This window comes from Sphingomonas endophytica, assembly GCF_001476895.1.
GTDB lineage: Bacteria > Pseudomonadota > Alphaproteobacteria > Sphingomonadales > Sphingomonadaceae > Sphingomonas > Sphingomonas endophytica_A.
Window position 1 is genome coordinate 1 of record NZ_LDTB01000046.1, and the last position, 57,671, is coordinate 57,671.

Consider the following 57,671-nt stretch of genomic DNA (forward strand, 5'->3'; position numbering starts at 1 on the left):
CGCCAGGGTCGAGAAACTGCCCGCCCCCCGCCCCGCCTGGGAGGCGCGCGCCGTCACCGCCGACGCGCGGCTGGTCCGCGCGCAGGAGGTGGTGGTGAGGCCCGGCGACACGCTGACCGGTATCGCGGACCGCACCGGGGCCTCCCCCGACGCGATCGCCCGCCGCAACGCGCTCGCTCCGCCCTTCGCGCTGCGCGTCGGGCAGCGGCTGGAGATACCCGGCGGTCGCTACCACCGCGTCGACCCGGGCCAGACCGGCATCGGCATCGCGCGGGCTTACGGCGTGCCTTGGTCGCAGGTGATCGCGGCCAATGCGCTGACGGAGCCCTATATCCTCAAGACCGGGCAGCGCGTGCTGATCCCCGCCACCGCGCCGTCGGCCGCCGCGCGCGCCGCCGCCTTCTCGCTCGACATCGACACGATCCTGACCGGCGGGGAGCCGGCGGTCGCGGCCGGCAAGGCCCCTGCCCGCCCGACGCGCTCGGCCAAAGCGGTGCCCCCTTCCACCGTGCCGGTCGCCTCACCCGTTACCGCGCCCGGTCGTTTCGCATGGCCGGTCGATGGCCGCATCATCCGCCGTTTCGGCGCAGGGGCCAGCGGCGAGCGCTTCGACGGGGTCGAGATCGCGGTGCCGACAGACACGCCGGTCAGGGCCAGCGCCAACGGCACGGTGGTCTATGCCGGCGACGGCATCGCCGCGCTGGGCGGACTGGTGATCGTCAAGCACGGCGACACCTGGACCTCGATCTACGGCCATGCGCGCAAGCTGCTGGTCCGGCGCGGTCAGGCGGTGACGCGCGGACAGGTGATCGCGATAAGCGGGGCGACCGGCTTCGCCGATCGACCGCAGCTGCATTTTGAATTGCGGCGCGGTCGCACACCTGTCGATCCGGTCAGCCAATTGCCGCGCCGGTGACGCGCGTGTAACGAACGCGGCGTCATGACCAGCTACCAGTCCGATCTGCTCCGCACGCTGTCGTCGCGCGGCTATATCCACCAGATGACCGACGCCGCCGCGCTCGACTCGCTGGCCGCGAAACAGGTCGTGCCCGGCTATATCGGCTTCGACCCGACCGCGCCGTCACTGCACGTCGGCAGCCTGGTGCAGATCATGCTGCTGCGCCGTCTGCAACAGGCGGGGCACAAGCCCGTCGTGCTGATGGGCGGCGGTACCGGCAAGATCGGCGATCCCAGCTTCAAGGACGAGGCGCGCAAGCTCAACAGCGACGAGGTGATCGCGGCGAACATCGCCGGCATCCGGCGCATCTTCGCCCGCTTCCTGACCTTCGGCGACGGCCCCAGCGACGCGGTGATGCTCGACAATGCCGAATGGCTCGACAGGCTGGAATATATCCCGTTCCTGCGCGAGGTCGGACAGCATTTCAGCGTCAACCGGATGCTCAGCTTCGATTCGGTCAAGCTGCGGCTCGACCGCGAACAGTCGCTGTCGTTCCTCGAATTCAACTACATGATCCTGCAAGGCTACGACTTCCGCGAACTGGCGCGGCGCGAGGGCGTCCGGCTCCAGATGGGCGGGAGCGACCAATGGGGGAACATCGTCAACGGCGTCGAACTGGCGCGGCGGATGGACGGGACCGAGGTGTTCGGCGTCACCACCCCGCTGCTGACCACCGCGTCGGGCGAGAAGATGGGCAAGACCGTCGCCGGTGCGGTCTGGCTGCACGAGGACCAGTTGCCGCATTTCGATTACTGGCAATTCTGGCGCAACACCGACGACCGCGACGTGGGTCGTTTCCTGCGGCTGTTCACCGACCTGCCGCTGGACGAGATCGCGCGGCTGGAGGCGCTGGAAGGCGCCGAGATCAACGAGGCCAAGAAAGTGCTCGCCAATGAGGCGACCGCCATGTGCCGGGGGCGCGCCGCGGCCGAGGAAGCGGCAGAGACCGCCCGCCGCACCTTCGAGGAAGGCGCGAGCGGTGCTACACTGCCGTCGATCGTCGCGCCGGGCGTGACGCCGCTGGTCGACGTGCTGGTATCGCTGGGCTTCGCGACCTCGAAGGGAGAGGCGCGCCGCCTCATCAAGGGTGGCGGCGCGCGGGTCGACGGCGAGAAGGTCTCGGACGAAGCCGCGGTGGTCACGGTCGCCGGCGCACCCGTCCGCATCTCGGCGGGCAAGAAGCATCACGGCATCGTTAACCCCGCTTAACGAACTCGCTCACACCACGTTAACGCGACCGGGGCCATGGCTATGACCAGCCGAACAGGAGGTTGTCATGGTCGGACGTTCCGCGATGGTCGCGTACGAGGATCGCGTCGAACCACGCGACGAAACATTGCATCGTGCGCGACTGCTCGTCGCGGATGGAACGGCGCGAGTCGTGACGGTGGTCAACCTGTCGCCGAACGGCTTCATGGCCCGCTGCGACGCGCCGCTGGCCGTTGGGGAGACGGTGACGATCGCGTTGCCCATCGTCGGCGCGTTCGCGGCGGAGGTTCGCTGGGCGCTGGGCGGGCGGATCGGATGCAAGCTGGCGCTAGAGGTTCCGCCCGCGCTCTATCAATTCGTGCTCGCCGCGATGCGTGACGGTGCCGCTGGTTGATGGCGCGATCGGTCGACCGGCCCTTGATCCCGGTCATCCCCGCCGGAAGACGATGACCCCGATCAGTACCAGCGCGATGCCGGCCAGCTTGGTCAGCGTCACCGGCTGGTGCGGCAGTTGCAGCAGCCCGAAGTGGTCCAGCGTCAGCGCCGCCGCCAACTGGCTGGCGATCGCGATGCTCAATGCCGCCGCGATACCCAGGCGCGGGGCGGCGTAGGCGAGCGCGGCGACGAACGCCGCGCCATACAGTCCACCCAGCCACGCCCACCATGGCGCCCCCTTCAGCGCCGATAACGGCGTGCGGTCGATCGCCCAGACGATCAGCAACGTCGCGGTGCCGACGGTAAACGACACCAGCGCCGCCAGCCACACCGACCCGGCCGTCCGCGCCAGCGCGGCATTCGTCGGCGGCTGGACCGCGAGCCCCAGGCCCGCGAACACGACGATGATGATCGGCAACACGCCCGCCAAATTCTCTTCTCCCTCACCCCGATCGCAGCAACGCCACGCCCGCATCGCGCTCGAACAGATACAAGGCGATCCGCGCCGCCTGCCCTCGCGTTCCGCTCAGCCCGCCGTCGCGATCGATCAGCAACCGCGCATCATCGGTCGCGGCGGGCAGGAGTTCCGCCATCAGCTCCGGCGACGCGAGCCGGAACACCGCCTCGCCCGACTGCCGCTTGCCCAGCAACTCGCCCGCCCCCCGCAGCCGCAGGTCCTCCTCCGCGATCCGAAAACCGTCGTTCGTCTCACGCATCAGCGCCAGCCGCGCGCGTGCCGTCTCGCTGAGCGACCCGCCGCGCAGCAACAGGCACACCGAGCGTCCCCCGCCGCGCCCGACCCGTCCGCGCAACTGGTGCAACTGCGCCAGACCGAAGCGGTCGGCATGTTCGATCACGATCAGCGTGGCGTTCGGGACGTCGACCCCGACCTCGATCACCGTCGTGGCGACCAGCACGCCGATCTCGCCCGCCGAGAAGCGCGCCATCACCGCGTCCTTCTCCGGCCCCTTCATCCGCCCATGGACCAGCCCGATCCGGTCGCCGAAGCGGTTCGCCAGTGCCGCCGCGCGCGCTTCGGCGGCCTGCAGGTCGCTGGTCTCGCTTTCCTCGACCAACGGGCAGACCCAATAGGCCTGCTTGCCCTCCGACAGATGCCGCCCGAGCGCATTGACGACCTCGTCCACACGCTCCTCGCTCAGCACGCGCGTCTCGATCGGCTCGCGCCCCGGGGGCATTTCGTCGAGGCGGCTCTGGTCCATCTCGCCGTGCAGCGCGAGCGTCAGCGTGCGCGGGATCGGGGTTGCGGTCATTGCCAGCACATGCGGCGGGGTGCGGCCCTTGGCCTGCAACAGCAAGCGCTCGGCAACACCGAAGCGATGCTGTTCGTCGACCACCACCAGCCCGAGATCGCGATAGGTCACGGCCTCCTGGAAGATCGCGTGCGTGCCGACCAGGATGTGGATCGAGCCGTCCGCCAGCCCCATCAGCGTCGCCTCGCGCCCGCGCCCCTTGTCGCGGCCGGTCAACACCGCGATCTCGATCGGCAGGCCCGCCAGCGTGCGCCGCAGCGTCTCGTAATGCTGCCGCGCGAGGATCTCGGTCGGCGCGAGCATCGCACCCTGCGCGCCCGCCTCGACCGCGATCAGCAGCGCCATCGCCGCGACCAACGTCTTGCCCGAGCCGACATCGCCTTGCAGCAGGCGTAGCATGGGCGCGGCCTGGGCGAGGTCGCCCTCGATCTCGCGGACGCTGCGCGCCTGCGCACCGGTCATTTGATACGGCAGCCGCAGCAGGTCGCGCAGACGCCCGTCGCCCTGCAACGCGCGGCCACGCCGCTTGCGGGTGTCGGCGCGGACGATCGAGAGCGCGAGCTGGTTGGCGAACACCTCGTCATAGGCCAGCCGCGCCCGCGCCACGGCATCGGCGGGATCGGCGTGGAGGCGGGTCATCGCCTCGCGCCAGCCGGGCCAGTCGTGCCGCGCCTTCAGGCTGGGCTCGATCCATTCGGGCACATTGGGGGCGCGCGCCAGCGCCTGTTCGATCAGCGCGGCCAGCCGCCGCGAGGTCATTCCCTCGGTCAGCGGATAGATCGCCTCGCGCTCGCGGAAGTCGCCTTCCTCGCCCCCCACCTCCGGGTGGATGATCTGGAGGTCCTGCCCGTATTGGTCGAGCCGGCCGGACACGCGACGCGGCTCGCCGAGCGGCAGCAGCTTGCGGACACGCCCCGATCCGCCACTGAAAAACACGAGCGCCACCGTGTTGCCGTGCGCATCGGTGGCGAGGACGCGGGTCGGCGCGCGCGGGCTGCTGCTGGTGCGATAATCGGTCGGGGTCAGCGTGATCGCGATCGTCCGCCCGACGTCGCTCTGCATCAGTTCGTCGCGCGGCCAGCGATCGACCCACCCGGACGGGAGATGGAACAGCAGGTCAAGCACGCGCGCGATGCCCAGCCGCTCCAGCGGCCTGGCCAGCGCGGGGCCGACGCCCTTCAACGCCTCGACTTCGGCGAACAGTGGATTGAGGATATCGGGTCGCATGACTATCTGGTGCCGATACCCCGCCCCGACGGCCGCCGCCAGCGCCCGCCGGTCGTTTTGCATTGGACCTGTCATGGATCACGACATCCGCCTGAAACGCCTCCGCTTTCGCGCATGGCATCGCGGCACGCGCGAGGCCGATCTGATGATCGGCGGCTTCTTCGACACGCATGGCGCGACGTGGAACGCGGCACAGCTCGACTGGTTCGAGCGGCTGCTGGAGGAACAGGACGTGGATATCATGGGCTGGGCGATCGGCTCCATCCCGTGCCCGCCGGAATGGGAGGGGGAGATGATGGACACGATGCGCAAGGTCGACTTCGTGACGGTGCTGGGTGTGGGGATGTGACATCCCGCGCCGACCGTCATCCCCGCGCAGGCGGGGGGCCAGACGCGTAGGTCTGGCGATGGGGGCGCGGCGTTAGAGGTTCTGGATTCCCGCCCGCGCGGAAATGACGATCATGGGGCGTTCGGCTCCTTCCACAAGGTTTCTGATGCCCGACCTGTCCACGATCCTGAAGGCCACCGTACCGCTCACGCTGTCGGGCGTCCCCGGCGGCTTTCTCCCCGCGCTGCTCGCCGACCTGGCGCGCGCTGCGCCACGCCGCGCGGTGTTCGTCGCCGCCGACGAAGCGCAGATGCGCAGCATCGCCGCGACCGCGCCGTTCTTCGCGCCCGAGGTGGAGGTGGTGCAGCTTCCGGCGTGGGACTGCCTTCCCTACGACCGCGCGTCGCCGACCTTGCGGGTCATGGCGGAACGGATCGGCGCACTGCACCGATTGCAGCAGAAGCCGAAGGGCCCGCAACTGGTCCTGACGACCGCCAGCGCGCTGACGCAGCGGACGCTGACCCCGTTCCGCATCCGGCAACTGGTCGCGGAGCTGAAGCCCGGCGCGCGGATCGACCGCGACCGGCTGGGCGCGCTGTTGCAGGCGAACGGCTATGTCCGCACCGACACCGTTCACGATCAGGGCGAATATGCGGTGCGCGGCGGGATCGTCGACCTGTTCCCGAGCGGCGAGGAACAGGCGCTGCGGCTCGACTTCTTCGGCGACGAAATCGAGAGTGTAAGGACGTTCGATCCGGGTGATCAACGGACGACCGGGCGGCTCGATGGCTTCATCCTGTTGCCCGCGTCGGAGGCGTTGCTCGACGACGACAGCGTGAAGCGGTTCCGCACCCGCTATCGCGAGAAGTTCGGCGCCACCGCCACCGGCGACCCGCTGTATCAGGCGGTCAGCGACGGGCGGCGACTGGCGGGGATGGAGCATTGGCTGCCGCTGTTCGAGGACAAGCTCGCGACGCTCTGGGATCATCTGGGCGGCGATGCCGTGGTGGTGCGCGATGCGGGCACCCCGGCGGCGGTCGAGGCGCGGATGGATGCGATCGCCGATTATTACGAGAACCGGAAGCGTGCCGAGGCCGCCGAACCGGGCAGCTATCGCGCTCTGCCCGCCAAGACGCTGTACCTCGACGACGAGGAATGGCGTGCGGAGGTGGCCGGGATGCCGGCGCATCTGGTCACGCCCTTCCACGAACCCGAATCGTCGACGGTGCTCGACTTCCAGGTCGACGGCCCGCGCGATTTCGCGCCGGAGCGCGCCAATCAGGCGAATGTCTATGAGGCAGTGGTCGCGCATGTCGCGCGGCTGAAGAAGGACGGGCGCAAGCCGATCCTCGCCAGCTATTCGGTCGGCGCGCGAGATCGGCTGAAAAGCCTCCTTGACGATCACGGGCTGGTCGGCGCGCGGCTGGCGGATACGTGGCAGGACGCGCTGGGAGCGGCCGATCGCGGCGTCGCGCTGACCGTCGTCGGACTCGACCACGGCTTCGCCGCGCCCGACGTCGCGGTGCTCACCGAACAGGACATGCTGGGCGACCGGCTGATCCGGCGTGCGAAGCGGCGCAAGTCCGCCGACGCCTTCCTCGCGGAACTCGCGACGTTGTCGCCCGGCGATCTGGTCGTCCACACCGACCACGGCATCGGCCGTTATGTCGGATTGACGCAGGTGCCGGTCGCCAAGGCGCCGCATGATTGCGTCGCGCTGGAATATGCCGGGGGCGACAAGCTCTATATCCCCGTCGAGAACCTGGAAGTCCTTTCCCGCTACGGATCGTCGGAGGAAGGCGCGAGCCTCGACAAGCTGGGCGGCGAGGCGTGGCAGCGCCGCAAGGCGAAGATGAAGGAGCGGATTCGCGAGATCGCGGGCACGCTGATCGCGGTCGCCGCCGAACGCGCACTGCGCGCGGGCGAGGTCGCGGAGCCGGACGCCAGCGGCTACCCCGCCTTCGTCGATCGCTTCCCCTACGAGGAAACCGACGATCAGGATCGCGCGATCCGCGACGTGCTGGACGATCTGGCGGCGGGCAAGCCGATGGACCGGCTGATCGTCGGGGACGTCGGCTTCGGCAAGACCGAGGTTGCGCTACGCGCCGCCTTCGTCGCGGCCATGGCGGGGATGCAGGTGGCGGTCGTCTGCCCCACGACCTTGCTCGCGCGTCAGCACTACCAGAACTTCTGCGCCCGCTTCGAAGGCTTCCCGGTCGAGATCGGGCGGCTGTCGCGGCTGGTGACCGCCGGCGAGGCCAAGAAGGTCAAGGACGGGCTGGCGAACGGCACGGTCGACATCGTCATCGGCACCCACGCGCTGCTGGCGAAAAACATCGACTTCAAGCGGCTGGGCCTGGTGATCGTCGACGAGGAGCAGCGGTTCGGCGTGACCCACAAGGAGCGACTGAAGACGCTGCGCGCCGACGTGCATATGCTGACGCTGACCGCGACCCCGATCCCGCGCACGCTGCAGATGGCGATGGGGGGCCTGCGCGAACTGTCGGTGATCCAGACGCCGCCGGTCGATCGCCTCGCGGTCCGGACCTATGTCATGCCCTGGGATCCGGTCGTGCTGCGCGAGGCGTTGCTGCGCGAACATTATCGCGGCGGTCAGAGCTTCCTGGTCACGCCGCGCATCGCCGACTTGCCCGATATCGAGGAGTATCTGCGCCGCGAGGTGCCCGAGATCCGCTATGTCGTCGCGCACGGCCAGATGTCGCCGACCGAGGTCGAGGAGCGGATGTCGGCCTTCTACGACAAGAAGTTCGAGGTGCTGGTATCGACCACGATCATCGAGAGCGGGATCGACATCCCCTCCGCGAACACCATGATCGTCAACCGCGCCGATCGCTTCGGCCTCGCGCAACTCTATCAGCTGCGCGGGCGCGTCGGCCGGTCGAAGACGCGCGCCTACGCCTATATGGTCGCGCCGCCCGAGCGGCAGATGACCGAGGCGGCGGAGAAGCGGCTGAAGGTGCTGAGCGATCTCGACACGCTGGGCGCCGGGTTCCAGCTGGCCAGCCACGACCTCGACATTCGCGGCGCGGGCAATCTGCTCGGCGACGAACAATCCGGCCATATCAAGGAAGTCGGCTACGAACTTTACCAGTCGATGCTGGAAGAGGCGATCCTTGAGGCCAAGGCCGGCGGCCTGCGCGAGCGCCAGCGCGACTTCAGCCCGCAGATCAGCGTCGATGCACCGATCCTGATACCGGAGGATTACGTCCCCGATCTCGACCTGCGCATGGGTCTCTACCGCCGCCTCAACGAGGTCGACGAGGTGCAGGGTCTCGACGCCTTCGCCGCCGAGATGATCGACCGTTTCGGCCCATTGCCCGAGGCGACCGACAATCTGGTCAAGATCATGGAGATCAAGCTGAACGCCAAGAAAGCCTGCGTCGCCAAGCTCGACGTCGGACCGAAGGGGGCGCTGGTCGCCTTCCACGACGACCGTCCACCCAATATCGCCGGGCTGCTCGCCTATGTCGACAAGCTGGGCGGGATCGCGAAGCTGCGTCCGGACAGCAAGCTGGCACTGACCCGCGTCTGGGCCGATCCGAAGGCGCGGCTCCACGGCGCACTGCAATTGTCGAAGGGGTTGGCGAAAGCGGCGGGGTGACGGCGCGCGGATCGTAACGGCGGCGCAATCGCCCGCCCGCGATCGTCACGCCGAACATGTTCTCGACCGGTGCACGCATCGACCGTCATGCCGGACCTGTTCCGGCATGACGGTTCGAGGTTCCAGACGGAAGGATCGACCTTAACTGCTGTGGTCGGAGATGATCTTCCAGCCATCCTTGCGCCGCTCGAACAGCAGCGAGGTCAGCCCGGTCTGCGGCTTGCCACCGGTCGGGGTCAGCGTCCAGCGGGCGACGTGCAGCACATGTACCGCGCTTAGCGGACGCCACGCCAGCGGCTGGAACGTCAGCCTGCCGCGTGTATTGCCACCATTCGCGAAACTCTTCGCATAACGCGCCGAGATTGCGTCCTTCCCTCGCGCAACCTCGTCGCCCGCCACATAGAGCGCATCGGGCGCGTAGATCGCGGTGAAGCGCTTGAGGTCGCCGGCGTTCCACCCCGCCGCGCTGTCCTGCATCGCGGCAGAGATCGCCACGTGCGGGCCGGGTGCCGCGGCGGCGACCGCAGCGGCCGACACCAGCAATGTCAACATCCGCATGTCCCCTTGTCGTCGCTGCACGTAACGAGCGCGATCAGCGCCGCATCGTCCAGCGGGCCGGCGCACAGGAACCCCTGATACAGGGTACAGCCGCGCGCCGCCAACATGATCCGCTGCGCCTCGGTTTCCACGCCCTCGGCGATCGTCTCCAGCCCCAGCCCCTCGGCGATCGACAGCACGCCCTGCACGACCGTCCGGTCGCGCGCGTCGCTGGTGATCGCCTGCGTCAGGCTGCGATCGATCTTCAGGTAATCGAGCGGCAGCCGCGCGAGATAGGCGAGACTGGAGTAACCCGTCCCGAAATCGTCGAGCGCCACCCGGCAGCCATGGTCGCGCAACGCGGTCAATGACGTGGCCGCACCGCCCAGATTGTCGATCAGCGCGCCTTCGGTCATCTCCGCGGTGACGCGCTCCGGCGCCAGCCCCGCCTCCCGCACGCGCGCCACGAACCGATCCACGAACGGTGTCCGCGACAGATCGGCGGCGGTGATGTTGACCGCGATCCGCAGGTGCGACAGCGCGGCCGGCCACTCGCTGGCCCGGCGCAGCGCCAGCGCCTGCACGTGGTCCGACAGTGCGACGCCCAGCCCGGCGCGCTCCGCCGCCGCCAGCAGCGTCTCCGCGCCCAGCACGCCCAGGCGCGGGTGCTGCCAGCGCGCCAGCGCCTCCACGCCGGTGATCCGCCGGTCGAGCAGATGGACCTGTGGCTGGAACCGCACGTCGATCTCGTGTCGCTCGATGGCACGATGCAGGTCGGCGGCCAGCGCCGCCAGCGGCACGCCGCCGCGTTCCGCCGCCACGCGCGTCGTCACACCGTCGCTGGCGCGGGCATGTGCCAGCGCCTCGGCGGCGCGGCGCAGCAGGTGGTCCAGCGGTTCGTCGCCATGCCGACGCGCCACCCCGATGCGGGCGCCGACATGGATGGTTTCAAGGCCGATGTGGAACGGCTTCTCCAGTGCCTGCTCGACGATATCGACGGCTTGGTCGCCGACCCGCGCATTCCCTGCGACGACGATCGTGAAGGTGGCCCCGCCCCGCACCGCCGCGCTGTCGAACGCGCTCAGCACGCGCGACAGTCGCTCGTCCATCGTATCGACCAGCAGGTCGCCCGTCGCGCGACCGTAAGCGGCATTGACGATCTCGAAACTGGTCGGCGCGACGACGATCGCGATCACGCCGTCAGCCGCCCCGGCGACCAGGCGCTCCTGTTCCTCGCTCGCGGAGCGCTCGCCGCGTCGGCGTCCGGCGGCGCGCTGCATGGTTCGGGACTGACGCTCCATGTCGACGTGGTAGGGCGGGTCGCGGCTCCCCGCAATCCGATCTTGCCCCATGATGAACGACTCAATAGCTTTCGGCGTTGTGACCGCGATGACCAACGACGACAGCACGGCCGCGCCGCTTATCGACGGCTTCGGCCGCACCATCCGCTACCTCCGCGTGTCGGTGACGGATCGCTGCGACCTGCGCTGTCGCTATTGCATGGCCGAACATATGACCTTCCTGCCGCGCGCCAAGATCGCGACGCTGGAGGAACTGGCGATCATCGCGGAGCGCTTCATCGCGCGCGGCGTCCGCAAGGTGCGGCTGTCGGGGGGCGAGCCGCTCGTCCGCCGCGACGTGCTGCAACTGGTCGAACGGCTCGGCCGGCATGTCGGCACCGCGCTCGACGAACTGACGATGACCACCAACGGCACGCGGCTGCGCGACCATGCGGTCGTGCTGCGCGATGCCGGCGTGCGCCGCCTGAACGTCAGCCTCGACAGTCGCGATCCGGCCCGGTTCCGGCACGTGACGCGTCACGGCGACGTCGCGCAGGTGCTGGACGGGATCGCCGCCGCGCGCGAGGCCGGGCTGGCGGTCAAGATCAACATGGTCGCGCTGAAGGGCGTCAACGAGGATGAGATCGCCGCGATGCTTCGCTGGTGCGTGGCCGAGGGGCATGACCTGACCCTGATCGAAACCATGCCGCTGGGGGCGGTGGACGAGGATCGGACCGACCGTTTCCTGCCGCTGACGGCGGTGAAGGAGCGGCTCGACCGGTCGTTCGCGCTGACCCGTGACGAGGGCGGCACCGGCGGTCCGGCGCGCTATTGGCGGGTCGACGGCGGCGCCACACGGCTCGGGCTCATCTCGCCGCTCACCAACAATTTCTGCGACGGCTGCAATCGGGTCCGCCTCACGACCGAGGGCCGCCTGTACACCTGCCTGGGCCACGACGATCATCGCGACCTGCGCGCGGCATTGCGCGACGGCGGGATCGCCGCACTGGACGCCGCGATCGCCGACGCGCTCATGACCAAGCCCGAGCGTCACGACTTCCGCATCGCCGCCGGCGCGGCGCCGGCGGTGTCGCGCCACATGAGCGTCACCGGCGGATGACCCAATATCCCCGGCGGGCGCTGGTCGCCTCGCCCACCGCCCCCGCGCAGGTCGCGCGCGCCGAACTCGCCGACGCCTGGGACTGGTGCCCGCTGGAGGAGGCCGATCTGGTCGTCGCGCTGGGTGGCGACGGCTTCATGCTCCAGACGCTGCATCTGCTGCTGGAGCGTCGGCGCGCCTTGGTGCCGGTGTTCGGCATGAACCTCGGCACGGTCGGCTTCCTGATGAACGAGTGGCGGCGACACGATCTGGACGGGCGGATCGAGCGCGCGCGCGCCTTCAAGGTCACGCCGCTCACCGCGACGGCCACCGGCAACGACGGGCGGGTGCATACCTTCCCGGCGATCAACGAGGTGTCGTTGCTGCGCGAGACGCGCCAGACCGCCAAGCTGGAGGTGCGGATCAACGATCGCATCGTGCTGGACGAACTGTCGTGCGACGGCATCCTCGTCGCCACCCCTGCCGGCTCCACCGCCTATAATCTCTCCGCGCACGGGCCGATCCTGCCGCTGGGGTCGCAGATGCTCGCGCTGACGCCGATCAGCGCGTTTCGCCCGCGGCGCTGGCGCGGGGCGATCCTGCCCGACCGGACGCGTGTGTCGCTGCGCGTGCTCGACGCCGCGAAGCGCCCCGTATCCGCCGTCGCCGACCAGCGCGAGATCCGCGACGTCGCGCAGGTCGATATCGCGCTCGACCGCGCGCGGGAGCTGACGTTGCTGTTCGATCCCGAGCATGCGCTCGACGATCGGATCACGATGGAGCAGTTCGTCGCCTGATGTAAGAAACGTGACAAAAGGGTCTTGCGCGCCAAAAATCCGCCTGTATAGACCCCCTCCACGACGCAACGACGTTCCCTGATAGCTCAGCGGTAGAGCTCTCGACTGTTAATCGAGCGGCCGTAGGTTCGAATCCTACTCAGGGAGCCACCTCTTCTCACATCGTTGAATGCCGCGCGGTCGCTCCCTTGGATCGCGGTTTGTCGTGTTTCCTCGCCCCTTCACGCAGCGGATAGAATCCGTTCATCGCGCGTTCCACTCCACTCGGCTATGACGCCGCGATCGCACCGATCTGGTGTGTTGGAGAGTACGCCATGATGAGAAAGTACGGCCGCAAAGCGATGGTTCTGGCGCTCGCGGCCAGCACGACGCTGGTTGCGGCGTGCGCCACCGAAACCGCTTATCGTCCCGCGACCGGATCGGGTTTCTACCGCACCGGATACAGCGACATCCGGATCGAGCCGAATCGCTATCGCGTCACCTTCGCGGGCAACACCGTCACGGATCGCGACGTGGTGGAGCGCTATCTGCTGTTCCGCGCGGCCGAACTGACGTTGCAGAACGGCTTTGACTATTTCGTCATGGCCGATCGCGATACCGATCGCCAGGCGCGCACCTATTCCACGCCCGGCTTCGGCGGTGGCTGGGGTCCGGGCTTCGGCGCCTGGGGTGGCGGCCTGTGGGGACCGCGCTGGGGCTTCTATGGCCGCGGCTTCGGCTATCGCGCCTGGGATCCGTTCTGGGGCGGCCCGTGGGGCGGCTGGGGCGGTGGACAGGACATCCGCACCGTCGACCGTTATGAAGCGTCGGCCGAGATCGTGATGTTCAAGGGAACGCCGGAGCGCGGCAACGTGCGCGCGTTCAACGCCCGCAACGTCGTCGACTCGATCGGCCCGACGATCCGCCTGCCCAAGGCGTCCTGAGCCCGCGAGGTTCGCCGGATGGCGAACGGGGCGTCGGTCGAACGACCGGCGCCCCTTTTCGTATCGATCAGTGCGGGACCGCGCCGAGTTCCACGCCGGTCCGGTCGTGGAGCGCGAAGCGATCGACCAGGTCGGCGCTCGCCTGATTGTAGCCGACGACCTCGACCGCCGCCCCCTCCCGTCGCAGCCGGGCGACGATCTTGTCGAGCGCGGCGACCCCCGAAATGTCCCAGAAATGGGCCGCGCTCACGTCGATCACCACCGCGTGCGCGCCCTCGTCGCGAAAGCCGCGCGTGAAGCGATCGACGGACGCGAAGAAGATGTTGCCGCGCACGATGTAGCGCACCGGATCGCCGTCCTCTCGGGTGACGGCGAACATGCGGCGCACCTTGCCGGTGAAGAAGATGCCCGACAGCAGCACGCCTGCCACCACGCCCTGCGCCAGGTCCCGGGTCGCCACCACCACCGCGACCGTCACCAGCATCACCACCGATGAGGTCGGCGGATGGCGGCGCAGGTTCGGGATCGAGTTCCAGCTGAAGGTGCCGATCGACACCATCACCATGACCGCGACCAGCGCCGGCATCGGCACGCGGCCGACGAGCGGCCCCAGCAGCGCCAGCAGGAACAGCAGGAACGCGCCCGCGACGAAGGTCGACAGCCGCTTGCGCCCGCCGGACGTGACGTTGATGACCGACTGGCCGATCATCGCGCATCCGCCCATCCCGCCGACCAGCGCGGCGGCGATGTTCGCGCCCCCCTGCCCCATGCACTCGCGGCGCTTGTCGCTGTCGGTATCGGTCATGTCGTCGACGATCTGCGCGGTCAGCATCGACTCGAGCAGCCCGACCGCCGCCATTGTCAGCGAATAGGGCAGGATGATCCGCAGCGTGTCCCACGTCAGCGGCACGTTCGGCAGCGTCAGCGACGGCAGCCCCTCGGGCAGCCGTCCCATGTCGCCGACCGTGCGCACCGGCAGCGCTAGCGCGATGCTCACGATCGTCAGCACGACGATCGCCACCAGCGGCGACGGCACCGCCTTCGTCGCGCGCGGCAGGAGATAGATGATCGCCAGCCCGACGACGACCATCGCATAGGTGTGCCAGCTGACGCCGGTCAGTTGTGGCACCTGCGCCATGAAGATCAGGATCGCCAGCGCATTGACGAAGCCGGTGACGACCGAGCGCGAGACGAATTGCATCAGCAGGTCGAGGCGCAGCAGCCCGGCGACGATCTGGATCAGCCCCATCAGGATCGTCGCGGCGAACAGGTAATCGACGCCGTGCTGGCGGACGAGCGGGGTGACGACGACCGCCACGGCGGCGGTCGCCGCGGAGATCATCGCGGATCGTCCGCCGAGCAACGACACGGTGATCGCGATCGCGATCGAGGCATAGAGGCCGACGCGGGGATCGACCCCGGCGATGATCGAAAAGCCGATCGCCTCGGGAATGAGCGCGAGCGCGACGACGATGCCGGCGAGAATCTCGCGGCGCGCCTGGCCCGCGTCGTCGAACCACGCGGTTCGGTAACGGGAAACGATATTGGTCATTAGGCCTTCGGAATGAACGCACCACATTGCCGGCCCCGATCGGGAACGACGACGGACGAACGACGATGTGGAGGTTGCCCGGCGGATCGGCGGCCGGGATAGCCACCCGGAATTGCACCGGGTCCATGCGGATGCGCGGCGTTTACGCGACCGGCGGGGTGGTTGGCAAGCGTTGGCACGTGCGGCGAGGCGGTATGGAAATACCGGAACCTGACGAAGGTCACGCCACGTCGAGGTCGGGGGAGCCCGCTTAGCTTGGGCGGTGCGGGGGGCGTCTGGAACGGTGATATCGGCGGGCGACCGGGTATCCGGCGGAAATAGCCGACGTTGGATCGTGTAGGACAGCGGGCGACGAGGCTCCCCCGAGAGACGACGCGCCGGGACATGGGGCGTCGTGGATCCCGGCCTGCACCGGGATGACGAGGTAGGGAGATCGGGGTTGGCTTAGCGCTTACGTCGTCATTGCGAGCGCAGCGAAGCAATCCAAGGCGTCCTGATCCGTCCCTGGATTGCTTCGCTGCGCTCGCAATGACAGGCTTCTTCGATGCGGACGGCGCGGCTCACCGGGGGGCCGCGCCGCTCACCCGATCACGCCGCGCCGTGGCAGTGCTTGTACTTGCGCCCCGAACCGCACGGACACGGCGCATTGCGGCTGACCACGCCGTCCCATGAGGCGGGATCCTCGCCCAGATCGGCGGCGGTGGGTTGCGGGATCTGCAACGGCGGGATGGTCGTCGTGACCAGCCCGCGCGTCCCCGCGTCGATATCGTTGGAATTGTCCTCGCCGGTGAACGGGTCGAAATGCGTCGTGATGAAATCGGGCAGTTCGGGCAGCGGCGGCGGCTCCTGCATCCGGAACTCGGCATGCGCGATCGTGCGCGTCACGTCCTCGCGGATCGCGTCGAGCATCCGCTGGAACAGGTTGAACGCCTCCTGCTTGTACTCGTTGATCGGCGTCTTCTGCGCATAGGCGCGCAGGTGGACCACCTGCCGCAGCGCGTCGAGCGTCGACAGATGTTCCTTCCAGTGATGGTCGAGGTTCTGGAGCAGGATCGACTTCTCGACCTGCGTCCAGGTCGCCGGGTCCAGCTCGGCGGCCTTGGCGGCGACCATCGCGTCGGCTTCGGCCTGCACGCGCTCGGTGACGATCTCCGGATCGACCGCATCCTCGGTCAGCCAGTCGTCGATCGCGGGCGTCAGGTTCAGGATCTCGGCCAGCCGCGTCTTCATCCCTTCCACGTCCCATTGCTCGGGATAGGAATTGGGCGGGCAGGCCTCGCCGACGATCGCATTGACCGTTTCGGCGCGCATGTCCTGCACGACCTCGCCGACCGTATCGGCATCCATGATGTCGGCGCGCTGTTCGTAGATGACCTTGCGCTGGTCGTTCATCACGTCGTCGTACTCGACGACCTGCTTGCGGATGTCGTAGTTGCGCGCCTCGACCTTCTTCTGCGCGGTCTCGATCGCCTTCGTCATCCACTTCGACGGCGGCATCGCCTCGCCGTCCTCGATCGACGAGCGCATCATCTTGGCGAACAGCGTGTCCGGGCCGAAGATGCGCAGCAGGTCGTCGTCCAGCGACAGATAGAAGCGGCTGAGCCCCGGATCGCCCTGGCGCCCCGAACGACCGCGCAGCTGGTTGTCGATGCGGCGGCTCTCATGCCGCTCGGTGCCGAGCACGAACAGCCCGCCCGCCTCCAGCACCTTCTGCTTCTCGGCCGCGATCTCCTGCCGGATCTGTTCGATCGCGGCGTCGCGCTCCGGCCCCTCGGGCATCCCCGCGAGTTCGTCCTCGACACGGAATTCCAGATTGCCGCCCAGCTGGATGTCGGTGCCGCGACCGGCCATGTTGGTGGCGATCGTCACCGCGCCCAGCCGCCCGGCCTGCGCCACGATATGCGCCTCGCGCTCGTGATAGCGCGCGTTGAGCACCGAATGGTCGACGCCTTCCTGCCGCAGGAACTCGCTGAGCAGCTCCGACTTCTCGATCGAGACGGTGCCGACCAGCACCGGCTGCCCGGTCTGCGCATGGTCGCGGATCGTGCGCGCGATGCCGCGGAACTTGTCCTCGGTCGACTTGTAGAAGGTGTCCTCCTCGTCGACGCGCTGCACGGCCTTGTTCGTCGGGATCGTGACGACGTTCATCTTGTAGATGTCGTAGAATTCCGCCGCCTCGGTCGATGCGGTGCCGGTCATCCCCGACAGCTTGGGATACATCCGGAAATAGTTCTGGAACGTGACCGAGGCCATGGTCTGGTTCTCGGGCTCGATCTGCACGCCTTCCTTGGCCTCGACCGCCTGATGCAGGCCATCCGACCAGCGGCGGCCGTCCATCATGCGGCCGGTGAACTCGTCGATGATGACGACCTTGTCGTCCTTCACGATATAATCGGTGTCGCGCTTGAACATGACGTTCGCGCGCAGCGCCTGGTTCAGGTGGTGGACGACCTGCGTGTTCTCGAAATCATACAGGTTCGCGCCCTGCAGCAGCCCGGCCGCCTCCAGCATCCGCTCGGCGCGCTCGGTGCCGTCCTCGGTCAGGACGATCGTCTTCTGCTTTTCGTCCTTGTCGTAATCCTCTTCGGACAGCTGCTTCACGATCGCATCGACGCTGATGTACAGCTCGGACTTGTCGTCGGTCGGGCCGGAGATGATCAGCGGCGTGCGCGCCTCGTCGATCAGCACCGAATCGACCTCGTCGACGATCGCCATCGCGAACGGGCGCTGCACCATCTGCGCGCGCTCATATTTCATGTTGTCGCGCAGGTAATCGAAGCCGAACTCGTTGTTCGTGCCATAGGTGATGTCGGCATTGTACGCGTCGCGGCGCTGCTCGTCGGTCAGGTTGGGGACGATCACCCCCGTCGTCAGCCCCAGGAAGCGATAGACGCGCCCCATCCAGTCGGCATCGCGGCTGGCGAGATAGTCGTTGACGGTGATGACATGGACGCCCTCGCCCGGCAGCGCGTTGAGATAGGTGGCGAGCGTCGCGACCAGCGTCTTGCCCTCGCCGGTGCGCATCTCGGCGATCTCGCCGCGGTGCAGGACGATCCCGCCGATCATCTGCACGTCATAGTGACGCTGCCCCAGCACGCGCTTCGCCGCCTCGCGCACGGTCGCGAACGCCTCCGGCAGCAGTTGGTCGAGCGTCTCGCCATTGGCCAGCCGTTCGCGGAACAGCACGGTCTGATGGGCAAGCGTGCTGTCGTCCATCGCCTGCAGCGACGGCTCGAACGAGGCGATCTTGGTAAGGATGGGGTTGAGCGACTTGACGTACCGGTCGTTGGACGAACCGAACAGGGATTTGGCAATACCGCCGAACATGGGCGCGATCCTGTATCTGGAAGCAGCGCGGCTCCGCTGCTTGAAGCGGCCGCGCGAAAGAGAGGTGGCGTGACGAAACGAGGCGGCGCTTATTCGCGCCGGCGGCTCGCAAAGATCGGTTCGGCCGCGACCGGCGCGACGACGCGCACGACCGGGGAGATGGCGCTGGCGGCCAGCGTCGCGACGGCCTGCACCGGGCGCGCCGCGATCCGCCGCGCGGCCGAGGCAATCGCGGCGGCCTTCACCTGCTGCGCCACCGCCTGCGCGACCTGCGGCTGACGCACGCTGCCGCCGACGCCGGTCAGCGCGGAAAGCAGCGCGGAAAGAAGCAGCAGCAGGTTCACGGCGCAGGACATAGGATGCGCGGGAGGGCACGTCCACCGCCCGAACGCGGGTAAACCATCTATTTGCCGCCGCGCGCCACCAGAACCGCCGCGCCGCCGTCACGACCGGCCCGTGGGTACGGCGCGCCACCAGCCCCCTTTGCCTGCCCCGCCGCGCACCGTAAGGAAGGCGCCATGTCGACGTCCATCTCTCCGCTCGCCACGCCCTTCCCCGATATCCCGCCGGTCGCGGGCGTCCGCCTGCGCGTCGCCCGCGCGCGGTACAAGGAATGGGACCGCACCGACCTGACCTTCGCGGAGTTCGCCCCCGGCACGACCGTGGCGGGCGTGCTGACGCAATCGAAATGCCCCTCGCCGGAGGTGGAATGGTGCCGCAAGGCGCTGGTGCTGGGCGACGCGCGCGCGCTGGTAGTCAACGCGGGCAATTCCAACGCCTTCACCGGCAATCGCGGGCGCGAGGCGGTCGAGGCGATCGCCGCGCAGACCGCGCAGGCGATCGGGTGCCGCCCGTCCGACGTGTTCGTGGCCTCGACGGGCGTGATCGGCGTCCCGCTGCCGATCGACAAGGCGCAGGCCGGGCTCGCCGCCGCCTTCGTCGCGCCCGAGGCCGACTGGCGGCAGGCGGCGGAGACGATCGGGACGACCGATACCTATCCGAAGGGCGTCAGCGCCACCGCCGTGGTGGACGGACGCACGATCACGATCGCGGCGATCATCAAGGGATCGGGGATGATCGCGCCGGACATGGCGACGATGCTGGGCTTCATCTTCACCGACGCGGTGGTCGAGGCGCCGTTCCTGCAATCCGCTTTGTCGGCGGCGAACACGCGCAGCTTCTCGTGCATCACCGTCGATGGCGACACCTCGACCAGCGACACGGTGCTGGCGTTCGCGACCGGCGCGGCGGGCAATGCGCCGCTCGCCGACGACGACAGCGACGGGGCGGATGCGTTCCGCGCCGCGCTGGCCGACGTCTGCCGCCGGCTTGCGCTGCTGGTGGTCCGCGATGGCGAGGGTGCGACGAAGTTGATCGAGGTAACGGTCGAGGGTGCGGAAAGCGACCGCTCGGCGCACCGTGTCGCGATGTCGATCGCCAACTCCCCGCTGGTGAAGACCGCCATCGCTGGTGAGGACGCCAATTGGGGGCGCGTCGTCATGGCGGTCGGCAAGGCGGGCGAGCCGGCCGAGCGCGACCGGCTGGCGATCCGCTTCGGCGCGACGCAGGTCGCCGAAGGCGGGCTGGCCGTGACGGGCTATGACGAGGCGCCGGTCACCGCGCACCTGAAGGGACAGGAGGTGGAGATCGGCGTCGACCTTGGTCTGGGCGAGGGCCGCGCCACGGTGTGGACCTGCGACCTGACGCACGGCTACATCTCGATCAACGCCGATTACCGGAGTTGAGCCGCCATGCTGACGATCTGGGGGCGGCGGAACTCGCACAACGTCAAGAAGGTCGTCTGGCTCGCCGAGGAACTGGGATTGCCGTATCGGCGCCATGACGTCGGCGGCGCGTTCGGGATGGACGCGGCGTATCGGGCGAAGAATCCCAATGCGCTGATCCCGACGATCGAGGACGGCGACGTCATCCTGTGGGAGTCGAACGCGATCCTACGCTATCTGGCGGCGCGGCATGGCGGCGAGGCGTGGTGGCCCGCCGATCCGGTCCGACGCGCGCTGGCGGATCGCTGGATGGACTGGCAGTTCGGCTATGCCGAGGCGCAGCGCCCGGCGTTCGTCGGCTTGGTGCGGCAGACGCCCGAGCAGCGTGATGCGACCGCGATCGATCAAGCGATCGCGGCGGCGGGGCGGATGATGGCCGTCCTGGACGGCGCGCTGGGGAAGACGCCGTGGCTCTCGGGGGCGGCATTTGGGCTGGGCGACCTCCCGATGGGGGTCTATGCCCATACCTTCTTCACGCTCGGCGGTGAGCGGGAGCCGTTGCCGCATGTGGCGGACTGGTATGCGCGGTTACAGGCGCGTCCGGGCTATGCGGCCAATGTGATGATCCCGCTGACGTAAGGACAACAGGTCATTGCGAGCGGAGCGAAGCGATCCGGTGACGGAACAGGACGCTCTGGATTGCTTCGTTCCGCTCGCGATGACGATGCGATCAGCCCAATTCGCCTTCGAGCCACGCCTTGATCCGGCCCTTCGGCTCCGCGCCGACCTTTGTCGCCGCCGGGGCGCCGCCCTTGAACAGGATCATCGTCGGGATGCCGCGCACACCGTAGCGGCCGGGGGCGTCGGGATTCTCGTCGATGTTCAGCTTGGCGATGGTCACCTGCTCGCCCAGTTCGTCGCTGATCTCTTCCAGCGACGGGCCGATCATCTTGCACGGGCCGCACCATTCCGCCCAGAAATCGACCAGAACCGGCTTGTCGGCGGACAGCACGTCGTTCTGGAAGCTGGCGTCGGTGATCGTCTTCGTGGCCATGTCATTCTCCTTGGATACCGATGAAACTAGGGTGCGGCGCCCGCGCGCTCAACCGTCGACGGGCAAGCTTTGCTCCGGGCCGGAGAAGCGGCGCTTGACCGGACCCAGCAGTTCGGCGGGCAGATCGATCAGGCGCGGCCCGGCGGTATAGAGCAACGCCACTTCGACGCGGGTGCCCGGGAAGATCACCTCCAGCGCGGCATGATAGGCCGCCATCTGGCGCAGGTGATAGTCGGGCAAGTCGGCGACACCGGCGGGGACGCTGCGCCCGGTCTTATAGTCGATCGCGCGGACCACGCCGTCGCCGACCAGCAGCCGGTCGATCGTGCCGGAAATGACGCGCCCGCTGGGCAGGGTCGCCGCGATCGGGGCTTCGGCGAGGGCGTCGGGGCCGAACAGCGCGGCATAGGCCGGATCGTTCAGCACCGTCATCACCGGCGCGATCACGTCCTGCGGATCGCCGACGCCGCGCGCGGTGAGCCAGCGAAGTGCCGCCGCCTCGCGGGTGGCGGGCGCGAGCGGTGGCAAACGCTCGAACAGCGCGTGCAGCAACGTGCCGCGTGCCGCCGCGTCGCGCGCGGCGGGTGCGGGCGGTGCGTCGCTGACCTCATCGTCGCCGACCGACGACGGGGTGAGTGGACGAGGCGGCTTGGCATCCTCGGGGGCAAGGCGGCGCGCCCAGTCAGGGAGCGCGATGGCGGTTTCGTCCGGGTCCCCTGCCCCGCCCTTCGGGGCAACCGGCTTGGCGGGGTGGCGGCCGGTGTAGATGCGTTCGTCCTCACCCCCGACGCCCAAGGCATCGAGCGTGCGCGCGGCGGCGGCGTACCAGCTCGCCTCGGGCGGGACGCCCTGCCATTTGGCGCTGAGCGACCCCGCGATGACCAGCCGTTCCTCCGCGCGCGTCGCCGCGACATAGAACAGCCGCCAATGTTCCTGCCGTTCGCGTTCCTCCACCTGTGCCAGCGCGATGTCGATCGCCCCGGCACGCTCGGCGCTGCGCGGGCGGAACACCGGGATCGGCTTCTCCATTCCCTCCGGCGTCCACATCAGGGTGGAGCGCGGCGAGGCGTCGGGATCGGCGGTGGCATCGGCGAGGATCACCAGCGGGGCCTGCAATCCCTTCGCCCCGTGCGCGGTCATCACCCGCACCGCGTCCAGCGGCGCGGCGGCGTCGCGGACGATCTCCACCTCGTCGCGCTCGAACCAGTCGAGGAAGCGTTGCAGCGACGGGGTCGAGCCGGTTTCGAAATCCAGCGCGGCGTTCAGCAGTTCCTCGATCGGGTCACGCGCTTCCTCGCCCAGCCGCGCCAGCAGCTTGCGCCGACCGTCGAGCGGGCCGGACAGCAGCATCTCCAGGAATCGGTACGGCGTGTCGAAATCCGCGCTGGCCAGCAGCCCGGTCAGCGCGGTGACATGCTCCGCATATTGGCGCGACAGGTGTCGCCATAGCGATCCCTGCCGCTCGACCGCGCGCTCCAGCAATTGCTCCTGCGTCCAGCCGATCAACGGAGAGACGAGCAGGCTGGCGAGGCTGAGATCGTCGTCGGGCTGCAGCACGAAGCGGACGGCGGCGAGCAGGTCCTGCACGGCCAGGGGCGCGGAGAGGCGGAGGCGATCGACGCCCGCGACCGGCACGCCCTCGGCATACAATCGCGCGACGAGCAGTTGCGCGAGTTCGCCGCGCCGCTTGACGAGGATCATGACGTCCTCGGGGCGGAGGCGGCGGCCCTTGCTGTCGAGCATCAGCCCGCCGTGTTCGACCGGGCCGAGCCAGCGCTTCACCGCCTGCGCGATGCGCGTTGCATTGGCGCGGACCGCATCGTCGATCCACCCTTCTTCGCCCCCGTCCTCGGCATCGGTCGCGCCGGCCGAGATCGGCGGCCACAGCACGACCGCGCCCGGCCCGGTCACACGGCTGGCATGTTCCGGAATGTCCTCCGCCGCGCCCAGCCCGGCCGCGCCGACCGTCGCGATCGCCTGATCCACGAACTCCAGCACCGGCGCGGTCGAGCGGAACGAGTCCGTCAGCGACAGGCGATCGAACGGCAGCCCGCGTTCGTCGTCGGGCATCATGTCGTCGCCCGCCACATCCTTCGCCCGTGCCGCAAAATAGCGTTCGGCCGCCAGGAAGTTGATCGGATCGGTGCCCTGGAACCCGAAGATCGCCTGCTTCAGGTCGCCCACCGTGAACAGCGTCCGCACCGACGGCGCATAGACGCCGCGCCCGACGAAATATTCGTCCACCAGCGCGCGGATGATCGTCCATTGCGCGACATTGGTGTCCTGCGCCTCGTCGACCAGCACATGTTCGGTGATCTGGTCCAGCTTGTAGCGGATCCACTCGCCGATCCCCTCCTGCCGCAGCAGCGCGACCGCCGCGTCGATCAGGTCGTTGAAATCGACCGCGCCGCTGCGCCGCTTCGCCGCCGCATAGCCGCGGGCATAGTCGCGCCCGACCTCCAGCGCCGCGCCCAGTTTGTCGGCATAGGCGGCCCGCGTCCGCAGCGACAGCAGCTCGCCGCACCAGCCATGCATCCGTAGCGCGTGCTCGGCGTAATCGGGATCGACCGGCGCGCGGCCCTTGCCGAACGACAGCGGATCGCCGTCCTTCTTCGCCCAGACCAGATGCAACCGGTCGAGCGTCGCTGCGCGCTCGTCGGTATCGGCGGACAGCCACGCGCCGATCGCCTCCGCCCGCTCGACGCCGCTCTTGGTCCCCCACGCGCGGTTGAGCGCAGCGATCGTGTCGAGCGTATCGCGGTCGAACGCGCCGTCCGCGCAGGCCGCGCGAATATGTTCGGCGACATCGCCGAGCGGCAGCCCGAGCTGGGTGCGGACGAATGCGATGACGCCCGCCGGTAAAGCCTCCAATCCGTCATGAGCACGCGCGCAATCGGCGAGGAATTGCTCTGCGCCCTGTTCGCCCAATCGGACGCTTAGCGCGCCGATCGTCTCCACCGGGCGCGTCCGTCCCTCGCGCTCCGCCTGTACCAGCAGGTCCGACAGCGCCTGCCGGCGCAGCAGCGCTTCCTCGCGCGGCTCGATCGGGCGAAAGCCGGGAACCAGGCCGGCCTCGATCGGAAAGGCAGCTAGAAGTCCCTGACAAAAACCGTGAATCGTCTGGATGCGCAAGCCGCCGCCCGGCGCGTCGAGGACGCGCGCGAACAGCGTCCGGGCGCGCGCGACCAGCGCCGGCGTCGGCCGCTCGCCCAGCGCGGCCAGATCGGCGCCCAGCGCGGTGTCGGCCATCCGCACCCACGCGGCAAGTTGGCGATTGACCCGCGCCGCCATCTCCGCCGCCCCCGCCTTGGTGAAGGTCAGGCACAGGATCGCGGACGGCTCAACATCCCGTAACAACAGGCGAAAAACCCGCGCCGCCAGTACCTGCGTCTTGCCCGTTCCCGCAGAGGCGGACAACCAGACATGCGCCTCCGGCCGGCTGGCCTGAAGCTGCGCATCCTTGAGTTGGGGGAGCGGGGTGACGGCGCGAGGAGTCATGTGCGGTTGCCCCCGCACGCCATCGTCATCCCCGCGAAGGCGGGGATCCAGAACCTCTGACCTCCGTGATGGAGGCGCGACGACAGCGCGTCTGGATTCCCGCCTGCGCGGGAATGACGATGAGGACGGCGGCTACGCATCGCGGCCATACCATTCGTCACGGCGCATCAACTGGTCATATTCCGCGAACGGCGCGAACTCCGGGTGCAGCTTCGCCGTAAATGGTTGATCTCCGGTCAGCCAGCGGGCCGCAGCCTCGGCAAAGCTGTCCCGTGCGGCGCGGACGAAATCGTCGGTCAGGATCCGTCCGCCCTTGCCGGCCGGGTCGGCGGGGCTCGACACCGAGCCGAACGTGTCGCCCTTTTTTGCGAGCGACCAATATTCGAACGCGGTCGCCTCCCCCGTCACACCGTCAAATCCGCCCGCCTCGGCGATCGCGCCGAGCAGTCCGAGTTGCAGGTTGAAGCCGCCGCGCACCGCCGCGACCGAGGGCGCCTTGCCCGTCTTGTAATCGACGATGCCCAGCCCGCCATCGGACATCCGGTCGATGCGGTCGAAGCGCCCGGTCAGTTCGATCCCCGACAACTCGGCCTTGCCGCGTCCCTCGACCGCCAGCACCGCGCGACCCGTGGCGCGATCGGCGAGCGTCCTGGCCGCGACCCACTCGAACGCGGCGATCAGCCGAGGTTGCCACAACGCGCGCAACAGCGGGTGGGTGGCGGGATCGGCGAGCAGCGTCCGCGCGCGCGGCAACAGTTTCTCGGCGTCGCAGCCGTCTTCGCGTGCCCACGCTTCCAGCACCGCATGGACCGCCGTACCGCGCCACGCCGCGCTGGGATCGGCATCCACTGCGTCGAGCGGCGACAGCTTCAGGATGCGACGCGCGTAGAAGGCGAACGGATCGGCCTTCAACCGATCGACCTCGGTCACCGAAATCTGCCTCGGGCGCAGGGACTTGCGCGGCAGGGGTTCCGGGCGATCGACCGGGGTCGGCACACGCGTGCCGTCGAGCGCGCGCGCCCACGCCGCCAGCGTGCCGTCGCGGGGAAAACGCTCGCCCGTCATCGCTTCCAGCCGCAGCCAGAAACGCGAGGCGAGCGCGGGCGAGCGCGCGTCGCGGCGCGCGCGCGTCAGGACGATCTGCCTCGCACCCAGCGCCTGACCGAAATCGTGCGCGGCGACGCCGATCCCCCGATCAAGCCCAGGCAATCCCAGTTCGGCGCGAACGCGCGGCGCGAGCCACGGGTCGGGCGCGGGCAGGCCTGGCCATGTCCCCTCGTTCAGCCCGGACAGGATCATCAGGTCGGCGCGTTGCAGCCGCGCCTCCATCAGCCCGTAGATGGCGAGGCGCGGATGGCGCTCGCGCGGCAACAGCCGGATCGCGATCTCCTCCATCAACAGCCGCAGCAGCGGGGCGAAGCCGGCGGGGGCGATGGCATGGGGCCCGAGCGGGGCGTGCGTCTCCATACCGGTCAGCAGATCGGCGGCCGCGCGCCCCGCGGGACCACGCCACGCTTCCTCTCCCGCGAGCAGATTCGCCGCCTCGCGCAAACACGCGACCAGCGACGGCAGCGTCACTGCCCCGCTCCCGCCGAACCCGCGCGCAACCGGTTCGAGCAGGGCGCGCGCCTCACGCCACCATTCGGCCGCGCGCGCGCGCTCGGGCGCGGCGGCGAGGTGGCGGTCGATCCCCTCCAGCCCGGGCGCGGGGCGCGGGCCGCGCAGCGCGCGGTCGAGGCGGCGGACGCCATCGAGCCAGGCGCCGCGCTGATCGCCCGCGCGCACCAAAGGATGCTTGAGCAAGGTCAGCAGCGCCATCGGCGCGAAATCCTGCGCCGCCGCCTCGACGATCGCGGTCAGCAGCGTGCCGGGCGGCAGGATCGCAAGCGCGCGGCCCGCGCTGTCATCGACCTCGATATTCCAGCGCCGGCAATGTGCCGCGACGCGTCGCGCGAGCATCCGGTCGGGGGTGACCAGCGCAGCGGTGAGCCCGGGCGTCTCGATCGCCTCGCGCAATTTCAGCGCGATCGCCTGCGCCTCCTCGGCAGGGGTCGCGAGTTCCACGGCGGTAACGCCACTCAGCCTTCGGTCGGCGGCGTCCAGCGCTGTCCATTTGGCGGTAAAGCGTGCCGGGGCAAGCGCATTGGCGATCGCCCGTCCGCGCGCGGCATCGGCGTCATGCTCGCTGGCGGCCATCCAGCGCGTCACCTCGCTTCGGTCGGCGCCGATACGTTCGAGCAGCAGCTTGAGATGAAACTGTGGATGGACCTCGATCGATCGCGCGCGCACGCCGGTCACGGCGTCGGGCTGATGCGGCCCGAGCGCATCCCATTCCGCTTGGGGCAGCGAGAGATCGAGATCGGCGAACACCACCATCCCGCGCGGCAGTGCGGCGACGGTGCGCAGCAACCGCGCGACGGCGGGCGCGGGATCGGTGATCCCGGCCGCGCAGACGAACCCGTCCGGCGGCGACGCACGCCAGCGCGCCGCCTGTCGATCGATCAACAGGATACGCCGCTCGGCGGCATCGATGGCCCCCAGCCGCTCGCGCTCGGCGGGCCAGCGGTCGAGCAGGATGCGGAACAGTCGGAGCGCCGTTTCCCAGTGATCCGACAGTCCCTCGCCCGGATCGATCGCGGCCAATCGCGCGGGCGGCACTTCCTCAACGATCAACTGGTCGAGCGTACCCGCCAGTTCGCCCGCCAGCCGTACGGCCTCCGCGGCGTCGACAGGGCGCCCCGCGGCGGCACGTTCTTCCTCGACCAGCCGCGCCAGGATCATCCGGCGTTGCAGCGGATCGACGGCGGGCGGCAACGGCGGCACCGCGTCGGCCGGGTCGAGCGCCGCACCGACCCCGGCATCCAGTTCCTCACCACCCAGCGCGACAATGCGCGGCAGCAACAGCGCCCCGCCGCTGGCGCGCACGAACGCCTCGCGCACCGCCAGGCCACCACGGTTGTTTGGAACCAGCACCAGCCCGCGCGCCAACGCCAGTCGGTCGCCGCCGAAGCGACGCAACAGCCCGGCGACCAGCGCATCCGCGAACGCGCGGTGCGCCGGGATGGTGTGGAGCCGCAAGCCACGTCCGCCCGCACTCGGCGGCGCGTCAGCCATCCGCGAGCAGCGCCTCGGTCCGCTTCACGGCACCCGGCACGTTGATTTCAGACCACAAACCCTGATGAACCAGGCCGTAGGCGCGTCCGCCCGCGATCGCCCGATCCCAGAAGACGTTGGTCGAGAACGGCCCCTCCGGCCAGTCGCGGATCAGGCGTGGCGACAGGATCTGCACCCCCGTAAAAACGAAGGGAGCGACGCGCCCCGGCTTGCGCCGCCCGCTGATCCGCCCGTCCGCGGCGAGATGGAAGTCGCCCTGTCCGCCATGGTTGTGCGCGCGCGCATAGGGAACCATCAACAGCAAGGCGTCCATCGCCGCATCGTCCCAACGCGCCGCCAGTTGCCGGATCGCGTCGGTCGGGCCGTCGAGCCAGAGATTATCGGCATTGACGACCAGGAATGGGTCATCGCCGAGCAGCGGCATCGCCTTCACGATCCCGCCGCCGGTTTCCATCAACTGCGCGCGTTCGTCGGAGACGATCACCTCGATGCCGTGGACGCGATGATGAAGATACGCTTCCAGCGCGTCCGCAAGGTAGTGCACGTTGACCACCGCACGCTCCACGCCCGCCGCGCGCAGCCGGTCGAAATTGTGGTCGATCAACGTGCGACCGCCGACCTCGATCAGAGGCTTCGGGCGCGTTGCGGTCAGCGGGCGCATCCGCTTGCCGACCCCCGCCGCCATCACCATCGCGGTGCGCGGCACCCGCGCGCCCGGATCGGGGCGGATGTAGCGGGGCCGGCTCACGCCAGCCCCCGCGCGCCGGCGATAAGCAGCGGGTCGCCGCGCAGCTCCGGTGGGATGTTCGCGTCGAACCAGCGTGCGACCGGGGCAAGGACCGGCTGCGTCAGATCCCGTTCCAGATAGGTCCAAACGCGCGGGCACAGTGCCGGATAGCGCGGCTTGCCGTCGCGTTTCCACAACCGGGCGAAGATGCCGACGATCTTCGCGTTCCGCTGCGCTCCCAGCACGTGATAGGATTGCATGAAGGTCTCCCCCTCCCCCGTCGCGTCGCGGTACCGCGCCAGCATCCGCTCCTCCAGCGACGGATCAACGTCGCGCCGCGCGTCTTGCAACAACGACACCAGATCGTAGGCAGGATGCCCGGCCAGCGCATCCTGGAAATCGAGCAGGCCGAGTGTCCGCCGTTCGCCGACCAGCATCAGGTTCTCGGCATGATAGTCGCGTAGCACCGTCACCGGCGCCGCCGCCTCGGCGTGATGAAGCACTTCGTCCCAGGCGGCACGATAGCCATCGCCATCGATGCTCAGGCCGATCGCCGGGCAATACCAGTCGATCAGCAATGCTGCCTCACGCTGCAACTCGTCACGGTCGTAACGACGCCAGTCCCCGGCGGGATGCGCGCGCAGCGCTACGAGCAGGTCGATGGCGGCGGCGTATAGCGGAACGGCCGCCTCCGGATCGGCATCGACGGTTTCGCGAAGGCGAACGTCGCCGAAATCTTCGATCAGAACCAAACCGCGCTCCATGTCGATCGCATGGATCGCCGGTGCCGCGAAGGCACGCGCGGTCAGCCAGCGGGCCACGTCGAGGAACGGACGGGGATCCTCGTGCGGGGGCGGCGCATCCATCAGGATCGCACGCCGCGTATCGGCATGAACGCGGAAGTAGCGGCGGAAAGAGGCGTCACCAGCGAGCGGCTCGATCCGCGCTCCGCTCCAGCCATGCGCATCTAGAAAGGCCGGAGCATCCGCCGGCGGGGTCATCGTGGCCATCGGCCGTCCCAAGCGTCCGGCGCCGCCCAAGTCAAGCGACGCGCGCCATCCTGTTCGATCGCGATGTGGAGCGCGAGCGCGTCCGGCCAATAGCCGGGCCCCGCCCGTTCCGGCCATTCGACCAGCAACGCCGCATCGTGGCGCGCCTCATCCAGCCCCAGTTCTTCCACCTCCGCCGGATCATCGAGCCGGTACAGGTCGATATGCAGCACGTCGAGGCGCACCTCCGGGGGCTCGTAGGGCTGGACGATAGCGAAGGTCGGGCTGGGCGCCTCCTCCGCCAGGCCCAACGCCGCGAGCACGCCGCGCGCGAAGCTGGTCTTGCCCGCACCCAGATCGCCGCTCAGTGTCACGACATCGCCCGCGCGCAGCGACGCGGCGAGTTGCGCGCCCGCGGCCTCGGTCGCCGCGGCATCCACCAGCCGTCGTTCCCCGCGCATCATCGCCGCGGCAGATCGACCGTCACCACGGTGCCCGTGTCCGGTTCGCTGACCAATGTGATCGTCCCGCCATGTGCCTCGACGAACTGTTTGGCGAGCGGCAGCCCCAGTCCGAGCGCGCGCTCGCCGGCGGCCGAAATCCCCTCACGCGCGAAGCGATCGAAGGCGCGCGCCATCTGTTCTGGGGTCATCCCCGGGCCATCGTCCGTCACGACGATCCGCGCGCCCCTGGCGTTGCCGTCGACGCGCAGCGTCACATGCCCCTCATCCTGCGCCGCGCCGACCGCATGGCGGAGCAGATGTTCGACCACCTCCCGGATGCGGCGCGCATCGCCGGTCAGGCGCCCGGCGGAGCGCTGGATCTCTACGATCATTTCGACCTGGTGACGCTTCGCGGTCGCGCGTAGCGAATCGGCCGCCGCGCGCGCCACCGCCGCGACGTCGATGTCCGCGCGCTCCAGTGGTCGGGCGCCCGTATCCGTGGACGTCAGATCGAGCACATCGTCGATCAGCAGCCCCAACCGGTCAACCGAGTCGAGGATCGCGTCGAGATAGGCGATCGCATCGGGCGACAAATCACCGGCGTAGCCACCGTGCAGCATCTCGGCGAAACCGCTGATCGAGGTCAGCGGCGTCCGCAATTCGTAGCTCATGTTGGCGACAAAGGCGGTCTTCACCTGATCGGCCGCCTCCAACGCCTCGTTCCGGTCGCGCAACGCCTGCTCCATGGCGCGACTGTCGCTGATGTCGAGCATCGTGAACAACGCGTTGCCGTCCGGCAGCGGGACCGCCGCGAACTCGAACTGTCGTCCATCGGCCAGTGCGATATGTCCGGCGCGTTGGTGGCGCTCGATCGTCGCGACCCGCACCAGCTCCGCGATCGAGCGCGCCCGGCGCGGGTTCGACAATTTCGATGCGATCCGTTCCGCGATCACATCGACACGCGGACGACCGGTCAGGAATTCGTCCTCCAGATCCCACACGGCCCGGAAACGATTGTTCCAGAGCTGGAGCCGGCCGTCCGCAGAGAATACGCCCAGCGCCTCGAACAGGTTGTCGAAGGTCGCGGTGCGGACGCGCAGCAACGTGTCGCGGGCACTGGCGAGCTGTACCTGCTCCGTCCGATCCTCGAAGATCACCATCAGTCCGCCGTCCGGGATCGGCTGCGCCACGACGCGCAGGTGCGTGCCACCCGGCAGATGCCAATTTTCCTCGACCGCCGCATCGGCGCCGACGAACCAGCCGCGTCGCTCCGCCTTCCAGCCGGGGAAGTCGCGCACCTCGGGCACCCGATTCGCCTCGCGCATCCGCTCCAGCACGCGATCGAATTCCGGCCGATCGGCGAGCCATTCCAGGCGCATCGCGAACATGCGTCGGAACGGCTGGTTGCAGAACACCAGGCTTCGGTCGCGTCCGAACTGCGCCACGCCCGCCGATAGCCGGTCGAGCATGGCACGCTGCGCATCGGCGAAGCGGCGTTCGCGCGCGTGGCTCTGTTCCAGTTCCTCGATGTCGATGGCATAGCCCGCGACGCCGCCGACCGGCAGCGGCACGTCATGGATGCGCAGCGACCGGCGCGCACCGCCGATCGTGGCGGGCAGGACGCGCTGCTGCGGGCGCGCCTCGTCACGCGCCATCGCGGCGCCTGCGGTCGGGCTACCCTGCCCTGAGCCGTCGACCAGTTCCAGCCCGCGCCCGACCACATCGGCGGCGCTGGTCCCTTCCACGGCGTTGACATAGGCCGAGTTGACCATCGCCAGCTGAAGGTCGCTGTCGCGATACCACATCGGCAGCGGAGCGGCTTCCACCAGACCCGTCAGCGCATCGAAGGCATCGGACAGATCGACGCACTCGGCGCGCAGTCGCCGCATCTCCCCTTCGCTGGCGGTCGAGTCATAGAACCACAGGATCACCGCCTCGCCGCGTCGATCGCCCTGAATCGTCAGCGTGCGTCCGCCGTCGCGCGCATGGACGCTCTGGGTGAAGCCGCGCGCCGATCGCTGGCACGCCGACAGCGCCCGCGACACCGCCTGCGCCTCCGCAGGAGCCATACCCCAGCCGGCGGCCTCCACTTCCTGGAGATAGGCGGGGATGTCGGTGAAACCCAGCCAGTCGGCGACGCGACGCGCCATCTCGATCCTGCCGTTCGGAAACACGACCACCGGCTGCATCGGCGCGGCGGCGAGCAACGTCTCCATCGCTTCCCGCTCGTGCACCGCATCGACGGCGGCGGCCTTCGCGCGCAATCCCAGCGCGATCAGCACCGCTCCCGCCAGGACGAGCAGCAGCACCACGGCCCCTGCCGCCACCGCGACGGTCGGCGGGAACATGATCATGGATGGGACACGATCCGCAGCATGGCCGACTGTCTAGGAGCGGCGCGGCGCAGCGGCAAGGCGGACGGCGCCATTATCGACGCGCCAACAATGAGAAAGGGCGAGGTCGAAGCCCCGCCCTTCCCTTTCTCGCCAGACGCGCGTCGCGCGATCAGTAACGATAGTGATCCGGCTTGAACGGCCCTTCGACCGGCACGCCGATGTAGCCCGCCTGCTTCGGCGTCAGCTTGGAGAGCTGAACGCCCAGCTTCTCCAGGTGCAGCGCCGCGACCTTCTCGTCGAGATGCTTGGGCAGGACGTAGACCTCGTTCTTGTAGTTCTCGGACTTGGTCCACAGCTCGATCTGCGCCAGCGTCTGGTTGGTAAACGACGCCGACATCACGAACGACGGGTGACCGGTCGCGCAGCCCAGGTTCACCAGGCGCCCCTTGGCGAGGATGATGATCTGCTTGCCGTCCGGGAACTTCACCAAGTCGGTGCCCGGCTTCACTTCGCTCCAGTCATAGTTGCTGAGCGCCGCGATCTGGATCTCGCTGTCGAAGTGGCCGATGTTGCAGACGATCGACATCGGCTTCATCGCCTTCATGTGATCGGCGGTGATGACGTCGGCGTTGCCGGTGGCGGTCACGAAGATGTCGGCGCGCTTCACCGCCTCGTCCATCGTCACGACCTCGAAGCCCTCCATCGCCGCCTGCAGCGCGCAGATCGGATCGATCTCGGTGACCAGCACGCGCGCGCCGCCGTTACGCAGCGACTGCGCCGACCCCTTGCCCACGTCACCGAAGCCCGCGACGCACGCCACCTTGCCGGCCAGCATCACGTCGGTGGCGCGGCGGATCGCGTCGACCAGCGATTCCTTGCAGCCGTAGAGGTTGTCGAACTTCGACTTAGTGACCGAGTCGTTGACGTTGATCGCCGGGAACGGCAGCTCGCCCTTCTTGGCGATCTCGTACAGGCGGTGCACGCCGGTCGTGGTTTCTTCCGAAACGCCCTTCAGGTTCTTGACCGTCTGCGTCAGGTAACCCGGATACTTGGCGATGAACGCCTTGACCGAGCGCTGGAACTCGACCTCTTCCTCATTCTCCGGCTCGCCGAAGGTCGCGCCAGCTTCCAGCTTCGCGCCCCAGAGCGCGAACATCGTGGCGTCGCCGCCATCGTCCAGAATGATGTTGGCGGTCGTCCCGTCGGTGTCGGCACCCCAGTTGAAGATGTCGCCGACATAGTCCCAGTATTCGGCGAGCGTCTCGCCCTTCACCGCGAACACCGGGATCCCGGCTGCGGCGATGGCGGCAGCGGCGTGGTCCTGCGTCGAATAGATGTTGCAGGTCGCCCACCGGACGTCCGCGCCCAGCGCGACCAGCGTCTCGATCAGCACCGCGGTCTGGATCGTCATGTGGAGCGAGCCGGTGATGCGCGCGCCCTTCAGCGGCTGCGACGCGCCGAATTCCTCGCGCAGCGCCATCAGGCCGGGCATCTCCGTCTCCGCGATCGCGATCTCGGCGCGGCCGAAATCGGCGAGGGCGATGTCCTTGATGACATAGTCGTTCTTGTCGAGCACGGGGGCGGTTGCCACGGCGTTGTCTCCAGTCAGATGAGGCCGACCAAGGCGCGCATCGCACCGATCGGCATCCGCGCGCCTTAGCCGCGAACGCTGCCCGGATCAAATATAAAGGTATCTTTATATGTGGTGAGCGAGCCGTTCATGTCGGTTAACGACGTCCTGCCGCCCATACGGGCCGGGACGGCGACGGTCTCAGCTGTGCCCGCTCTGACTCGACAGCAGACGCGGATCGACCCCCGCCGTGGCGAAGCCGCGCGTCCAGCGCTTCTGGACCGGCGTGTCGAATAGCATGTCGGGCACATCGGCGACATTCAGCCAGCCGTGGCGGGTCAGCTCCTCCTCCAGCTGCCCGGGTCCCCAGCCCGCATAGCCGAGCGCGACCAGCCAACGGGTCGGCCCGGTCCCGGCCGCGATCGCGCGCAGGACGTCGAGCGTCCCCGACAGGGCCCAGCGGCCGGCGACATCAAGCGTATCCTGCCCGCCCCAGTCCAGCGAGTGCAGCACGAAGCCGCGTCGCGGCTCCACCGGACCTCCGAAATGCACAGGGGCGTCGGGCGCCACCCCCGGCGCGATCTCCAGCTGCTCCAGCACCTCGTGCAGCCCCAGCCCGCTGACGACCGCACCCACGCCGACGCCCAGCGCGCCGTTCGCGTCATGGCTGCACATCGCGATCACGGAACGATCGAAGCGCGTGTCACCGATGCCGGGCATCGCCAGCAGGAACTGGCCCGTCAGGAATGTCGCTTGTTCCATCACGCTGATCTAGGCGTTCGGATCGCGCTTGCCAAAGCTTGAAATTGCCGCGTCCGCTCGCCATCGCTGCGCGGCAACCTTGATCGGAGATAATGACATGACCATCGGCATCGGCGATCCGCTTCCGTCCGCGAAGCTTACCCGCATCACCAGCGACGGGCTGGAGCCGGTGGACAGCGCCACCTTTTTCAAGGGGCGCCGCGTCGCACTGTTCGCCGTCCCCGGCGCGTTCACCCCGACCTGTTCCGCACGCCACCTGCCGGGCTTCGTCGAAAAGACCGAGGCGCTGCGCGCGAAGGGCATCGACGAGATCGCGTGCACGGCGGTCAACGATCCCTTCGTCCTGGGCGCTTGGTCGAAGCAGAACGGCGCCGAGGGAATAACCATGCTGGCTGACGGCAATGCCGATTTCGCGTCCGCGATCGGGCTCGACATGGACGGCACGGCGTTCGGCATGGGACGCCGAAGCCAGCGCTACGCGATGGTCGTCGACGACGGCGTCGTGGCGGCGCTGTACGTCGAGGCGCCGGGCGAGTTCCGGGTGAGTTCGGCGGAACATCTGCTCGACACGCTCTGATGACCCGCGCCCGCCGCTGTCCATGGGAGGGCGGCGGGCGGACTTGTCGCCGTCACACGGACTATGTAACCGTTCGGGATGACAGCGAACGATCTCGTCCAGCAACTCGACCAGCTTTACACCGCCTCCGTCGGCCGGCTGAAGGCAGCGATCAGCGCCTATATCGCCGACGGCTCCGTTCCCGACCATGCGACTCGCGCCAATGGCGCTTTCGCCTATCCGGAGATCCGGCTGCGCTTCGCCGGAGGTGACGGCCGTCCCACTCCGATGCGATCGTTCGGACGGCTGGTCAGCCCCGGCGAATACCGGATCAGCGTCACGAAGCCGGCGGTGTTCGCGGACTATCTGATCGAACAGCTCACACTGCTGATCGAGGATTATGACGTCACCGTCGAAGCGGTGCCGGGGACGCAGGAAATCCCTTACCCCTACGTCATCGACGCGGGTCACGCGCTGAGTCTCGATGCGGTGTCCGCAGCGGAACTGGCCCGATACTTCCCGACCACCGAGCTCGCCTTCATCGGCGACGAGATCGCCGACGGGCTGTGGGCGTCGATCGACGGCACGCGCCCGCTGGCGCTGTTCGATGGCCTGCGCACCGACTTCAGCCTCGCGCGATTACGGCATTACACCGGCACGCCGCCGGAGCATGTGCAGCGCTACGTGCTGTTCACCAATTATCACCGCTATGTCGACGAATTCGTCCGCTGGGGCGCGCAGCAGGTAAGCGAGGGTGGGCGGTTCACCGCCTTGTCGGGGCCGGGGGGCGTGTTGTTTCGGGCGGGCGACGATCCCGCCATGCTGGACGACAGCGCGTGGCGTCGGTTGCAGATGCCCGCCTATCATCTGATGGCCGACGATCGCACCGGCATCACGCTGGTCAACATCGGCGTCGGGCCGTCGAACGCGAAGACGATCTGCGACCATCTGGCGGTGATGCGCCCCGAGGCGTGGGTGATGATCGGGCATTGCGGCGGCCTTCGTCCCTCGCAGCGGATCGGCGACTATGTGCTTGCGCACGCCTACCTTCGTGACGACCATGTGCTGGACGACATGCTGCCGCCGGAAATCCCGGTTCCGGCGATCGCCGAGGTCCAACAGGCGCTGGCCCGCGCGGCGGAGACGGTGTCGGGGCAGTCGGGCGACGAACTCAAGCGGCGGCTGCGCACCGGCACGATCGTCACCACCGACGATCGCAACTGGGAGCTTCGCTATGCCCGTTCGGCATTGCGATTCTCGCTCAGCCGCGCGGTGGCGATCGATATGGAATCGGCAACGATCGCGGCGCAGGGCTACCGCTTTCGCGTGCCCTATGGGACGCTGTTGTGCGTATCGGACAAGCCGCTGCATGGTGAGTTGAAGCTGCCCGGCCAGGCCAACCGCTTCTACGAACGCGCGATCAGCGAGCATATGCGGATCGGCATCGAAACGTGCGAGGAACTGCGGCGCGAGGGCGCGAAGCTTCACAGCCGCAAGCTGCGCGCGTTCAACGAGCCGCCGTTCCGCTGACCGATCCCGGAAACCCTGCGCCTGCCGTGCGTTGCGGCACCGAAATCTTTTGACAAAGGGAGCAGCCGATGGCCGACGACAGCAGCGAAACTCCGACGCCCACCGCGTCGAAGCCGGCCACCCCGCGTCGTCGGGCGCCGCGCAAGGCGGCAGCTCCCAAGGCCGCCTCGCCGCGCAGCAGCGCGGCCAAGGCGAAGACGCCGAAGAACGAGGCCACCACCGCCGAGAAGAAGCCAGTCAAGCGCACCGCACGATCGAGCGCCGCCACGTCGCGCTCGCCATCGACGCGCAAGTCCGCTGCACGCGGCGCCGGCGCGATCGAGAAGGTGGGCGGCAAGTGGGGAGCCGCGGCGATCGCCGGTGGCGTGGCGGCGATCGGTGCGGCGGCGACGGCGGCGCTGCTGACGTTGCGAGGATCGACCCCGAAGACTAACGATTCCAAAGAGAAGCAGGGCGCTCATCAGCCGGACGGGACCGACTCATCGGCATCGTTCGAGGCGAAGATCGCCGATGAGAATGTGATTCCCGAGAAGGCGTGAACGGCCACTCGTGACCCCCGCGGCGCCGGGGGTAATGGGTCGGGCGATCGTCACCCCGCCAGGAAGTCGGCGATCGCCTGCCCCAGTTCCGGCTTCGTTACCGCGCTCATGTGGTTTCCCGGAATCTCGACGTACCGGGCGTGTGGCAGGGCGTCGGCGAGGGCGGGCGCACTGCCGTTGTCGTCGTCGTCGCGACCGCACACGACCAGAACCGGCTGGGGGATCGTATCGAGCATCGCGTCGGGCGTGCCGACGAAGGTATCGATGATCCCGAGCAGCGCGACCGGATCCCCGCCGGTGGTCTTCAGGAACGCCTCGGCCATCCATTCGGGGCTGCCGCGCTCATGCTTTCCGAGGTTCGTCAGGATGTTGCGGAAGTGGCCCGCGCGGCGATCGGCGCGGGTGATGCCGTCCAGACCCATGCCGGAGATCACGACGCGGCGCGGCGTCGCGCCGGTCGCCAGCATCCGTACCGTCGTCCGTGCGCCCAGCGAATAACCGCCGAGATCATAGTCGCTTAGCCCGAGGTGCGCGATCAACGCATGGCCGTCGCGCGCGAGCGCGTCGGGCGGATAGGCGTCGGGATCATGCGGGCGCGCGCTGTCGCCGTGCGCGCGCAGGTCCGGCATGATGACCCGGAAACCCCTGGCCGCGATCGTGGCGGCGTGGCCATATTTCAGCCAGTTGGTCTGCGCATCGGAGAAGAAGCCGTGGATCAGCACGACCGGTCGCCCCTCGCCCAGTTCGCGCCATGCGATGCGCGCTCCGTCAAAACTGTCGAAGAATCGGGTATCAGTCAGGGACTTTGCCACGCGTTTCGATCCATTTTCTGACCACGGCAGGAATTTCCGCGGTGCGTTTCTCCGGCAGGTCGCGCGCGCCGTGCCACGCGGCAAGCCGGCTCTCGACGCCGACCACGATCACCGGATGCAGGCTGCCCGGATCGTCGAAGCTGCCGACGGTCAGGTCGAGGCTGTCGTCCCCGATCCCTTCATAGGTCAGCGGCGTGCCGCACCGGGCGCAGAACCCGCGCAGCGCGATCTCGGAAGAGCGGAAGCGATCGGGTTCGCGCGTGATCCAGGTGACGGCGGCACGCGGCACCTGCTTGAGCGCCGCGAAGACGCCGCCGGTCGCGCGCTGGCACATCCGGCAGTGACAGAACATCGCATCCGCGTCGGCGACTTCGACGCTGTAGCGCACGCTGCCGCACTGGCAGCCTCCGGTCATCGCGCGAGCCATCTGCACGCTCTAGCCAGCACATGCCTTGCCGTCCACTCCACCTGATGCTGCATTGCAGCACGCGCGAGGCTGGCATAAGGGCTGCGCCGGTGAACACCGCCGATCCCCTGCCTCATTCCGCGCTCGAAGACAGCTATGCGCTGCTGCTCGGCTGCATCCTGGTCGTGCTGGGCCTTGCGCTGCTGCACGCGGCGGGGCTGGTGACGGGCGGCACCGCCGGAATTGCGCTGCTGCTCTCCTATCTGATCCCGTTGCCGAGCGGGGTGCTGTTCACGCTGATCAACCTGCCCTTCATGCTGCTGGCGTGGAAGGCGATGGGGCGGCGGTTCACGATCCGCACCGTCGCGGTCGGGATCGGCGTCGCGGCGCTGGGCACGTGGACGCGGCTGGGGCTGACGATCGCGCATATCGACCCCGCCTTCGCGGCGCTGGCCGGCGGATCGGTGATCGGGTTCGGCGCGCTGGCGCTGGCGCGGCATCATGCCGGGATCGGCGGCACCGGCGTGGTCACGCTGTGGTTGCAGAAGCGGCGCGGCTGGAATGCCGGCCGGACGCAGATGACGATCGACACGGTGATCCTGCTGACGTCGCTGGCGTTCCTGCCCGCCGAGCGGGTCGGCTGGTCGGCGGTGTCGGCGGCGGCGGTCAGCGGGATCCTGATCGCCTGGCATCGGCCCGGGCGATATACGGGATATTGAGGGGGCCGCCCTCCACCAACCCGCTCCGTCATTCCCGCCTGCGCGGGAATGACGGATAGTGGATTTACTCCGCGGTCAGCACCGCCTGAAAGTCCTCTTCGCCAGTCTCATCCGCCTTCTTCAGGTGGCGACGTCCCAGCAGTTCGGCGATCTGCACCGCGTTCAACGCCGCGCCCTTGCGGAGGTTGTCGCTGACGCACCAGAGTGCCAGACCGTTGTCGACGGTCGGATCCTCGCGCACGCGGCTGACATAGGTCGCGTCGTCGCCGGCGCTTTCGACCGGCGTGACGTAACCGCCGTCCTCGCGCTTGTCGACGAGCATCACGCCCGGCGCCTCGCGCAGAATGCGCTGCGCGTCCTCGGCCGACAGTTCGTTCTCGAATTCGATGTTCAGCGCCTCGGAATGGCCGACGAACACCGGCACGCGGACGCAGGTCGCCGTGACCTTGATCCTGGGATCGAGGATCTTCTTGGTTTCGACCACCATCTTCCACTCTTCCTTGGTCGAACCGTCGTCCAGGAAGCTGTCGATGTGCGGGATCACGTTGAACGCGATCTGCTTGGTGAACTTCTTCGCCTCCGCCGGATCGCCGACGAAGATGTTGCGGCTCTGTTCAAAGAGCTCGTCCATGCCGATCTTGCCCGCGCCGGACACCGACTGATAGGTCGCCACGACAACGCGCTTGATCGTCGCCGCGTCGTGCAGCGGCTTGAGCGCGACGACCATCTGCGCGGTCGAGCAATTCGGATTGGCGATGATGTTCTTGCGCGTGTAGCCGTCGATCGCCTCGGCATTCACCTCCGGCACGATCAGCGGCACGTCCGGGTCCATGCGGTAGAGCGACGAATTGTCGATCACCGTGCAGCCCGCGGCCGCGAACTTCGGCGCATAGACCGCCGTCGCCTCGCTGCCGATCGCGAACAGCGCCATGTCCCAGCCGGCCGGATCGAAATGCTCGATGTTCTTGACCGTCAGCATCCGGCCGGTGTCGCCATATTCGATCTGGTCGCCGACCGAGCGCGACGACGCCAGCACCGCGATCTCATCCGCCGGAAACTGCCGCTCGGCGAGGATGTTGACCATCTCGCGCCCGACGTTGCCCGTGGCACCCGCCACCACCACCCGGTAACCCATATCCGTCCTTCCATGCGCCGCGCCATGCGCCGCTATCGTTTCGTGTCGCGAGTGCGCCCTAGCGCCGCAATTTTCGAAAAGCCAGCAACCTCTACTTCGGGCCGGCCCCGACATGCTGTTCGAGGAAGCGCTCGATCGTCGTCCAGACGTGGATGTCGCGCGACGCCGAATGCGTCTTGCCGGGGTACAGCATCATGTCGAACGGCATGTCCGCCGCCTGCAGTTCCGCCGCGACCTTCGTCGAATTGTCGAGGAAGACATTGTCGTCCGCCATGCCGTGCATCAGCATCAGCGGCGTCGTGATCTTCTTCGGGTCGATCACCGCGCGCGACGCGTCATAGGCCGGGCCGTCGACGCGCGGATCGCCCATGTACCGCTCGGTATAATGCGTGTCGTAGAGATGCCAGTCGGTGACCGGAGCGCCCGAGACGGCAGCGGCGTAGACGTTCCGATCCGCCTCGATCATCTTGAGCGACATATAGCCGCCATAGGACCAGCCGAAGGTCGCGATCCGCGTCGGATCGACGAAGTCGAGCGTCTTGAGATACTCGGCGCCCTTGCGCTGGTCCGCGACCTCGACCGTGCCCATCGCGTGCCAGATCGCACTCTCGAAATCGACGCCGCGATTGGCGGAGCCGCGATTGTCGAGCTCGAAATAGATCCAGCCCTTGCCGACCAGATGCTGGATCAGCGGGTTCTTCCAGTTGCGCACGACATATTGCGGACCGGGGCCGCCGTAATGCTGGAAGAACACCGGATAGCGCTTGCCCGGCTCCAGCTTCGGCGTGACCATCTGCCAGTGGAGATCGGTGGTGCCGTCCGCCGCCTTGATCGTGCCGAAGCGCACCGGCTGGTGCGTCGCGAGATAGGGGGCATAGGGATGGCCGCCCTCGACACGGTTTTCGTTGATCCACGCCAGCCGCCGGCCATCGGCGTCGGCCAGATAGGTCTGCGGCGGCTGGTTCGGGTTGGAGCGGGTGACGAGGAAGCGCCGCGCGGTGCCATCGGCGGAGACATTGTTGTACCAGCCGCGCTCGGTCAGGCGCGTGATCGCGCCGCGCTTCAGGTCGAGCGCGTAGAGTTGCTGCTCCAGCACGTCGTCCTTGTTGGCCAGGAAGTAGACGCGGCCCTTGTCCTCGTCCACGGCGGCCAGCCCGGTCACGACCCACGGCCCTTTCGTCAGTTGCGTCCAGCGGCCGTCCTTCAGCCGCCAGAGATGCCCGAAGCCATCACGCTCCGAATGCCACAACAGGCCGCCGTCCCGCATCGGACGATAATTGTCGCTGAGATTGATCCAGCTTTTCGCGCGGGCGCTTTCGGTGAACAGCACGGTCGACCGGCCGGTCGCCGGATCGACGCGCAGCACGTCCAGCTTCGTCTGCGCGCGGTTCTCGCGCTGGACCAGCAGCGCCGAGCCGTCCGGCAACCAGTCGACCCGCGCCAGATAGATGTCGGGGTCGGCGCCGAGATCGACCATCACCGACCCGGAGCCGTCGGCGCGCATGACGTGCAGCTCGACCAGCACGTTGGGGGTACCGGCCGCCGGATACCGCTGTTCGTAGATGCTGGTCCCGGTCGCGCCGATCGCGGCGCGGGTAAAGACCTTGACGGGCGCTTCGTCGAACCGCTCGACCGCGACATAGCGATCGTCGGGGCTCCACCAATAGCCGTCGGTGCGGTGCATTTCCTCCTGCGCGACGAATTCCGCCTCGCCGTAATGGACGGTGCCCTTGCCGGCGGTGGTCAGCGCCCGGGCGGCGCCCCCCGCGAGCGGTTGCAACCACACGTTCTGGTCGCGCACGTAGCTGACGAAGCCGCCGCGCGGACTGACGGTGGCGTTCAGCACACCGCCCGGCACGTCGGTGATCCGCCGCGCCTGCCCATCGGTGGTGGCCAGATACAGATCGCCGTCGAGCGGGACGAGCAGGCTGCGCCCGTCGGCGGACCAGTCGTAGCCGACGATCCCCTTGAGCGCGCCGATCCGCGCGCGCTCGCGCTGCATCTTCTCCGCCTCCGACAGCGCCGCGCCGGTGCCGAGCTTCAGGCTGTCGACCAGCATCCGCTCGACGCCGGTCGTGGTGTCGCGCGCCCACAGGTCCAGCCGGTCCTTGTCGTCGGGACGCGCGCGCAGGAAGGTCAGCAGCTTGCCATCGGGCGACAGCTTCAATGCGCGCGGCTGCGGGCCGGCGAGATCGGGCGCCGCGAACACCCGTTCCAGCGTGAGCGGTGCGTCAGCCGCCATGGCCGAAGCCCCCGCGCTCGCGAGCGCCGCCGCGATAAACCACTTGTGCATCCACACCCTCCATCGTGCCCAAGCTGGTGGCAAAGATCGGAGGGCGAGGACAGCGGAAAATGTGGAGTGCTACGCCGGGGGGCGACCGGAAGCGGTGATGGCCCGAGCCTCGCCCCCCCTCCGTCAGCGCTTCGCGCCGCGACCTCCCCTTGCCGGGGTGGTCAGGAGCAAGGTCACGCCGGCGTCGTCACTGCCGGCAACGGGGCGAGCGGCCAGTAGGTCGCATAGCGCTCGTGCGCGATGCGATGATAGGGGATCAGCCGCACCAGCGATCCGTCCCGGGCGGGAATCGTGAATTCCAGCGGCCCCTTCCCCGGCCGGATCATCCCCGCCAGGACCTCGGGCTCGCCGGCGAGCACCGGCACCGGCACCGGCGTGTCGTTATATTCGCCGTACTTGCGTTCGTTGACGATGATGTCCGCGCCGCTGGCCAGCCCCTCGCTGCCCAGCGCACCGGCCAGCACCAGCGGACCGTAGGTGAAGGCGACGATGTCCGGCGCGGCGGGCGCATGCTCGGCGACCGGCTGCATCGCGAACCGCACCTCGACCCGGTCGCCGTCCCGCCATGTGCGGTCGAGCGTGACATAGCTGCCCGGATCGCGCGATCGCACCACCTCCGCGCCGTTGACCAGCACGATCGCCATCCGGCTCCAGCGCGGATGCCGGACCTTGAGCGCGAGCGTGGCGGGCGTGGCAAGCGCCCAGCGCAGCCGCGTGACCGGCTGTTCCGGGAAGGTCGTTTCCTGCACCAGCCGGGCGCCGCGATCCTTCCACGTCACCGCCGAGGGGATGAACAGGTTCACGTACAAGGCGCGATCGTCGTGGAAGTAGATCGAATCGCGATACTTGACGTGATTCTCCATGCCGGTGCCGGTGCAGCACCAGAAGGAATCCTCCGGGGTGTGATACAGCTTCATGTAGCCGGGGCGGGCGCCCTGGAAATAGGTCGCCATGCCGCTGTCCGGATCCTGCGAGGCAAGGATGCCGTTGTAGAGCGTCCGCTCGTAATAGTCTGCGTATTCGGCGCGGGGATCCTGCAGGAACAACGCGCGCGTGAGCTTCAGCATGTTGTGCTGGCAGCAGGTCTCCGACCCCTTGGCGGAGAAGATGTGCCGGTCGAAATCGGCCATCGGGAAGAAATGTTCGTTGTCGCCATGCCCGCCAGTGGCGAAGGCGCGCGTCTTGGCGACCGTCTTCCAGAAGAAGGTCGCCGCATCATGGTATCGTCCGTCCCCGCCCGTCTCGTAGACGCGCTGGAAGCCGATGATCTTCGGGATCTGCGTATTGGCGTGCATCCCGTCGAGCTGGTCCTGCGTCCGGGCGAGCGGATCGAGCACCGCCTTTTGCGAGAAGCGGGCCGCCAGCGTCTTGTAATCGGCGTTGCCGGTCATCGACCAGAGATCGGCATATACCTCGTTCATGCCGCCATATTCGGTGCGCAGCATCTCCTCGAACTGCGCGTCGCTGAGCGGGCGGGTCGCGACGACGCCCCAGTCGGCCAGCCGCAGCAGGACGGCGCGCGCGGCATCGCTGTCCGCAAGCAGGGTCGCGTCGCGCAGTCCCGCATAGACCTTGTGGAGCGTGTACCACGGCACGCCGGTGATCGGCTCGCCACGCAGATGCGCCGCGACCAGCGCGGCTCCCTTCGGAAAGGCGCAGACCAGGCCGGAGCCCGACGCCTTCTGACAGGCGGCCAGTTCCCCCGCGATATAGTCGATGCGCTGCCGGAACCGTCGATCGCGCGTGGCGCGGTACGCCAGCGCGCAGGCGGACAGATAATGGCCGAGCGTGTGGCCGTGGCAGTTGATCTCCGCCCACATCGGCTCCGATTCCCAGCCGCCATAAACAGGCGCCTTCGGCTTCAGCCCCGCATTGACGCGGAAGTTGTGGAGCAACCGGTCGGGTTGCAGGCGCAGAAGATACGCCTCGGTCATCTTCTGCGCGTGGAGGAAGGGGCCGTCGTGCAACTCGACATCGGCCATGTCGAAGGGCGCCAGCCCACGCGCGGGCGTGTTCGGCAGGGTCAGCTGCGCCGCATCGGCGCCTGTCGTCTGCACCCCCGCGACCAGCGCGCCGGTGGCCGCCCCGGCAAGGAAGTGACGGCGCGACGGCGACGGACAACAGGATGGGGTGTTCACGGCTCTCTCCACATCGAACGGCCGCCTGGTTCGCGATCCGCCTGGTGACCGCAGGATAATCAACTGTCCGACAAATACCAGTCATTGCGTGGCGCGCGGGGACTTGCCAGTCTCCGGGAAAGTCCTGGGGGAATGACATGCGCCGAACGATTCTCGCGCTTCTGCTGACGGGCGCCGCCGTGGTGCCGGCCATCGCGGGTCCGATCGCCAAGGAGCAGTTGCTGACCCCGCCGGCCGATGCGCGCCATTATACGATCAGCTCGGCGGCCGGCACGCACGGCAATATCTGGTCGTGGACGCAGCCCGATGGGCGCATCGCCTATCGCATGTCGATGTCGTTGCGCGGCTGGCTGACCGAAACCGACGAGGTGATCACGATCGGCCCGGACCGTCGCCCGACCGCGATCGCCATCCGCGGCTTCACCGACAGCGGCGACGCGACCGAGACCTTCACCGTCGATCCGGACGGCACCGCGCGCTGGAAGACAGCGGTCGATGCGGGCAGCGCGCCCTATGCCGCCCGGCGCTACACCACCTATGGCGGCCCGCCGCTCGCCAGCGAGCAGGAGGTGGCCGCACTGGTCGCGGCCGGCCCGGCAGGCATCGACCTGCTGCCGAGCGGCCATGCGACGCTGACGGTCGGCGCGCCGACGCAGATCGACGGTCCGCAGGGCAGGAAGACCGTGCGGCTGGCGTTCATGCGCGGGTACGGTTTCTCGCCAAGCCCGGTGTGGCTGGACGAGAACAACCGGCTGTTCGGCTATGCGGGCGTCGTGTCGATGCTACCGGCCGGTTACGAAGCCGCCGGTCCGATCCTGAAGGACGCGCAGGACAAGGCGACCGCCATCGCGGTCCGCGACGTCGCGCATGCGTTCCTGACCCCGGCACACCGCACCCCGACGCTGATCGACCACGTGCTGCTGTTCGATTCGATCGCCGGCACCTATCTGCCGGATCGCGCGGTGCTGATCGCCGACGGCAAGGTGGCGAAGGTCGGCGCGGGCGGCACGCTGGCCGCGCCGAAGGGCGCGACGGTACTCGACGGGCGTGGCCGGACGCTGCTGCCCGGGCTGTGGGATGCGCACCAGCATGTCGGGGACGACTGGTCGCTGTTGCAGAACGTCGCGACCGGCATGACCCATTATCGCAGCCCCGGCTCGCTGATCGAGGACGTGCAGAGCATCGTGAAACGCCGCGCCGCCGCCGACCTGCTGGCGCCGGATGGCCGCACCTCGATCATCATCGACCGCAAGGATCCGCTGGCGGCGCAGGGCGCGCTGACCGTCGCGTCCGAAGCCGAGGCGATCGCCGCCGTGCGCAAGATCAAGGCGGCCGGCATGTGGGGGGTGAAGTTCTACACCTCGATGAACCCGGCCTGGATCGCGCCGGCGGCTGCCGAGGCCCACCGGCTGGGCCTGCACGTCCACGGCCACGTGCCGGCCGGGATGCGCCCGCTGGATGCGGTGCGCGCGGGCTATGACGAAGTCACGCACATCAACTTCATCATGATGCAGGCGATGCCGCAGGAGGTGGTCGACAAGGCCAATACCGCCGCGCGGCTGGAAGGGCCGGCGCGCTATGGCAAGGATGTCGATCTCGACAGCCCGGCGATGACCGCCTTCTACGCCGAACTGGCGAAGCGCGGCACCGTCATCGATCCCACGCTGACCGTGTGGGAACCGATGATGACCTCCGACGGCACCAGCATCCCGCCGGAATATGCGGCGTTCGCCGGGATCGCGCCGCCCGCCGTCGCGCGGGGATGGCGGATCGCGGGCTATCCGTTGCGCGACGGCCTGACCCGCGAGGATTATCGCAAGAGCTTCGCCAAGATGGTCGGCCTCGTCGGCCGGCTGCACAAGGCGGGCGTGCCGATCGTGGCCGGCACCGACGGCTATGGCCTGGAACTGGTCCGCGAACTGGAATTGTATCAGCAGGCGGGCCTGACCAACGCGCAGGCGGTGCAGACGGCCACGATCGTCCCCGCGCGGATGGTCGGCATGGCCGACCGCGCCGGTTCGGTCGGGCCCGGGAAGACCGCCGATATCATCCTGGTCGATGGCGACGTGTCGCGCGACCTCGGCAATCTGCGCCACGTCCGCACCGTCTTCCTCGATGGCTATCGGCTCGATGGCGACGCGCTGCGTCGGGCCAGCGGGTTGAGCGGCATGCCGGACTGAGCGTCAGCCGAACAGTCCCAGCGCCTCGACCTCGGCGGCGCTGAGCGCGATGCCGAACATCATGCTGAGCCGCATCCGGTAGACGCGCGGATCGGTGATCTCCGCCTCGGTCGCCGTTTCCGATGCGCGGCGGCGATACTGGCGGTCGGTCAGCGAGGCGAAGCCGCGCGGCAGGATGATGCTGGTCACGGTCGTGTTGGTGAAGCGGCTGGCGGGAGCGGACATCGACCAGTGATTGCCCATCGCCAGATCGCTGTCGTGAACGATGGCGGTGGTGAAGCTGTACTGCGGCTGCCACCCCTCACCCGTACCGCGCCCGTCCGTCGTCGCGGGATCGCCGTCGCGCAGCAGCAACCAGCCCTCCTCCCCGGCCCGCTCGTCCGCGCGGGTCAGGCGGAAGCGCGCGCCGTCCGGCGCCTCCGCCACCGCCCCCTCCGCGAGCGGCATGACCGGGGCATAGCTGCCCCCGAAGCCCGCGTCGGCGATCCAGTGCTGCCCGTCGATCGTCACCAGCGACAGCGTGTGCGTCAGCGGCGGCACCGCCCCCGCCCCCAGCCATACCCGCGCCAGCAGCGGGCGGGCGGTGAAGCCGAGCGCGGCCAGCGCGTCGAGCAGCAGCCGGTTCTGTTCGAAACAATATCCCCCGCGCTTCGCCGTCACCAGCTTTGCCGCGACCGCATCGCTGTCGATCGCGATCCGGCGGCCCAGCCGCACGTCGAGATTTTCGAACGGGATCGCCAGGCGGTGCGCATGTTGCAGGCGGGAAAGCCCCGCCGCGTCGCGGGTCGGCCGCGCAGGCAGGTCGAGGCGGGCAAGATAGCTGTCGAGATCGAACATGCCGAAACCCGTAGCGCGGATCGCCGGTCGAGAGAACGGGTTTGACCATCACGGAGACGCGGCCCATGTCGGGCGGACGCAAGAAGGAGGCGAGGATGAGCGACGTCAAGGGTCTGGAACTGCGCACGACCGTGGATGCGGATGGCTGGCTGACGCTCGACCTGGCGGAGGTCACGCACGCCGCGCCCGCCGACGACGAACTGCTGGTCCGCGTCGAGGCGGCGCCGATCAACCCGTCAGACCTGGGGCTGCTGCTGGGTCCGGCCGATGTGTCGACGCTGGAGGAGATCGGGGGCGGCGATCGTCCCGCCTTGCGCTTTCGCATCCCGCCGGCGCGGCTCGCGTCGGTTCGGGCGCGCCTGGGACAGTCCCTGCCCGCCGGCAACGAGGGTGCGGGCACGGTGATCGCGGCGGGCGCGCAGGGACAGGATCTGATCGGGCGCAAGGTCGGAATGATCGGCGGCGCGATGTTCGCCGAATATCGCACGATCAAGCGCCGCGACGCCGTTCCCCTGCCCGAGGGAGCCAGCGCCGCCGATGGCGCCGCCATGTTCGTCAACCCGCTGACCGCGCTCGCTTTCGTGGAGACGACGCGGCGGGAGGGGCACAAGGCGATCGTCCACACGGCCGCGGCGTCGAACCTGGGCCAGATGCTCCAGAAGATCTGCCTGGCGGACGGCATCCCGCTGATCAACATCGTGCGCAGCGCCGAGCAGGCCGCGATCCTGCGCGAGATCGGCGCCACGCACGTGCTGAACAGCAAGGACGACGACTTTCGGACCAGGCTGGCGGATGCCTGCGCGGAGACCGGCGCCACGATCGGCTTCGACGCGATCGGCGGCGGGACGCTGGGCAGCGACATCCTACATGCGATGGAGCAGGCGGCGAACCGGACCGCCGCAGCCTATAGCCGCTATGGCTCGGACACGTTCAAGCAGCTCTATATCTATGGCGCGCTCGACACCGCGCCGACCACGCTGAACCGGCTGGCGTTCGGTTTCCAGTGGAGCGTGTCCGGCTTCCTGCTGTTCCCGTGGTTGCAGAAGGCGGGTGCCGAGGTGGTGGCGCGGATGCGGCAGCGGATCGTCGACGAACTGACGACGACCTTCGCCAGCCGCTACACCGCCACCATCGGGCTGCGCGAGGCGCTGACCCCGGACGTCCTGCGCGCCTATGAACGCAAGGCGACCGGCGAGAAGTATCTGATCGACCCGACGCGGTAGGGGGTCAGTCCGTCACGCGCAGCTTTGCCGCCTCCGCGCCGTCGCCGGAGGTGGCGAAGAACGTGCGGAGCATCGCCCGCTCATGATCGGCGATGTGCGGATTCCACGCGTCGAGGATCAGGATCGCGCGCATCCGATCCGAGCGGTTCCACGCTTCATGCTCGATGGTGTCGTCGAATACCCAAGCCTCGCCTTCCACCCAATCGCGGGTTTCGCCGCCGACGCGAAAGGAACAGCCCGGCGGCACGATGAGCGGCAGATGGATGATCGCGCGAACGTTGCTGACGCCGGTGTGCGCCGGCAGATGCGCGCCCGGTTGGAGGATCGAGAAGAACACCGTCGGGGTGCGCCCCGGCAGGTCGGACAGAGGCAAGGATTCGACTATCGTGGCCGTCCGGGGTACACGCGCGCAATTCGCGTCGTCGCGTCGGCCGTCCTTCCACAAATGCATCGCGCTCCACGCTACCGAACCATCCAGCGGCGACCATTTGTTCTGCGGCGTGCCCGGCTCCATCGCGACGTAAGGCTGAAACAATGCCGCGTCTTCGACGAGTACGCGCAGAAGTTCTTCGCGAATTGTCCCAGTCTGTGCCTCAAGCTGAGTCAGCCACGGGAACTGCTGCCGGCTGAAAAACTCGTCGGCTGGCAGGAAGGGAAAGTGGATGCCCGCGCACTGGTTCGTGTAGATCGGGCGTCGACCCAACGCGTGGTCGATACAGGCATCAACGCGTCGACGTTCGTTAGCATCGAGCGCTGAGCGCGATGTTTCAAGCGCAGTGTCGATGCGAGCGGCGAGATCCGCACGCTCGCGGGCGATAACCGCGCGCGCATGGGCGAGCAGCGCCTCAATCGCCGGCGGACGTTCGTCGAACGCCATCGCCAGCGTCAGCACCTGCGACCAACGCTCCGCCGCAGCGACGCCCTCGCCGCGGCGATCGTGCCATTCGGCCAGTCGAACCAGAGCCATGAAATGGCGTTGATCGATCGCCAAGGCGCCGTCCAGGGCCAACCGCTCGGCGGCGTCGTCTCCACTCTCTCGCTGCGCCTTCGCCAAATTCATCCACAGCTCGGGCGCGCTCGGATCGACCCTGATCGCGCGCGCGAAGAACGCGCTCGCGCCGATTGGATCGCCACGGCCCAGCATGTCCATGCCCAACGCGTTGAGCGCAACGGGGTGCTCGTTCCCGCTGGAGAGAATTGCGTTGTAGTGGCGTACTGCCTCGTCAACGTGCCCCGCGGCGCGGGCGCGGGCGGCCGTCATCAGGATGGCTTCGATATCTTTATTGATCATGGCAACAGCCTATCGTCGCCGTCCCGCGATCACAATTCACTCTCGCCGCGAAAAGGGGGCGGACACATGGTCCACCCCCTCTCTGCATTGACGCTGGTTGCGAACCTTAGAAGGTCACCCGTCCGGTCACCGCGAAGCGACGTCCGATCGCATCATAAGTCTGCGGATAGGTGTTGCCGCTGTTGAAGGTCGTCGATCCGATGTTGCTGCCGACCGTCGGCGGCTGCACGTCGAAGATATTGATCCCGGTGACGGTCAGCTGGAAGTGATCCGTAACCTGGAAACGCGCCGACAGATCGAAGTAGTTGTAAGCCGGGATCTTGCGGAAGGCCGCGAAGGCCGGACCGTTCGAACCGAAGTTCGACGCGTCGGCGTCGAACGGCTCCTGCCGGTTGCTCGAGATGTGGCGCCACAGCAGCGACAGGTCCGCCCCGCCCACCGACACCGTGGTGCGCTGGTTGAACGTGAACTGCGGCAGGATCGACCCCGAATAGCTGCAGTTGATGCTGTAATAGCCCGTGCACTCGCGGTTGAGACCACCAGCGCTCGCCTGGAACTTCGAGTTGAATACGTAATTGCCGTTGAAGCTCAGCGCCAGCTTCACGTCGTCGGTGATGCTGGTGCGGAAATTCGCGACCAGGTCGATGCCATCGGTCATCAGGCGACCGCTGTTGGTCAGCGGCTGCGGCACGCCAGCGGTGGTGCTGGGATCGCCGTCGAGGCCACCGGTGGCCGGATCACGCCGGATCGAGGTGCACGCCGCGCTGGTGGCGCTCGCCGCCGTCAGGTTGGCGAAGCACGCCGCGATAACGTCACCCACGGCCGGGGTGGTCAACGCGTTACGAACCTTGATGTTGTAGTAATCGACCGACATCGTGAAACCCGACAGAACGGTCGGCGTGATGACGGCACCCACGGTGTACGTGTCGGCCGTCTCCGGACGATTGTTGGTGCTGTAGCTGAAGCTACCATTGATCTGACCTGCCGATGGCGGATCGATCGGGGTGATGAAGCCAGCGGCAACCGGAGCGCCCTGCGCGGCGCAGACCTGACCCAGCACCGAAGTCGCCGCGATCGCATTACCACCGTTCTGACAGGGGTCGTTACGCAGGTTTACCAAGCCGACCGAATTCGACGTGAACAGCTCGCCGATGGTGGGCGCGCGAACGGCACGCTGATAGTTGCCGCGCAGCTTGAAAGAGTCCACGACCTCCCAAGTCACTCCGCCCTTGTAGGTCCAGGCGTCGAACTTCGGATTACCCGGCGCGTCGACCTTGTAGCTCGAATAGCGAACACCGGCTTCGAGGGTCAGCGCCTTGAAGAACGAGACGTCCGACAGGACCGGGGCAATGGCTTCGGCGAAGCCTTCGACCACCGAATAACCACCGGTAACCGGCACGGTCGCACCACCGGCGCCACCGAGCGCACCCGGGTTCTGGGCAAGGATGTCGGCATAGGTTTCGGCGGTGTACTTGCGATACTCCGAACCGACCGCGACCGAGACCGGCTCGTTGTCACCGACGCGGAACAGATCGGTGGTCAGGACGCCGTGGACCTGACCAAGGCTGGCGCGCTGACCCGACGTCGCAGGAACGAGCAGGAAGTTGACGGCTTCCGGGCTGATCGTACCAGCTCCCCCGAAGACGTTGATCGGAACGCAGCCGTTCGAAGGATCGACGCATGCCGTGGTGCTCGTCGCGCGAAGGGCCTGCTGGAAGCGATCGGTGTAAACGTAGTTGCGGATCGTCTGCGTGTTGTCGCTACGACCATAGGCGCCGTAGACGTCGTAGCGGATCGAGTCCGTCAGGTCGCCGCGAACGCCGGCCTTGAAATTGAAGATCTGCGTCCGATAGTCGCTGATACGGCCACCCGCTTCTACCAGACGACGTGAGATGTTCGTGCTGACCTCACGATAATTGGGGTCGTTCGGGCTGGTCGCGGTCGCCGCCGCAGCGCACTCCGCCGCCGTCAGCGTCTGAATACCCGCGAGGTTCGGATTGGAATCGTTCCTGGCGCAGAAAGTGCTGCGCGCCGATGCCGGCAGGAACGGGTTGTTCAACGGCAGGAACATCGGGCTTGAGAAGGTGCCTGACGGCGCGATGATCGTCGAAACCGTGTTCTGCGAGAACAGCCCCTGGCTGTACACCTCGACATGATCCGACACTTCGTAACGTGCCGAACTGAAAAGGTTGAAGCGCTCGAACGGCGTCTGGAAGATGTTATACGGGTTGAAGTTGAACAGCGCATAGACCGGCACCAGCGCGCCGGTGGCCGGGTCGATATTGCGGTTTCCGACACCCGACACCGAGAAGCGCGCCGGAACAGCCGTCTGCGACGCGCCGCTGCCCGACCCATCGAATGAGTCGATCGTCAGATCGGAGCGCGGACGCGAGTTCGCGAAGAAGACCGGGTCCGCCTGCTGATAGCCAAGCGCGAGTACCGCGTTACCGCGGCCGTCATCGAAGTTCGCACCTACCGTCAGGTCAGCCCGGAAGATGTTGCCATCACCACGATCGGTGATCTGCTCGCTGACGTTCAGATCGACGCCGGCGAAGTCGCGCTTGGTGACGAAGTTCACGACACCCGAGACGGCGTCGGCACCATAGGTCGTGCTCGCACCGCCGGTAAGAACGTCGACGCGCTCGACCAGCGCCAGCGGAATGTTGTTAAGGTCGACCGCGCCGTTCAGGTTGGCCGGAACGATGCGCGCGCCGTCAAGCAGCACGATGTTGCGGTTCGTCCCCAAGCCGCGAAGATCGACAAAGGACGCGCCGCCATTGCCGTTGTTGGTGGATGAACCGACGTTGGCGGCGACACCGGGGGTATCACGCAGCAACTGCTCCGCGGTGTTGCTCTGCCGCAGCTGAATTTCGTTCGAGCCGATGACGGTGACCGGGCTGGAGGTCGTCAGGTTCGGATTGGAGATCAGGGTGCCGGTGACAACGATGTCGGCGGGCGTGGCATCGGTCGCCGTCGCTTCCTGCGTGGTGGCGCCCGGAGTGGTAGCTGGATCGCTGACTTGCGCAAAAGCAGGTTGCGCGAAGAGCGCCGTACCGACCAGCAGGGTCGAGGTGAGCAGGCGCGAACGATAGGCGTTCAGCATGTATGTCATCCCTTTTTTACGGATGGCGGTATGCTCCGCCACTCCGTTGTCACGCACCGATCCCGCAAGAAGCGGTTCGGAATGATACTTCGCTACGTCCTGCCACGCTGCGCAGCAACATCGTGAGCCGCAGGTCACGGTCTTTTTGTTAAAGTGTCACCACTTAGACACACTTCGGCCACTTGTCGCACGGGGCCAGCAGTGCGTAGCATGAGAGCATGTCCACTTCGCGCGTCACCTCCGCCGTCTCGATGATCGCCGCGGCGTTCGTCGCGATCCCTTCCGAGGCTGAGCAGAAGGACGCTAGCGTCCGCGTAGTGAACAGCTTCGTGGCCTGCCGCAGCATTGCAGATCCCCCTTCGCGTCTCGCCTGTTTCGATCGCGCCACGGCAGCGTTGGAGGAATCCGTGAAAGCCAATGACGTGCACATCATCGACCGTGCCGACATTCGTAAGGCACGCCGCTCGCTCTTCGGGCTGAGCGTGCCCGCCCTTTCCGTTTTGGGCGACGGACCCGATGAGAACAAGCGTGACGTCTTTACCGAAATATCCGCCGCCGTCGCAGGAACGCGCGCAAATCGCGGCGGACGTATCGACATCACTCTGTCGGGCGACGACGGGGCAATATGGCAGGTGACCGATCCGATGCCCTTCCCGCCCAAGGCCGGGGCAGAGGTCCGCATCCGCAAGGGAGCGATGGGCGGGTTTTTCCTGAACGTCGGTGGGCGCAGCTATCGCGCGATCCGGATCCGTTGACGCGTTACATCGCCTGGCCCGCCGCCCATCCGCTCGCCCAGGCCCATTGGAAATTGTAACCGCCCAGCCAGCCGGTGACGTCCACCGCCTCGCCGATCGCATACAGGCCGGGCACCGATCGCGCCTCCATCGTCTTCGATGACAATGCGGCGGTGGCGATGCCGCCGACCGTGACCTCCGCCTTGGCGAAGCCTTCGCTGCCGTTGGGTTCGAAGCGCCAGTCGGACAGGCGTCGCTCCGCCTCGATGAGGGCACGGTCGCTGGTGGCGCCGAGTTCGCCGATGGCGAGACGCGCGGCCAACACCTCGGCCAGCCGGGCCGGCAGGTCGAGCGTCTGGGTGAGCGTGGCGCGGGGGCGGGCGCGCTTCGCCGCCACCAGCCATCCGGGCATTACGTCGGGTGTGAAATCGATGGTGACGGGATCGCCGTGCCGCCAGTAGCTCGACACCTGAAGGATCGCGGGGCCGGAGAGGCCGCGATGCGTGAACAGCGCGGCCTCGGCGAAGGCGACCTTGCCGGCCCGCGCGACGACCGGGGTGGCGACGCCGGACAAGGCACGGAACAGCGCCTCGTCGCCCGGGAGCGTAAGCGGCACCAATGCCGGGCGCGGTTCCACCACCTTCAGGCCGAAGCGGCGGGCGATGTCATAGGCGATGCCGGTCGCGCCCATCTTCGGAATCGAGGGGCCGCCGGTGGCGATCACCAGCGACGGTGCGGCATAGTGGCGATCACCGTGACGAACGGTGAAGCGGCCATCGGCATGGCCGATCTCCCCCAGCGCGGCGCCCAGCCGGATCGTCACCCCGCCCAGTTCGCATTCCCCGAGCAGCATGTCGACGATCTCGCGCGCGGAGCGATCGCAGAACAACTGCCCCAGCGTCTTTTCATGCCAGGCGATCCCGTGCCGCTCGACCATCGCCAGGAAATCGCGAGCGGTGTAGCGGCCCAGCGCCGACTTCGCGAAATGCGGGTTGGCGGACAGGTAGCGGTCGGGCGCGGTGTGCAGGTTGGTGAAGTTGCAGCGCCCGCCGCCCGAAATCAGGATCTTCTTGCCGGGCGCATCGGCATGGTCGAGCACGACGACACGCCGCCCGCGCTGCCCGGCGACCCCCGCCGCCATCAACCCTGCCCCGCCCGCGCCCAGCACGATCGCGTCGAATGTTTCCATGGGCGCTGCCCGTGTCACAGGCGCGGGGCGAAGTCGATGTTACACCGCCCCCAGCGCCTGTTCCATGTCGGCGACCAGATCGTCGGCATCCTCGACACCGATCGAGATGCGGACAAGATTATCGGTGATGCCCAGCGCCTGCTTGCGGTCGTCGGCGACCGACAGGTGGGTCATGCCCGCCGGATGGCTGGCAAGCGTTTCCGTGCCGCCGAGGCTGACCGCCAGCTTGGCGATCTTCAGCGCGTCGAGGAACCGGAACGCCTCCGGCTCGCCACCCTTCAGATAGAGCGAGAAGGTCGAGCCGCCGCCCGTGCAGTGGCGACGATAGATGTCGGCCTGGCGGCCCTCCGCTTCGGCGAGGAAGCCGAGATAGCCGACGCGTTCCACCTTCGGATGATCGCGCAGGAAGGCGCAGACCTTCGCGGCATTCTCGCCCGCGCGGCTCATGCGCAGTTCCAGCGTCTCCAGGCTGCGCATCAGCATCCACGCCGTGTTCGGGTCGCAGATCGTGCCGATCGTGTTGCGCATCGCGCGGATCGTGTCGATCAGCGGCTTGGCGCCCAGCACCGCGCCCGCGACCAGATCGGAATGCCCGCCGGCATATTTGGTCAGGCTGTAGACGACCGCGTCCGCACCGTGCCGCAACGGTTGCGACCAGAGCGGGCCGAGGAAGGTGTTGTCGATCGCGATCGGCGGCACCTCGTCACCCGCGCCGAAGATCGCGTCGCGGCTGGCACGCACCGCCTGCACATCGACCAGCGCATTGGTCGGGTTGGCGGGACTTTCGAGATAGATCAGCGCGACGCGGCCGGCCGCATGCGCCTTCTCCAGCACCGCATCGATCTCCTCGCGGGTCGCGCCCGCCGGGAAATCGAGCCAGTTGACGCCGAACCGCCCCAGCACGCGCGCGATCAGCGTCTCGGTCGCGGCATAGAGCGGGCCGGAATGGACGATCGTATCGCCCGGCCGCACCAGCGACAGGAACAGCGTGGCGATCGCCGACATGCCGCTGGAGAAGGTCAGCGCATCCTCCGCGCCTTCCCAGATGCCGAGCCGATCCTCCAAGATCTCCTGATTGGGGCCGTTGAAGCGCGAATAGACAAGTCCCGACGCACCGCCCGGGCGCTTGCCGGTCACGCCCTCGAAATGGCGCTTGCCCGCCGCGGCATTGGGGAAGACGAAGGTGGAGGTCAGGAAAACCGGCGGCTTCAGCGCGCCCTCGGACAGCGCGGGGTCGTAACCATGGCCCATCATCAGCGTCGCGGGCTTCAGCTTGCGCCCGCCGATCGCCTCGACCTCCGGCTTGGGGGACTGGCGCGCTTCGACACCGGTCAGATCGTCTTCGGTCGGCTTGGTCATGGCTTCCTCACCTATTGTGAACGATAGGGGACGAACGCGCCCATCGCGCAGCTTCCGCTGGGGATGCCGGCGGGCAGGTTCACCGTCCGGGCGATATCGCCGCGGCACAATTGCGTCTGGAACTGGCGGGTGATGATCGTGTCGCCGCGCGACACCGCCTCGCAGCCGCCGCCGGTGTCGGTGACATAGACCAGCTTGCGGCTGACGCGGTAGATCAGCTTGTCCCCGTAGGCGGTCAACTGGGGACGGGTCCGGCGCGTGTCGATGCAGTCCAGCGGTTTGCCGGGCGTCTTGCCGGCAAGCAGCTTTTCATAGGCCACCCGATCCTTGTCGGCGCGGGACGTCGCCCGCTTCTGCACCGGAGCGGCGGCCACCGCCACCGCGCCGAGCGCCGCCGCGGCGGTAAAGGTCATGAGGAAACGCATCGCTCTCTCCTTGCCTTCCTGCATGCACCGACATGGTTACACGCGTTACGGTACCGTCAGCCGCGATCCTTTAGCAAGCGCCGCTGCGCGAATGTGTCGACATCGGGCGCGCGCAGGAACGGATTCGTCGCACGCTCCGCGCCGATCGTGGTCGGCACGGTCGGCGCGTCGGCGGCGCGCAACCGCTCCACCTCCGCCATCCGTGCGACCAGCGCTTCATTGTCCGGCTCGACCGTCAGCGCGAAGCGGCCGTTCGACAGCGTGTATTCGTGTCCGCAGTACACGCGCGTCGCGTCATCGAGATCGGCATAGCGGCGCATGTTGGCGAACATCTCGGCCGGCGTGCCCTCGAACAATCGCCCGCACCCCATGGCGAACAACGTATCGCCGGTGAAGATCGCGCGGTCGGCGGCGAAGTGG

At 68.1% G+C, this 57,671-nt stretch carries 45 protein-coding genes, 1 tRNA gene and 1 other annotated feature (1 of these 47 running past the window's edge); of the genes, 18 read left to right on the forward strand and 28 right to left on the reverse strand.

The genetic code is table 11. The features are described from left to right. The 3 genes from NS334_RS11370 to NS334_RS11380 all read left to right on the forward strand — a co-directional run. Positions 1-916 (forward strand): M23 family metallopeptidase (locus NS334_RS11370; protein WP_153002719.1); only part of this gene is annotated, 916 nt, incomplete at its 5' end. A gap of 24 nt (positions 917-940) precedes the next feature. After that, the gene (tyrS, locus tag NS334_RS11375; RefSeq protein WP_058756081.1) at positions 941-2,167 is read left to right on the forward strand and encodes a tyrosine--tRNA ligase; all 1,227 of its coding nucleotides are present in this window, start codon (positions 941-943) and stop codon (positions 2,165-2,167) included. Between the two features lie 67 nt (positions 2,168-2,234). Next, positions 2,235-2,561, forward strand: a complete 327-nt coding sequence (locus NS334_RS11380; protein ID WP_058756082.1) for a PilZ domain-containing protein — start codon at positions 2,235-2,237, stop codon at positions 2,559-2,561. 33 nt (positions 2,562-2,594) lie between these two features. On the opposite strand, the gene NS334_RS11385 is transcribed toward NS334_RS11380, so the two are convergent. Further along, on the reverse strand, positions 2,595-3,023 hold the full coding sequence (locus NS334_RS11385; RefSeq protein ID WP_241491927.1) for a DMT family transporter: 429 nt from the start codon (positions 3,021-3,023) through the stop codon (positions 2,595-2,597). A gap of 22 nt (positions 3,024-3,045) precedes the next feature. Further along, positions 3,046-5,100: an ATP-dependent DNA helicase RecG gene (recG, locus tag NS334_RS11390; protein WP_058756126.1), complete on the reverse strand. Its 2,055-nt coding sequence runs from the start codon at positions 5,098-5,100 to the stop codon at positions 3,046-3,048. A gap of 73 nt (positions 5,101-5,173) precedes the next feature. On the opposite strand from recG, the gene NS334_RS11395 reads away from it, so the two are divergent. Together NS334_RS11395 and mfd are read left to right on the forward strand one after the other, a co-directional pair. Beyond that, entirely contained in the window at positions 5,174-5,449 is a 276-nt protein-coding gene (locus NS334_RS11395) for a succinate dehydrogenase assembly factor 2 (protein WP_058756084.1), read from the forward strand. A gap of 145 nt (positions 5,450-5,594) precedes the next feature. Continuing rightward, the gene (gene mfd, locus NS334_RS11400; protein WP_058756085.1) at positions 5,595-9,050 is read left to right on the forward strand and encodes a transcription-repair coupling factor; all 3,456 of its coding nucleotides are present in this window, start codon (positions 5,595-5,597) and stop codon (positions 9,048-9,050) included. A gap of 141 nt (positions 9,051-9,191) precedes the next feature. Here mfd and NS334_RS11405 read toward each other — a convergent pair whose 3' ends face one another. Next, on the reverse strand, positions 9,192-9,602 hold the full coding sequence (locus NS334_RS11405) for a YybH family protein (protein WP_193753073.1): 411 nt from the start codon (positions 9,600-9,602) through the stop codon (positions 9,192-9,194). Then, positions 9,596-10,888 carry a GGDEF domain-containing phosphodiesterase gene (locus NS334_RS11410; protein WP_193753074.1) on the reverse strand — a complete coding sequence of 431 codons (1,293 nt, stop codon included), beginning with the start codon at positions 10,886-10,888 and terminating at the stop codon, positions 9,596-9,598. Before NS334_RS11410 ends, NS334_RS11405 begins: the two co-directional genes overlap by 7 nt. An 88-nt stretch (positions 10,889-10,976) precedes the next feature. On the opposite strand from NS334_RS11410, the gene moaA reads away from it, so the two are divergent. From moaA to NS334_RS11430, 4 genes are all read left to right on the forward strand, one after another. Continuing rightward, entirely contained in the window at positions 10,977-11,987 is a 1,011-nt protein-coding gene (gene moaA / locus NS334_RS11415; protein WP_058756127.1) for a GTP 3',8-cyclase MoaA, read from the forward strand. Continuing rightward, on the forward strand, positions 11,984-12,763 hold the full coding sequence (locus NS334_RS11420; protein WP_058756088.1) for an NAD kinase: 780 nt from the start codon (positions 11,984-11,986) through the stop codon (positions 12,761-12,763). The genes moaA and NS334_RS11420 overlap by 4 nt, the downstream gene beginning before the upstream one ends. Positions 12,764-12,838: 75 nt before the next feature. Continuing rightward, positions 12,839-12,913, forward strand: a tRNA-Asn gene (locus NS334_RS11425). A gap of 191 nt (positions 12,914-13,104) precedes the next feature. Further along, the gene (locus NS334_RS11430) at positions 13,105-13,686 is read left to right on the forward strand and encodes a CC0125/CC1285 family lipoprotein (RefSeq protein ID WP_241491923.1); all 582 of its coding nucleotides are present in this window, start codon (positions 13,105-13,107) and stop codon (positions 13,684-13,686) included. 67 nt (positions 13,687-13,753) lie between these two features. Here the strand turns inward: NS334_RS11430 and NS334_RS11435 are convergent, their stop codons facing one another. The 3 genes from NS334_RS11435 to NS334_RS11445 form a co-directional block, all read right to left on the reverse strand. Beyond that, the gene (locus NS334_RS11435) at positions 13,754-15,238 is read right to left on the reverse strand and encodes a SulP family inorganic anion transporter (RefSeq protein WP_058756089.1); all 1,485 of its coding nucleotides are present in this window, start codon (positions 15,236-15,238) and stop codon (positions 13,754-13,756) included. Positions 15,239-15,310: 72 nt separating this feature from the next. Next, positions 15,311-15,366 (reverse strand) — a sequence feature (sul1 is cis-regulatory element that is thought to sense ions involved in sulfur or methionine metabolism; They are found in Alphaproteobacteria). Positions 15,367-15,826: 460 nt separating this feature from the next. Then, positions 15,827-18,565, reverse strand: coding sequence for a preprotein translocase subunit SecA (gene secA / locus NS334_RS11440; protein WP_058756090.1), 2,739 nt, complete (start codon positions 18,563-18,565; stop codon positions 15,827-15,829). Between the two features lie 89 nt (positions 18,566-18,654). Then, positions 18,655-18,909: a hypothetical protein gene (locus NS334_RS11445; RefSeq protein ID WP_058756129.1), complete on the reverse strand. Its 255-nt coding sequence runs from the start codon at positions 18,907-18,909 to the stop codon at positions 18,655-18,657. Between the two features lie 174 nt (positions 18,910-19,083). Between NS334_RS11445 and argJ the strand changes: the two genes are divergently transcribed. Beyond that, on the forward strand, positions 19,084-20,310 hold the full coding sequence (gene argJ / locus NS334_RS11450) for a bifunctional glutamate N-acetyltransferase/amino-acid acetyltransferase ArgJ (RefSeq protein WP_058756091.1): 1,227 nt from the start codon (positions 19,084-19,086) through the stop codon (positions 20,308-20,310). Between the two features lie 6 nt (positions 20,311-20,316). After that, on the forward strand, positions 20,317-20,928 hold the full coding sequence (locus NS334_RS11455) for a glutathione S-transferase family protein (RefSeq protein WP_058756092.1): 612 nt from the start codon (positions 20,317-20,319) through the stop codon (positions 20,926-20,928). A 91-nt stretch (positions 20,929-21,019) separates the two neighbouring features. Here NS334_RS11455 and trxA read toward each other — a convergent pair whose 3' ends face one another. The 9 genes from trxA to NS334_RS11500 all read right to left on the reverse strand — a co-directional run bounded on the left by trxA (position 21,020) and on the right by NS334_RS11500 (position 34,782). Further along, complete coding sequence (gene trxA, locus NS334_RS11460; RefSeq protein WP_058756093.1) at positions 21,020-21,343, reverse strand: thioredoxin TrxA; 324 nt, start codon at positions 21,341-21,343, stop codon at positions 21,020-21,022. Positions 21,344-21,391: 48 nt separating this feature from the next. Further along, complete coding sequence (gene addA, locus NS334_RS11465; protein WP_058756094.1) at positions 21,392-24,841, reverse strand: double-strand break repair helicase AddA; 3,450 nt, start codon at positions 24,839-24,841, stop codon at positions 21,392-21,394. 132 nt (positions 24,842-24,973) lie between these two features. After that, the gene (gene addB / locus NS334_RS11470) at positions 24,974-27,955 is read right to left on the reverse strand and encodes a double-strand break repair protein AddB (RefSeq protein ID WP_058756095.1); all 2,982 of its coding nucleotides are present in this window, start codon (positions 27,953-27,955) and stop codon (positions 24,974-24,976) included. Further along, entirely contained in the window at positions 27,948-28,646 is a 699-nt protein-coding gene (locus tag NS334_RS11475) for a nucleotidyltransferase family protein (protein ID WP_083500432.1), read from the reverse strand. Before NS334_RS11475 ends, addB begins: the two co-directional genes overlap by 8 nt. A 53-nt stretch (positions 28,647-28,699) precedes the next feature. After that, positions 28,700-29,683: an aminoglycoside phosphotransferase family protein gene (locus tag NS334_RS11480; protein WP_058756130.1), complete on the reverse strand. Its 984-nt coding sequence runs from the start codon at positions 29,681-29,683 to the stop codon at positions 28,700-28,702. After that, a complete protein-coding gene (gene tsaE, locus NS334_RS11485; protein ID WP_241491924.1) occupies positions 29,680-30,135 on the reverse strand; it encodes a tRNA (adenosine(37)-N6)-threonylcarbamoyltransferase complex ATPase subunit type 1 TsaE in 456 nt (151 codons plus the stop codon). The genes NS334_RS11480 and tsaE overlap by 4 nt, the downstream gene beginning before the upstream one ends. Beyond that, positions 30,132-32,468 (reverse strand): sensor histidine kinase, encoded by a 2,337-nt coding sequence (locus tag NS334_RS11490; RefSeq protein WP_058756097.1) that lies wholly within the window; start codon positions 32,466-32,468, stop codon positions 30,132-30,134. The genes tsaE and NS334_RS11490 overlap by 4 nt, the downstream gene beginning before the upstream one ends. 151 nt (positions 32,469-32,619) lie before the next feature. After that, positions 32,620-34,041 (reverse strand): adenosylhomocysteinase, encoded by a 1,422-nt coding sequence (ahcY, locus tag NS334_RS11495; RefSeq protein ID WP_058756098.1) that lies wholly within the window; start codon positions 34,039-34,041, stop codon positions 32,620-32,622. Between the two features lie 180 nt (positions 34,042-34,221). Beyond that, complete coding sequence (locus NS334_RS11500) at positions 34,222-34,782, reverse strand: YqgE/AlgH family protein (protein WP_058756099.1); 561 nt, start codon at positions 34,780-34,782, stop codon at positions 34,222-34,224. 97 nt (positions 34,783-34,879) lie between these two features. On the opposite strand from NS334_RS11500, the gene NS334_RS11505 reads away from it, so the two are divergent. From NS334_RS11505 to NS334_RS11515, 3 genes are all read left to right on the forward strand, one after another. Beyond that, positions 34,880-35,359 carry a peroxiredoxin gene (locus tag NS334_RS11505; protein WP_058756100.1) on the forward strand — a complete coding sequence of 160 codons (480 nt, stop codon included), beginning with the start codon at positions 34,880-34,882 and terminating at the stop codon, positions 35,357-35,359. A 78-nt stretch (positions 35,360-35,437) separates the two neighbouring features. After that, a complete protein-coding gene (locus NS334_RS11510) occupies positions 35,438-36,868 on the forward strand; it encodes an AMP nucleosidase (RefSeq protein WP_058756101.1) in 1,431 nt (476 codons plus the stop codon). Positions 36,869-36,936: 68 nt separating this feature from the next. Then, positions 36,937-37,407: a hypothetical protein gene (locus NS334_RS11515; protein WP_058756102.1), complete on the forward strand. Its 471-nt coding sequence runs from the start codon at positions 36,937-36,939 to the stop codon at positions 37,405-37,407. 50 nt (positions 37,408-37,457) lie between these two features. On the opposite strand, the gene NS334_RS11520 is transcribed toward NS334_RS11515, so the two are convergent. Both NS334_RS11520 and NS334_RS11525 read right to left on the reverse strand, forming a co-directional pair. Continuing rightward, a complete protein-coding gene (locus tag NS334_RS11520) occupies positions 37,458-38,219 on the reverse strand; it encodes an alpha/beta fold hydrolase (RefSeq protein WP_058756103.1) in 762 nt (253 codons plus the stop codon). After that, a complete protein-coding gene (locus tag NS334_RS11525; RefSeq protein ID WP_241491925.1) occupies positions 38,200-38,634 on the reverse strand; it encodes a GFA family protein in 435 nt (144 codons plus the stop codon). The genes NS334_RS11520 and NS334_RS11525 overlap by 20 nt, the downstream gene beginning before the upstream one ends. A gap of 101 nt (positions 38,635-38,735) precedes the next feature. On the opposite strand from NS334_RS11525, the gene NS334_RS11530 reads away from it, so the two are divergent. Further along, entirely contained in the window at positions 38,736-39,344 is a 609-nt protein-coding gene (locus tag NS334_RS11530) for a YitT family protein (RefSeq protein WP_241491926.1), read from the forward strand. 64 nt (positions 39,345-39,408) lie between these two features. Here the strand turns inward: NS334_RS11530 and NS334_RS11535 are convergent, their stop codons facing one another. From NS334_RS11535 to NS334_RS11545, 3 genes are all read right to left on the reverse strand, one after another. Next, positions 39,409-40,479, reverse strand: coding sequence for an aspartate-semialdehyde dehydrogenase (locus tag NS334_RS11535; RefSeq protein WP_058756106.1), 1,071 nt, complete (start codon positions 40,477-40,479; stop codon positions 39,409-39,411). Positions 40,480-40,570: 91 nt separating this feature from the next. Beyond that, positions 40,571-42,772 carry a S9 family peptidase gene (locus NS334_RS11540; RefSeq protein WP_058756107.1) on the reverse strand — a complete coding sequence of 734 codons (2,202 nt, stop codon included), beginning with the start codon at positions 42,770-42,772 and terminating at the stop codon, positions 40,571-40,573. A 173-nt stretch (positions 42,773-42,945) separates the two neighbouring features. Beyond that, the gene (locus tag NS334_RS11545) at positions 42,946-44,754 is read right to left on the reverse strand and encodes a beta-L-arabinofuranosidase domain-containing protein (RefSeq protein WP_428835053.1); all 1,809 of its coding nucleotides are present in this window, start codon (positions 44,752-44,754) and stop codon (positions 42,946-42,948) included. Between the two features lie 293 nt (positions 44,755-45,047). Here NS334_RS11545 and NS334_RS11550 point away from each other — a divergent pair, with 293 nt between their 5' ends. Then, entirely contained in the window at positions 45,048-47,090 is a 2,043-nt protein-coding gene (locus NS334_RS11550) for an amidohydrolase family protein (RefSeq protein WP_058756109.1), read from the forward strand. A gap of 3 nt (positions 47,091-47,093) precedes the next feature. On the opposite strand, the gene NS334_RS11555 is transcribed toward NS334_RS11550, so the two are convergent. Further along, positions 47,094-47,927, reverse strand: a complete 834-nt coding sequence (locus tag NS334_RS11555) for an arylamine N-acetyltransferase family protein (RefSeq protein ID WP_058756110.1) — start codon at positions 47,925-47,927, stop codon at positions 47,094-47,096. Between the two features lie 95 nt (positions 47,928-48,022). Between NS334_RS11555 and NS334_RS11560 the strand changes: the two genes are divergently transcribed. Continuing rightward, positions 48,023-49,150, forward strand: a complete 1,128-nt coding sequence (locus tag NS334_RS11560) for a zinc-binding dehydrogenase (RefSeq protein ID WP_058756132.1) — start codon at positions 48,023-48,025, stop codon at positions 49,148-49,150. A gap of 4 nt (positions 49,151-49,154) precedes the next feature. Here NS334_RS11560 and NS334_RS11565 read toward each other — a convergent pair whose 3' ends face one another. Beyond that, positions 49,155-50,441, reverse strand: a complete 1,287-nt coding sequence (locus tag NS334_RS11565) for an aspartyl/asparaginyl beta-hydroxylase domain-containing protein (RefSeq protein WP_058756111.1) — start codon at positions 50,439-50,441, stop codon at positions 49,155-49,157. Positions 50,442-50,547: 106 nt separating this feature from the next. Then, positions 50,548-53,544 (reverse strand): TonB-dependent receptor domain-containing protein, encoded by a 2,997-nt coding sequence (locus NS334_RS11570; protein WP_058756112.1) that lies wholly within the window; start codon positions 53,542-53,544, stop codon positions 50,548-50,550. A gap of 218 nt (positions 53,545-53,762) precedes the next feature. Between NS334_RS11570 and NS334_RS11580 the strand changes: the two genes are divergently transcribed. Beyond that, positions 53,763-54,299 carry a hypothetical protein gene (locus NS334_RS11580; protein ID WP_153002721.1) on the forward strand — a complete coding sequence of 179 codons (537 nt, stop codon included), beginning with the start codon at positions 53,763-53,765 and terminating at the stop codon, positions 54,297-54,299. Between the two features lie 4 nt (positions 54,300-54,303). Here the strand turns inward: NS334_RS11580 and NS334_RS11585 are convergent, their stop codons facing one another. The 4 genes in view from NS334_RS11585 to gloB are tightly spaced (at most 56 nt apart) and all read right to left on the reverse strand, a layout consistent with a single transcriptional unit that may run on beyond the window. Further along, on the reverse strand, positions 54,304-55,467 hold the full coding sequence (locus NS334_RS11585; RefSeq protein WP_058756115.1) for an NAD(P)/FAD-dependent oxidoreductase: 1,164 nt from the start codon (positions 55,465-55,467) through the stop codon (positions 54,304-54,306). Between the two features lie 39 nt (positions 55,468-55,506). Next, the gene (locus NS334_RS11590; RefSeq protein ID WP_058756116.1) at positions 55,507-56,826 is read right to left on the reverse strand and encodes a cystathionine gamma-synthase family protein; all 1,320 of its coding nucleotides are present in this window, start codon (positions 56,824-56,826) and stop codon (positions 55,507-55,509) included. Positions 56,827-56,837: 11 nt separating this feature from the next. Then, complete coding sequence (locus NS334_RS11595; protein ID WP_058756117.1) at positions 56,838-57,251, reverse strand: hypothetical protein; 414 nt, start codon at positions 57,249-57,251, stop codon at positions 56,838-56,840. 56 nt (positions 57,252-57,307) lie between these two features. Continuing rightward, positions 57,308-57,671 carry the 3' portion of a hydroxyacylglutathione hydrolase gene (gloB, locus tag NS334_RS11600; protein WP_058756118.1) on the reverse strand. The gene runs 359 nt beyond the window's last position, so the window shows 364 of its 723 coding nt (coding positions 360-723); its start codon lies off the right edge, out of view; it ends in the stop codon at positions 57,308-57,310.

What these genes read in the sequence shown, in the direction of transcription:
- NS334_RS11540 (WP_058756107.1), bottom strand. Translation starts at nt 42,772, where the DNA reads ATGCACAAGTGGTTTATCGCGGCGGCGCTCGCGAGCGCGGGGGCTTCG.
- NS334_RS11545 (WP_428835053.1), bottom strand. Translation starts at nt 44,754, where the DNA reads ATGGCCGATGTCGAGTTGCACGACGGCCCCTTCCTCCACGCGCAGAAG.
- NS334_RS11590 (WP_058756116.1), bottom strand. Translation starts at nt 56,826, where the DNA reads ATGACCAAGCCGACCGAAGACGATCTGACCGGTGTCGAAGCGCGCCAG.
- NS334_RS11430 (WP_241491923.1), top strand. Translation starts at nt 13,105, where the DNA reads ATGGTTCTGGCGCTCGCGGCCAGCACGACGCTGGTTGCGGCGTGCGCC.
- NS334_RS11490 (WP_058756097.1), bottom strand. Translation starts at nt 32,468, where the DNA reads ATGATCATGTTCCCGCCGACCGTCGCGGTGGCGGCAGGGGCCGTGGTG.
- addA (WP_058756094.1), bottom strand. Translation starts at nt 24,841, where the DNA reads ATGACTCCTCGCGCCGTCACCCCGCTCCCCCAACTCAAGGATGCGCAG.
- NS334_RS11560 (WP_058756132.1), top strand. Translation starts at nt 48,023, where the DNA reads ATGAGCGACGTCAAGGGTCTGGAACTGCGCACGACCGTGGATGCGGAT.
- NS334_RS11595 (WP_058756117.1), bottom strand. Translation starts at nt 57,251, where the DNA reads ATGCGTTTCCTCATGACCTTTACCGCCGCGGCGGCGCTCGGCGCGGTG.
- NS334_RS11405 (WP_193753073.1), bottom strand. Translation starts at nt 9,602, where the DNA reads ATGTTGACATTGCTGGTGTCGGCCGCTGCGGTCGCCGCCGCGGCACCC.
- recG (WP_058756126.1), bottom strand. Translation starts at nt 5,100, where the DNA reads ATGCGACCCGATATCCTCAATCCACTGTTCGCCGAAGTCGAGGCGTTG.
- argJ (WP_058756091.1), top strand. Translation starts at nt 19,084, where the DNA reads ATGTCGACGTCCATCTCTCCGCTCGCCACGCCCTTCCCCGATATCCCG.
- NS334_RS11535 (WP_058756106.1), bottom strand. Translation starts at nt 40,479, where the DNA reads ATGGGTTACCGGGTGGTGGTGGCGGGTGCCACGGGCAACGTCGGGCGC.
- NS334_RS11505 (WP_058756100.1), top strand. Translation starts at nt 34,880, where the DNA reads ATGACCATCGGCATCGGCGATCCGCTTCCGTCCGCGAAGCTTACCCGC.
- NS334_RS11435 (WP_058756089.1), bottom strand. Translation starts at nt 15,238, where the DNA reads ATGACCAATATCGTTTCCCGTTACCGAACCGCGTGGTTCGACGACGCG.
- NS334_RS11580 (WP_153002721.1), top strand. Translation starts at nt 53,763, where the DNA reads ATGTCCACTTCGCGCGTCACCTCCGCCGTCTCGATGATCGCCGCGGCG.
- NS334_RS11455 (WP_058756092.1), top strand. Translation starts at nt 20,317, where the DNA reads ATGCTGACGATCTGGGGGCGGCGGAACTCGCACAACGTCAAGAAGGTC.
- tsaE (WP_241491924.1), bottom strand. Translation starts at nt 30,135, where the DNA reads ATGATGCGCGGGGAACGACGGCTGGTGGATGCCGCGGCGACCGAGGCC.
- NS334_RS11480 (WP_058756130.1), bottom strand. Translation starts at nt 29,683, where the DNA reads ATGACCCCGCCGGCGGATGCTCCGGCCTTTCTAGATGCGCATGGCTGG.
- trxA (WP_058756093.1), bottom strand. Translation starts at nt 21,343, where the DNA reads ATGGCCACGAAGACGATCACCGACGCCAGCTTCCAGAACGACGTGCTG.
- NS334_RS11420 (WP_058756088.1), top strand. Translation starts at nt 11,984, where the DNA reads ATGACCCAATATCCCCGGCGGGCGCTGGTCGCCTCGCCCACCGCCCCC.
- NS334_RS11515 (WP_058756102.1), top strand. Translation starts at nt 36,937, where the DNA reads ATGGCCGACGACAGCAGCGAAACTCCGACGCCCACCGCGTCGAAGCCG.
- secA (WP_058756090.1), bottom strand. Translation starts at nt 18,565, where the DNA reads ATGTTCGGCGGTATTGCCAAATCCCTGTTCGGTTCGTCCAACGACCGG.
- NS334_RS11570 (WP_058756112.1), bottom strand. Translation starts at nt 53,544, where the DNA reads ATGCTGAACGCCTATCGTTCGCGCCTGCTCACCTCGACCCTGCTGGTC.
- NS334_RS11510 (WP_058756101.1), top strand. Translation starts at nt 35,438, where the DNA reads ATGACAGCGAACGATCTCGTCCAGCAACTCGACCAGCTTTACACCGCC.
- NS334_RS11475 (WP_083500432.1), bottom strand. Translation starts at nt 28,646, where the DNA reads ATGGTGATGGCGGCGGGGGTCGGCAAGCGGATGCGCCCGCTGACCGCA.
- NS334_RS11380 (WP_058756082.1), top strand. Translation starts at nt 2,235, where the DNA reads ATGGTCGGACGTTCCGCGATGGTCGCGTACGAGGATCGCGTCGAACCA.
- NS334_RS11395 (WP_058756084.1), top strand. Translation starts at nt 5,174, where the DNA reads ATGGATCACGACATCCGCCTGAAACGCCTCCGCTTTCGCGCATGGCAT.
- moaA (WP_058756127.1), top strand. Translation starts at nt 10,977, where the DNA reads ATGACCAACGACGACAGCACGGCCGCGCCGCTTATCGACGGCTTCGGC.
- NS334_RS11410 (WP_193753074.1), bottom strand. Translation starts at nt 10,888, where the DNA reads ATGGAGCGTCAGTCCCGAACCATGCAGCGCGCCGCCGGACGCCGACGC.
- NS334_RS11565 (WP_058756111.1), bottom strand. Translation starts at nt 50,441, where the DNA reads ATGATCAATAAAGATATCGAAGCCATCCTGATGACGGCCGCCCGCGCC.
- addB (WP_058756095.1), bottom strand. Translation starts at nt 27,955, where the DNA reads ATGGCTGACGCGCCGCCGAGTGCGGGCGGACGTGGCTTGCGGCTCCAC.
- NS334_RS11585 (WP_058756115.1), bottom strand. Translation starts at nt 55,467, where the DNA reads ATGGAAACATTCGACGCGATCGTGCTGGGCGCGGGCGGGGCAGGGTTG.
- NS334_RS11525 (WP_241491925.1), bottom strand. Translation starts at nt 38,634, where the DNA reads ATGACCGGAGGCTGCCAGTGCGGCAGCGTGCGCTACAGCGTCGAAGTC.
- mfd (WP_058756085.1), top strand. Translation starts at nt 5,595, where the DNA reads ATGCCCGACCTGTCCACGATCCTGAAGGCCACCGTACCGCTCACGCTG.
- NS334_RS11555 (WP_058756110.1), bottom strand. Translation starts at nt 47,927, where the DNA reads ATGTTCGATCTCGACAGCTATCTTGCCCGCCTCGACCTGCCTGCGCGG.
- NS334_RS11550 (WP_058756109.1), top strand. Translation starts at nt 45,048, where the DNA reads ATGCGCCGAACGATTCTCGCGCTTCTGCTGACGGGCGCCGCCGTGGTG.
- tyrS (WP_058756081.1), top strand. Translation starts at nt 941, where the DNA reads ATGACCAGCTACCAGTCCGATCTGCTCCGCACGCTGTCGTCGCGCGGC.
- NS334_RS11500 (WP_058756099.1), bottom strand. Translation starts at nt 34,782, where the DNA reads ATGGAACAAGCGACATTCCTGACGGGCCAGTTCCTGCTGGCGATGCCC.